The organism is Pseudomonas sp. R11-23-07 (genome assembly GCF_003852295.1).
GTDB lineage: Bacteria > Pseudomonadota > Gammaproteobacteria > Pseudomonadales > Pseudomonadaceae > Aquipseudomonas.
In genome coordinates, this window is sequence record NZ_CP027761.1 from 1,035,659 (window position 1) to 1,090,558 (window position 54,900).

Annotated in this window: 60 protein-coding genes, 1 other RNA gene and 1 riboswitch (2 of these 62 only partly in view); of the genes, 34 read left to right on the forward strand and 27 right to left on the reverse strand. The window is 60.7% G+C overall.

Going from position 1 to position 54,900, the window contains the following annotated elements:
- From rapZ to C4J84_RS04540, 9 genes are all read right to left on the reverse strand, one after another.
- Positions 1–77, reverse strand: partial view of an RNase adapter RapZ gene (rapZ, locus tag C4J84_RS04500; RefSeq protein WP_124361313.1) — the beginning only. It extends 781 nt beyond the left edge of the window; 77 of the gene's 858 nt are visible here — the first part of the coding sequence; its start codon is at positions 75–77; the stop codon falls past the left edge of the window.
- Positions 78–79: 2 nt separating this feature from the next.
- Positions 80–544 carry a PTS IIA-like nitrogen regulatory protein PtsN gene (gene ptsN / locus C4J84_RS04505; RefSeq protein ID WP_124369667.1) on the reverse strand — a complete coding sequence of 155 codons (465 nt, stop codon included), beginning with the start codon at positions 542–544 and terminating at the stop codon, positions 80–82.
- A 10-nt stretch (positions 545–554) separates the two neighbouring features.
- Complete coding sequence (gene hpf / locus C4J84_RS04510; protein ID WP_057724572.1) at positions 555–860, reverse strand: ribosome hibernation-promoting factor, HPF/YfiA family; 306 nt, start codon at positions 858–860, stop codon at positions 555–557.
- A 76-nt stretch (positions 861–936) separates the two neighbouring features.
- Positions 937–2,430, reverse strand: a complete 1,494-nt coding sequence (locus C4J84_RS04515; protein ID WP_057724573.1) for an RNA polymerase factor sigma-54 — start codon at positions 2,428–2,430, stop codon at positions 937–939.
- Between the two features lie 184 nt (positions 2,431–2,614).
- Positions 2,615–3,340 carry an LPS export ABC transporter ATP-binding protein gene (gene lptB / locus C4J84_RS04520; protein ID WP_004372092.1) on the reverse strand — a complete coding sequence of 242 codons (726 nt, stop codon included), beginning with the start codon at positions 3,338–3,340 and terminating at the stop codon, positions 2,615–2,617.
- Positions 3,340–3,873, reverse strand: coding sequence for a lipopolysaccharide transport periplasmic protein LptA (lptA, locus tag C4J84_RS04525; RefSeq protein ID WP_043050759.1), 534 nt, complete (start codon positions 3,871–3,873; stop codon positions 3,340–3,342). The genes lptB and lptA overlap by 1 nt, the downstream gene beginning before the upstream one ends.
- Complete coding sequence (gene lptC / locus C4J84_RS04530) at positions 3,860–4,432, reverse strand: LPS export ABC transporter periplasmic protein LptC (protein ID WP_124361315.1); 573 nt, start codon at positions 4,430–4,432, stop codon at positions 3,860–3,862. Before lptC ends, lptA begins: the two co-directional genes overlap by 14 nt.
- Positions 4,433–4,440: 8 nt before the next feature.
- The gene (locus C4J84_RS04535; protein ID WP_124365844.1) at positions 4,441–4,965 is read right to left on the reverse strand and encodes an HAD family hydrolase; all 525 of its coding nucleotides are present in this window, start codon (positions 4,963–4,965) and stop codon (positions 4,441–4,443) included.
- On the reverse strand, positions 4,966–5,940 hold the full coding sequence (locus C4J84_RS04540; RefSeq protein ID WP_124419300.1) for a KpsF/GutQ family sugar-phosphate isomerase: 975 nt from the start codon (positions 5,938–5,940) through the stop codon (positions 4,966–4,968). It abuts the gene before it with no gap.
- Positions 5,941–6,247: 307 nt separating this feature from the next.
- Between C4J84_RS04540 and C4J84_RS04545 the strand changes: the two genes are divergently transcribed.
- The 11 genes from C4J84_RS04545 to hisC all read left to right on the forward strand — a co-directional run bounded on the left by C4J84_RS04545 (position 6,248) and on the right by hisC (position 14,282).
- The gene (locus C4J84_RS04545) at positions 6,248–7,057 is read left to right on the forward strand and encodes an ATP-binding cassette domain-containing protein (protein WP_057724577.1); all 810 of its coding nucleotides are present in this window, start codon (positions 6,248–6,250) and stop codon (positions 7,055–7,057) included.
- Positions 7,057–7,854, forward strand: coding sequence for a lipid asymmetry maintenance ABC transporter permease subunit MlaE (gene mlaE / locus C4J84_RS04550; protein WP_124365846.1), 798 nt, complete (start codon positions 7,057–7,059; stop codon positions 7,852–7,854). Before C4J84_RS04545 ends, mlaE begins: the two co-directional genes overlap by 1 nt.
- Positions 7,854–8,321, forward strand: a complete 468-nt coding sequence (mlaD, locus tag C4J84_RS04555; protein ID WP_003171814.1) for an outer membrane lipid asymmetry maintenance protein MlaD — start codon at positions 7,854–7,856, stop codon at positions 8,319–8,321. Before mlaE ends, mlaD begins: the two co-directional genes overlap by 1 nt.
- An 11-nt stretch (positions 8,322–8,332) precedes the next feature.
- Positions 8,333–8,980, forward strand: coding sequence for a phospholipid-binding protein MlaC (locus C4J84_RS04560; protein WP_124365847.1), 648 nt, complete (start codon positions 8,333–8,335; stop codon positions 8,978–8,980).
- A complete protein-coding gene (locus C4J84_RS04565; protein ID WP_124434979.1) occupies positions 8,977–9,282 on the forward strand; it encodes a lipid asymmetry maintenance protein MlaB in 306 nt (101 codons plus the stop codon). The genes C4J84_RS04560 and C4J84_RS04565 overlap by 4 nt, the downstream gene beginning before the upstream one ends.
- 116 nt (positions 9,283–9,398) lie before the next feature.
- Entirely contained in the window at positions 9,399–9,638 is a 240-nt protein-coding gene (locus tag C4J84_RS04570; RefSeq protein ID WP_124361320.1) for a BolA family protein, read from the forward strand.
- Between the two features lie 23 nt (positions 9,639–9,661).
- Entirely contained in the window at positions 9,662–10,927 is a 1,266-nt protein-coding gene (gene murA, locus C4J84_RS04575; RefSeq protein WP_043050767.1) for a UDP-N-acetylglucosamine 1-carboxyvinyltransferase, read from the forward strand.
- Positions 10,928–10,952: 25 nt separating this feature from the next.
- On the forward strand, positions 10,953–11,138 hold the full coding sequence (locus C4J84_RS04580) for a hypothetical protein (RefSeq protein WP_124434980.1): 186 nt from the start codon (positions 10,953–10,955) through the stop codon (positions 11,136–11,138).
- A gap of 8 nt (positions 11,139–11,146) precedes the next feature.
- Positions 11,147–11,782: an ATP phosphoribosyltransferase gene (hisG, locus tag C4J84_RS04585; RefSeq protein WP_003171824.1), complete on the forward strand. Its 636-nt coding sequence runs from the start codon at positions 11,147–11,149 to the stop codon at positions 11,780–11,782.
- A 127-nt stretch (positions 11,783–11,909) separates the two neighbouring features.
- Positions 11,910–13,226 carry a histidinol dehydrogenase gene (gene hisD, locus C4J84_RS04590; RefSeq protein ID WP_124361322.1) on the forward strand — a complete coding sequence of 439 codons (1,317 nt, stop codon included), beginning with the start codon at positions 11,910–11,912 and terminating at the stop codon, positions 13,224–13,226.
- Between the two features lie 3 nt (positions 13,227–13,229).
- Positions 13,230–14,282, forward strand: a complete 1,053-nt coding sequence (gene hisC / locus C4J84_RS04595) for a histidinol-phosphate transaminase (RefSeq protein ID WP_124434981.1) — start codon at positions 13,230–13,232, stop codon at positions 14,280–14,282.
- Between the two features lie 113 nt (positions 14,283–14,395).
- On the opposite strand, the gene C4J84_RS04600 is transcribed toward hisC, so the two are convergent.
- Positions 14,396–15,670 carry a uracil-xanthine permease family protein gene (locus tag C4J84_RS04600; protein WP_124434982.1) on the reverse strand — a complete coding sequence of 425 codons (1,275 nt, stop codon included), beginning with the start codon at positions 15,668–15,670 and terminating at the stop codon, positions 14,396–14,398.
- A 2-nt stretch (positions 15,671–15,672) separates the two neighbouring features.
- A complete protein-coding gene (upp, locus tag C4J84_RS04605) occupies positions 15,673–16,311 on the reverse strand; it encodes a uracil phosphoribosyltransferase (protein ID WP_017138223.1) in 639 nt (212 codons plus the stop codon).
- A 163-nt stretch (positions 16,312–16,474) separates the two neighbouring features.
- On the opposite strand from upp, the gene C4J84_RS04610 reads away from it, so the two are divergent.
- The 3 genes from C4J84_RS04610 to C4J84_RS04620 all read left to right on the forward strand — a co-directional run bounded on the left by C4J84_RS04610 (position 16,475) and on the right by C4J84_RS04620 (position 17,876).
- Positions 16,475–17,032, forward strand: coding sequence for a hypoxanthine-guanine phosphoribosyltransferase (locus tag C4J84_RS04610; protein WP_065885799.1), 558 nt, complete (start codon positions 16,475–16,477; stop codon positions 17,030–17,032).
- Between the two features lie 3 nt (positions 17,033–17,035).
- Positions 17,036–17,503: a WbuC family cupin fold metalloprotein gene (locus C4J84_RS04615; RefSeq protein WP_124434983.1), complete on the forward strand. Its 468-nt coding sequence runs from the start codon at positions 17,036–17,038 to the stop codon at positions 17,501–17,503.
- Positions 17,504–17,588: 85 nt separating this feature from the next.
- Complete coding sequence (locus C4J84_RS04620) at positions 17,589–17,876, forward strand: PA4642 family protein (protein ID WP_124365851.1); 288 nt, start codon at positions 17,589–17,591, stop codon at positions 17,874–17,876.
- 103 nt (positions 17,877–17,979) lie between these two features.
- Here C4J84_RS04620 and mqo read toward each other — a convergent pair whose 3' ends face one another.
- Together mqo and C4J84_RS04630 are read right to left on the reverse strand one after the other, a co-directional pair.
- Positions 17,980–19,515 carry a malate dehydrogenase (quinone) gene (mqo, locus tag C4J84_RS04625; RefSeq protein ID WP_124365852.1) on the reverse strand — a complete coding sequence of 512 codons (1,536 nt, stop codon included), beginning with the start codon at positions 19,513–19,515 and terminating at the stop codon, positions 17,980–17,982.
- A gap of 700 nt (positions 19,516–20,215) precedes the next feature.
- Complete coding sequence (locus C4J84_RS04630) at positions 20,216–20,449, reverse strand: hypothetical protein (protein WP_124365853.1); 234 nt, start codon at positions 20,447–20,449, stop codon at positions 20,216–20,218.
- Between the two features lie 183 nt (positions 20,450–20,632).
- Here C4J84_RS04630 and C4J84_RS04635 point away from each other — a divergent pair, with 183 nt between their 5' ends.
- Complete coding sequence (locus C4J84_RS04635; RefSeq protein ID WP_124361329.1) at positions 20,633–21,217, forward strand: YajG family lipoprotein; 585 nt, start codon at positions 20,633–20,635, stop codon at positions 21,215–21,217.
- Positions 21,218–21,274: 57 nt separating this feature from the next.
- On the opposite strand, the gene C4J84_RS04640 is transcribed toward C4J84_RS04635, so the two are convergent.
- A complete protein-coding gene (locus C4J84_RS04640; protein WP_124434984.1) occupies positions 21,275–21,484 on the reverse strand; it encodes a hypothetical protein in 210 nt (69 codons plus the stop codon).
- Positions 21,485–21,664: 180 nt separating this feature from the next.
- On the opposite strand from C4J84_RS04640, the gene C4J84_RS04645 reads away from it, so the two are divergent.
- Positions 21,665–21,922 (forward strand): hypothetical protein, encoded by a 258-nt coding sequence (locus C4J84_RS04645; protein ID WP_124428703.1) that lies wholly within the window; start codon positions 21,665–21,667, stop codon positions 21,920–21,922.
- A 121-nt stretch (positions 21,923–22,043) separates the two neighbouring features.
- Here C4J84_RS04645 and C4J84_RS04650 read toward each other — a convergent pair whose 3' ends face one another.
- On the reverse strand, positions 22,044–23,207 hold the full coding sequence (locus C4J84_RS04650; protein WP_177412739.1) for a 1-acyl-sn-glycerol-3-phosphate acyltransferase: 1,164 nt from the start codon (positions 23,205–23,207) through the stop codon (positions 22,044–22,046).
- A 133-nt stretch (positions 23,208–23,340) separates the two neighbouring features.
- Between C4J84_RS04650 and C4J84_RS04655 the strand changes: the two genes are divergently transcribed.
- The 4 genes from C4J84_RS04655 to C4J84_RS04670 all read left to right on the forward strand — a co-directional run bounded on the left by C4J84_RS04655 (position 23,341) and on the right by C4J84_RS04670 (position 25,369).
- The gene (locus C4J84_RS04655; protein ID WP_124369673.1) at positions 23,341–23,523 is read left to right on the forward strand and encodes a CPXCG motif-containing cysteine-rich protein; all 183 of its coding nucleotides are present in this window, start codon (positions 23,341–23,343) and stop codon (positions 23,521–23,523) included.
- A 15-nt stretch (positions 23,524–23,538) separates the two neighbouring features.
- Complete coding sequence (locus tag C4J84_RS04660) at positions 23,539–23,799, forward strand: putative signal transducing protein (protein WP_124361334.1); 261 nt, start codon at positions 23,539–23,541, stop codon at positions 23,797–23,799.
- 37 nt (positions 23,800–23,836) lie between these two features.
- A complete protein-coding gene (locus tag C4J84_RS04665) occupies positions 23,837–24,457 on the forward strand; it encodes an SOS response-associated peptidase (RefSeq protein ID WP_124434985.1) in 621 nt (206 codons plus the stop codon).
- Positions 24,458–24,550: 93 nt separating this feature from the next.
- Positions 24,551–25,369, forward strand: a complete 819-nt coding sequence (locus C4J84_RS04670) for a M48 family metallopeptidase (protein WP_124361336.1) — start codon at positions 24,551–24,553, stop codon at positions 25,367–25,369.
- Positions 25,370–25,457: 88 nt separating this feature from the next.
- Here the strand turns inward: C4J84_RS04670 and C4J84_RS04675 are convergent, their stop codons facing one another.
- The 3 genes from C4J84_RS04675 to C4J84_RS04685 form a co-directional block, all read right to left on the reverse strand.
- On the reverse strand, positions 25,458–26,042 hold the full coding sequence (locus tag C4J84_RS04675; RefSeq protein WP_124361337.1) for a TMEM165/GDT1 family protein: 585 nt from the start codon (positions 26,040–26,042) through the stop codon (positions 25,458–25,460).
- 89 nt (positions 26,043–26,131) lie between these two features.
- A riboswitch (yybP-ykoY riboswitch) is annotated at positions 26,132–26,251 on the reverse strand.
- Between the two features lie 51 nt (positions 26,252–26,302).
- A complete protein-coding gene (locus C4J84_RS04680) occupies positions 26,303–27,301 on the reverse strand; it encodes a class I SAM-dependent methyltransferase (protein ID WP_124369674.1) in 999 nt (332 codons plus the stop codon).
- 30 nt (positions 27,302–27,331) lie between these two features.
- Entirely contained in the window at positions 27,332–28,294 is a 963-nt protein-coding gene (locus tag C4J84_RS04685; RefSeq protein WP_372238199.1) for a 2-hydroxyacid dehydrogenase, read from the reverse strand.
- 87 nt (positions 28,295–28,381) lie between these two features.
- Between C4J84_RS04685 and C4J84_RS04690 the strand changes: the two genes are divergently transcribed.
- The 5 genes from C4J84_RS04690 (at position 28,382) to C4J84_RS04710 (ending at position 37,529) form a co-directional block, all read left to right on the forward strand.
- Positions 28,382–29,014, forward strand: a complete 633-nt coding sequence (locus C4J84_RS04690; protein WP_124365860.1) for a LysE family translocator — start codon at positions 28,382–28,384, stop codon at positions 29,012–29,014.
- A gap of 246 nt (positions 29,015–29,260) precedes the next feature.
- Positions 29,261–30,943, forward strand: a complete 1,683-nt coding sequence (locus tag C4J84_RS04695; protein WP_124434986.1) for a fatty acid--CoA ligase — start codon at positions 29,261–29,263, stop codon at positions 30,941–30,943.
- Between the two features lie 333 nt (positions 30,944–31,276).
- Positions 31,277–33,136, forward strand: coding sequence for a DUF1302 domain-containing protein (locus C4J84_RS04700; RefSeq protein ID WP_124434987.1), 1,860 nt, complete (start codon positions 31,277–31,279; stop codon positions 33,134–33,136).
- Positions 33,137–33,178: 42 nt separating this feature from the next.
- On the forward strand, positions 33,179–34,543 hold the full coding sequence (locus C4J84_RS04705; protein WP_124403109.1) for a DUF1329 domain-containing protein: 1,365 nt from the start codon (positions 33,179–33,181) through the stop codon (positions 34,541–34,543).
- A gap of 256 nt (positions 34,544–34,799) precedes the next feature.
- On the forward strand, positions 34,800–37,529 hold the full coding sequence (locus C4J84_RS04710) for a LuxR C-terminal-related transcriptional regulator (protein ID WP_124434988.1): 2,730 nt from the start codon (positions 34,800–34,802) through the stop codon (positions 37,527–37,529).
- A gap of 12 nt (positions 37,530–37,541) precedes the next feature.
- Here the strand turns inward: C4J84_RS04710 and C4J84_RS04715 are convergent, their stop codons facing one another.
- The 5 genes from C4J84_RS04715 to C4J84_RS04735 form a co-directional block, all read right to left on the reverse strand.
- Positions 37,542–38,102 carry a membrane integrity-associated transporter subunit PqiC gene (locus tag C4J84_RS04715; protein ID WP_124434989.1) on the reverse strand — a complete coding sequence of 187 codons (561 nt, stop codon included), beginning with the start codon at positions 38,100–38,102 and terminating at the stop codon, positions 37,542–37,544.
- A 14-nt stretch (positions 38,103–38,116) separates the two neighbouring features.
- The gene (locus tag C4J84_RS04720; RefSeq protein WP_124434990.1) at positions 38,117–39,772 is read right to left on the reverse strand and encodes an intermembrane transport protein PqiB; all 1,656 of its coding nucleotides are present in this window, start codon (positions 39,770–39,772) and stop codon (positions 38,117–38,119) included.
- Positions 39,753–40,397, reverse strand: coding sequence for a paraquat-inducible protein A (locus C4J84_RS04725; protein ID WP_124365867.1), 645 nt, complete (start codon positions 40,395–40,397; stop codon positions 39,753–39,755). Before C4J84_RS04725 ends, C4J84_RS04720 begins: the two co-directional genes overlap by 20 nt.
- Positions 40,394–40,984, reverse strand: a complete 591-nt coding sequence (locus tag C4J84_RS04730; RefSeq protein ID WP_124434991.1) for a paraquat-inducible protein A — start codon at positions 40,982–40,984, stop codon at positions 40,394–40,396. The genes C4J84_RS04725 and C4J84_RS04730 overlap by 4 nt, the downstream gene beginning before the upstream one ends.
- Positions 40,985–41,116: 132 nt before the next feature.
- Positions 41,117–42,328: an MFS transporter gene (locus C4J84_RS04735; protein WP_124409071.1), complete on the reverse strand. Its 1,212-nt coding sequence runs from the start codon at positions 42,326–42,328 to the stop codon at positions 41,117–41,119.
- A 473-nt stretch (positions 42,329–42,801) separates the two neighbouring features.
- Here C4J84_RS04735 and C4J84_RS04740 point away from each other — a divergent pair, with 473 nt between their 5' ends.
- On the forward strand, positions 42,802–43,575 hold the full coding sequence (locus tag C4J84_RS04740; RefSeq protein WP_124357087.1) for an OmpA family protein: 774 nt from the start codon (positions 42,802–42,804) through the stop codon (positions 43,573–43,575).
- A gap of 66 nt (positions 43,576–43,641) precedes the next feature.
- On the opposite strand, the gene C4J84_RS04745 is transcribed toward C4J84_RS04740, so the two are convergent.
- From C4J84_RS04745 to C4J84_RS04760, 4 genes are all read right to left on the reverse strand, one after another.
- Positions 43,642–44,223: a BON domain-containing protein gene (locus C4J84_RS04745; RefSeq protein WP_124361348.1), complete on the reverse strand. Its 582-nt coding sequence runs from the start codon at positions 44,221–44,223 to the stop codon at positions 43,642–43,644.
- Positions 44,220–44,813 (reverse strand): phosphoheptose isomerase, encoded by a 594-nt coding sequence (locus tag C4J84_RS04750; RefSeq protein WP_024073509.1) that lies wholly within the window; start codon positions 44,811–44,813, stop codon positions 44,220–44,222. The genes C4J84_RS04745 and C4J84_RS04750 overlap by 4 nt, the downstream gene beginning before the upstream one ends.
- Before the next feature lie 92 nt (positions 44,814–44,905).
- Positions 44,906–45,277, reverse strand: coding sequence for a YraN family protein (locus tag C4J84_RS04755; protein WP_124369681.1), 372 nt, complete (start codon positions 45,275–45,277; stop codon positions 44,906–44,908).
- Positions 45,277–47,088, reverse strand: a complete 1,812-nt coding sequence (locus C4J84_RS04760; protein WP_124434992.1) for a penicillin-binding protein activator — start codon at positions 47,086–47,088, stop codon at positions 45,277–45,279. Before C4J84_RS04760 ends, C4J84_RS04755 begins: the two co-directional genes overlap by 1 nt.
- Positions 47,089–47,264: 176 nt before the next feature.
- Here C4J84_RS04760 and rsmI point away from each other — a divergent pair, with 176 nt between their 5' ends.
- From rsmI to murF, 8 genes are all read left to right on the forward strand, one after another.
- Complete coding sequence (gene rsmI, locus C4J84_RS04765) at positions 47,265–48,170, forward strand: 16S rRNA (cytidine(1402)-2'-O)-methyltransferase (protein ID WP_164485229.1); 906 nt, start codon at positions 47,265–47,267, stop codon at positions 48,168–48,170.
- A 96-nt stretch (positions 48,171–48,266) separates the two neighbouring features.
- An RNA gene (gene rnpB, locus C4J84_RS04770) (RNase P RNA component class A) lies at positions 48,267–48,620 on the forward strand.
- Between the two features lie 356 nt (positions 48,621–48,976).
- Positions 48,977–49,432 carry a division/cell wall cluster transcriptional repressor MraZ gene (gene mraZ / locus C4J84_RS04775; RefSeq protein ID WP_004371993.1) on the forward strand — a complete coding sequence of 152 codons (456 nt, stop codon included), beginning with the start codon at positions 48,977–48,979 and terminating at the stop codon, positions 49,430–49,432.
- Positions 49,429–50,376 (forward strand): 16S rRNA (cytosine(1402)-N(4))-methyltransferase RsmH, encoded by a 948-nt coding sequence (rsmH, locus tag C4J84_RS04780; RefSeq protein ID WP_164487811.1) that lies wholly within the window; start codon positions 49,429–49,431, stop codon positions 50,374–50,376. The genes mraZ and rsmH overlap by 4 nt, the downstream gene beginning before the upstream one ends.
- Positions 50,373–50,666, forward strand: coding sequence for a cell division protein FtsL (gene ftsL, locus C4J84_RS04785; protein ID WP_124361353.1), 294 nt, complete (start codon positions 50,373–50,375; stop codon positions 50,664–50,666). The genes rsmH and ftsL overlap by 4 nt, the downstream gene beginning before the upstream one ends.
- Complete coding sequence (locus tag C4J84_RS04790) at positions 50,666–52,408, forward strand: penicillin-binding protein 2 (RefSeq protein WP_164485282.1); 1,743 nt, start codon at positions 50,666–50,668, stop codon at positions 52,406–52,408. The genes ftsL and C4J84_RS04790 overlap by 1 nt, the downstream gene beginning before the upstream one ends.
- Positions 52,408–53,871, forward strand: coding sequence for a UDP-N-acetylmuramoyl-L-alanyl-D-glutamate--2,6-diaminopimelate ligase (locus tag C4J84_RS04795; protein ID WP_124365873.1), 1,464 nt, complete (start codon positions 52,408–52,410; stop codon positions 53,869–53,871). Before C4J84_RS04790 ends, C4J84_RS04795 begins: the two co-directional genes overlap by 1 nt.
- Positions 53,864–54,900, forward strand: the 5' portion of a protein-coding gene (murF, locus tag C4J84_RS04800) for a UDP-N-acetylmuramoyl-tripeptide--D-alanyl-D-alanine ligase (protein ID WP_124434993.1). 334 nt of this gene lie beyond the right edge of the window; only the first 1,037 of its 1,371 coding nucleotides appear in the window; the start codon lies at positions 53,864–53,866; the stop codon falls past the right edge of the window. Before C4J84_RS04795 ends, murF begins: the two co-directional genes overlap by 8 nt.

Genomic DNA, 54,900 nt, shown 5'->3' on the forward strand with positions numbered 1-54,900 from the left:
AAGCCGCTGTCTTCAAGCACATTAAGGGCAGTGCTCTTGCCCGAGCCGGAACGGCCACTGACGATGATCAAACGCATGATTATTGCCCGCTTTGCTCATCCAGGACGACCTGATACAACGCCTCATTACTTTCGGCACTGCGCAGTTTATCGCGTACTTCCTTGCGGTCGAGCATGCTGGCGATCTGCCGGAGCAGTTCCAGGTGCGCATCGGTGGCAGCTTGTGGGACCAGCAGAACGAACAGCAGGTCGACCGGAGCGCCGTCGATGGCATCGAAATCGATGGGGTGATCCAGGTGCAGCAGTGCGCTGACCGGAGTTGTGCAGCCTTTGAGGCGGCAGTGGGGGATGGCGATGCCGTTGCCAAAACCGGTCGAGCCAAGTTTTTCACGGGCGATCAGAGCCTCGAAGACATCTTGCATCTCCAGGTCAGGCACTTGGCTGCTGATCAGGTTGGCAATTTGTTCGAGGGCTTTTTTCTTGCTGCCGCCCGGCACGTTCACAAGGGAACGGCCGGGGGTCAGGATGGTTTCAAGTCGGATCATGGGGGGAGAGTTAACGACCTGTACCTTGCATCAGGTGCAGATTCTTTTCCTTATGCTTTTTGAGTTGGCGGTCAAGCTTGTCGGTGAGCAAGTCGATCGATGCATACATGTCTTCATGCTCGGCGTTAGCAACCACTTCGCCACCGGGTATCTGCAGGGTCGCTTCAATTTTCTGCTGAAGCTTATCGACCTTCATGATGACCTGCACGTTGGTGATCTTGTCGAAATGTCCTTCAAGCTTTTTCAGCTTCTGTTCGACGTATTCGCGCATGGGTGGGGTGACTTCTACATGGTGTCCACTGATGTTGACTTGCATACAGCTTCTCCTTCGTTGCCAGTGCATAAAGCGGCAGGCGAAAAGCGCCTGCCACTGGAACGCTGTGCCCCGCCCGTCACATCAAACGCTTTCGCTCGCTGGAAGGCGCGATCCCGAGAGACTCGCGGTACTTGGCGACGGTTCGACGGGCGACCTGAATGCCTTGTGCCTCCAGTAAACCAGCGATCTTGCTGTCACTCAACGGCTTTTTCTGATTTTCCGCGGCAACCAGTTTTTTGATGATCGCGCGGATCGCCGTGGACGAGCATTCGCCGCCTTCGGAGGTGCTTACATGGCTGGAGAAAAAGTATTTCAGCTCATAAATACCCCGTGGGGTATGCATGAATTTTTGCGTGGTCACCCGTGAAATCGTCGATTCGTGCATGCCGACCGCTTCAGCGATGTCGTGCAGTACCAGGGGCTTCATTGCCTCGTCGCCATATTCCAGGAAGCCGCGCTGGTGCTCGACGATCTGGGTGGCCACTTTCATCAGGGTTTCATTGCGGCTTTGCAGGCTCTTGATGAACCAGCGTGCTTCCTGCAGCTGGTTGCGCATGAAGGTGTTGTCGGCGCTGGTATCGGCGCGGCGCACGAAGCCGGCGTATTGTGGGTTGACCCGCAGACGTGGCACCGACTCCTGGTTCAGTTCCACCAGCCAGCGCTCGTTGTCTTTGCGCACGATCACATCAGGCACGACATATTCGGCTTCGCTGGACTCGATCTGCGAGCCCGGCCGAGGGTTGAGGCTCTGAACCAGCTCGATAACCTGGCGCAGCTCGTCTTCCTTGAGCTTCATGCGGCGCATCAGCTGGCTGTAGTCGCGGCTGCCGAGCAGGTCGATGTAGTCGCTGACCAGGCGCTTGGCTTCAGCGAGCCACGGGGTTTTGGCCGGTAGCTGGCGCAATTGCAGCAGCAGGCACTCGCTGAGCGTACGGGCGCCAATGCCGGCGGGTTCGAATTGCTGGATACGGTGCAGGACGGCTTCGATCTCGTCCAGTTCGATATCCAGCTCCGGGTCGAAGGCCTCAAGAATTTCTTCGAGCGTTTCGTCCAGATAACCCTGGTTATTGATGCAGTCGATCAGGGTGACGGCGATCAAGCGATCGGTGTCGGACATCGGCGCCAGGTTCAGCTGCCACAGCAGGTGGCTCTGCAGGCTCTCGCCGACCGACGTACGGGTGGTAAAGTCCCATTCGTCATCGTCATTGCTGGGCAGGCTGCTGGCGCTGGTCTGGTAGACGTCTTCCCATGCGGTGTCCACCGGAAGCTCGTTGGGAATGCGTTCGTTCCATTCGCCGTCCTCAAGGTTGTCCACCGTAGGGGCGGTTTCCTGATAGGACGGTTCCTGTACATCAGGATTGGGCTTTTGCTCGATATTGTCGGCCAAGGGGTCGGTATTGTCGAAGTCGTCGCCTTCTTCCTGGCGTTCGAGCATCGGATTGGACTCCAGGGCCTCCTGGATTTCCTGTTGCAGGTCCAGGGTCGACAATTGGAGCAGGCGGATGGCCTGTTGCAGCTGCGGTGTCATCGTCAGCTGCTGGCCCATTCTCAGGACTAGCGATGGTTTCATGGCAGGGGCTTAACACCTTATTCGCCGGCGCAATGCGCCATCCACGACAGGGCGCGTGAGCGCCAAACATAAGCAAATTATATGCCTGATATCGGGGCCTTTGCCTAGAGCGCGGTAACAATAAAAAAGCTGAGTTTTTTATTGACTCGCTCGCGCGCTCGCAAAGGGCCCGATATCACCGTGTTTACAGGCGGAACTCGTGACCCAGATAAACTTCCTTCACCAGTTCGTTGGCCAGGATCGTCGCGGAATCACCTTCGGCAATCAATTGCCCGTCGTTGACGATATAAGCGGTTTCGCAGATATCGAGGGTTTCACGGACGTTGTGGTCGGTGATCAGCACACCGATGCCCTTGGCCTTGAGGTGGTGAATGATCTGCTTGATGTCGCCCACCGAAATCGGGTCAACGCCAGCGAACGGTTCGTCCAGCAAGATGAATTTGGGGGCGGTCGCCAGGGCGCGGGCGATCTCCACGCGGCGACGCTCACCACCGGACAAGCTCATGCCGAGGTTGTCGCGAATGTGGTTGATGTGGAACTCCTGCAACAGGCTTTCCAATTCCTGGCGGCGGCCGTCGCGGTCGAGTTCCTTGCGGGTCTCGAGGATTGCCATGATGTTGTCGGCTACCGACAGTTTGCGGAAGATCGACGCCTCCTGCGGAAGATAGCCGATACCTGCGCGCGCACGGCCGTGCATCGGCTGGTGGCTGACGTCCAGGTCATCGATCAATACACGCCCCTGGTCCGCCTGGACCAGCCCGACGATCATGTAGAAGCACGTGGTCTTGCCGGCACCGTTGGGGCCGAGCAGACCGACAATCTGGCCGCTGTCGATCGACAGGCTGACATCGCGTACCACCTGGCGGCTTTTATAGGCCTTGGCCAGATGCTGGGCTTTCAGGGTTGCCATTACTCGGCCTTCTTCTTCGGCTGGATGACCATGTCGATCCGTGGGCGAGGCGCGGTGACCTTGTTGCCATTGGCGCGACCCGCCTGGGCGACCTGGGTCTGGGTGTTGTAGACGATCTTCTCGCCTTCGGTGGAGTTACCGTCGGCACTGAGCACCTTGGCCTGGTCAATCAGCACAATGCGATTTTGCTGGGCATGGTACTGGATAGTCTTGCCATAGCCTTTCATCGGCCCTGGGTCTTCTGCCTTTTGCTTCTGCTCGAAGTAAGCCAGGTTGCCCACCGAGGTCACGACGTCGATATCGCCAGCCTGGGTGCGAGTCAGGGTCACCGTATTACCGGTGATCTTCATCGAGCCTTGGGTGATGATCACGCCACCGGTGTAGGTCGCGACGCCTTGCTTGTCATCCAGCTGCGCATCGTCGGCCGAGATGTGGATCGGTTGCTGGCTATCGTTCGGCAGAGCCCAGGCGCTCACGCTTCCCAGTGCTGCGCCCAGACCGAGCAAAATAGGGAGGGTTTTAACGAGCCTCATACTGTCCTCTTACGTTCGATAGCAGGTGTATCCTGCTTTCTTTCAAATACGCTTTCATTCCCTTGCCGGTCGATACACCGCCAGCGCCGTCGATTCTAACGTCTTGCTCGGTCTGCGCATATTGCTGTTGTGGGAATACCGTCATGCGACTGCTGGTAATAATGGTGTCCCGGTTCTGCGCGTCTGTACGTGCGACGCGCACCGAGTCGATCAGTTCGATTTCGGTGCCGTCCGGATTGACCTCGCCACGCAGGCTGGTGACGTGCCATGGCAGTTCGGTGCCACGGTACATGTTCAAGTCCGGGTTGGTCAGCAGGCTGACTTCCGAGGCTTTCAAGCGCTCGACCTTGTCGGAGACCAACTCGTACTGCACCTTGCCATCGGGCAGGAACTGCACGGTATGGGTGTTGGTGGCGAAGTTGTCGATGACACTTTCATCAACCTGCACGACAGGCTTGTCGAGAAAGCGCTCCGGGCTGATATTCCAGTAGCCCACCGCGAGCAACAGCGCGGCGATGGCTCCGAATAGCAGGAAGTTGCGAATCTTTTTGCTCAGCATATAACGCTCTATAAGTAGGCGGCGTGGGCCGCTTCAAGACTGCCCTGGGCACGCAGGATCAACTCGCAGAACTCGCGGGCGGCACCTTCGCCACCGCGGGCGGCGGTAATGCCATGGGCGTGTTCACGCACAAACGCTGCGGCATTGGCGACGGCCATGCCCAGGCCTACCCGACGGATCACCGGCAGGTCAGGCAGATCGTCACCCAGATAGGCGACCTGTTCATAGCTTAGGTTGAGTTGGCCAAGAAGCTCGTCCAGCACCACCAGTTTATCCTCGCGGCCTTGATACAGGTGAGCAATTCCGAGGTTTTGTGCGCGACGTTCCACAACGGGGGTCTTTCGACCGCTGATAATCGCTGTTTGTACGCCTGCCGCCATCAGCATCTTGATGCCCTGGCCGTCGAGGGTGTTGAACGTCTTGAATTCGCTGCCGTCTTCGAGAAAGTACAGGCGGCCATCGGTCAGCACGCCATCGACGTCGAATATCGCCAACTTGATGTTTTTACCGCGTTGCAACAGGTCGCTGGTCATTTACATCACTCCTGCACGCAACAAGTCGTGCATGTTCAGGGCGCCGATAGGGTGGTCGTGGTCATCGACCACCACCAGCGCGCCGATCTTGTGGTCTTCCATGATCTTCAGGGCTTCGGCTGCAAGCATCTCGGCGCGCGCGGTCTTGCCGTGGGGCGTCATCACGGCATCGATGGTTGCGGTATGGATGTCGATGGCCCGGTCCAGGGTGCGCCGCAGATCACCGTCGGTGAACACGCCGGCCAGTCGGCCATCGGCTTCCAGGATCACGGTCATGCCCAGGCCCTTGCGGGTCATTTCCATCAACGCGTCCTTGAGCAAGGTGCCGCGTTGCACGTGGGGCAGTTCATCGCCCGCATGCATGACGTTTTCCACTTTCAACAGCAAGCGACGGCCCAGGGCGCCACCGGGGTGCGAAAATGCGAAATCTTCAGCGGTGAACCCACGAGCCTCAAGCAGCGCCACCGCCAGCGCGTCGCCCATGACCAGTGCCGCAGTCGTCGACGAGGTGGGCGCCAGGTTCAGCGGACAGGCTTCATGGGCGACATGAACGTTCAAGTTCACTTCGGCGGCCTTGGCCAGTGTCGATTCCGGGTTGCCGGTGACGCTGATCATCTTGATGCCCAGGCGCTTGATCAGAGGCAGCAGGGTGACGATTTCGTTAGTGGTACCGGAGTTGGACAATGCCAGAATCACGTCATCCTTGGTAATCATGCCCATATCACCATGGCTGGCTTCGGCCGGGTGCACGAAGAACGCTGTGGTTCCGGTGCTGGCCAGCGTAGCGGCGATCTTGTTGCCGACGTGGCCGGACTTACCCATGCCAACCACGACAACGCGGCCTTTGCTGGCCAGAATCATCTCGCAGGCGCGTACGAAATCTGCGTCGATATGCGCCAACAAACCTTCTACGGCTTCCAGCTCGAGGCGGATGGTGCGTTGTGCGGATTGGATGAGGTCGCTGGATTGGCTCATGTCTGAAGTCGTATAGCCTGACGAAAAGTCGGCGATTATAGCGGTAATGATCGATTCGCTCACATAAGTTCGTCAGGCTTTATTCTAAGCGTCTCCAAGATTCGTCTGAATAACATCGCCGGCAACGTTTTTCCCTGTGCTGAATCTGAACAAGCGCTGTTCCGGCCTTGGGGGCTCTGCACCAGCAGTGATATAGTTCGCGGCCAGTTCGGTCCGCCCAACCCATGGCGTAACTATTGCACATCCGTTGCAAACCAAAATCGCATACATGGTGTCTGAGTGAAAGGCTGCATCCCAAGGAGATTAGATGAGTGCCGATAACGCCTACGCGGTCGAGCTGAAGGGCCTTTCCTTCAAGCGCGGTACGCGCAGCATCTTCAATAACGTCGATATTCGCATTCCTCGCGGAAAAGTCACGGGCATCATGGGGCCTTCCGGTTGCGGCAAGACCACCTTGTTGCGCCTGATGGGCATGCAATTGCGCCCCAGTGCCGGCGAAGTGTGGGTCAACGGCCAGAACCTGCCGACGCTGTCGCGCAGCGATCTGTTCGATGCGCGCAAGCACATGGGGGTACTGTTCCAGAGCGGTGCGCTGTTTACCGACCTCGATGTTTTCGAAAACGTAGCGTTCCCGCTGCGGGTGCATACCCAGCTGTCCGACGAGATGATTCGTGACATTGTGTTGCTCAAGCTGCAGGCCGTAGGGCTTCGCGGGGCCATCGACCTGATGCCTGACGAATTGTCCGGTGGCATGAAGCGTCGTGTCGCCCTGGCGCGAGCCATCGCCCTCGACCCGCAGATCCTCATGTATGACGAGCCTTTCGTAGGCCAGGACCCCATCGCCATGGGCGTACTGGTGCGCCTGATCCGTCTGCTCAACGATGCCTTGGGCATCACCAGCATCGTGGTATCTCACGATCTGGCCGAAACCGCGAGCATCGCTGACTACCTCTATGTAGTGGGTGATGGCCAGGTGCTGGGGCAGGGGACGCCAGAAGAGCTGATGAACGCCGATAACCCGCGCATTCGCCAATTCATGACCGGCGATCCTGATGGCCCGGTGCCTTTTCACTTTCCGGCAGCGGACTACCGCGCAGATCTTCTGGGGAAGCGCTGATGCGCAAGACATCTATTATCGAAAAGGTTCGCCTTTTCGGTCGCTCGGGCATCGACATCGTCGAAGTCCTCGGGCGTTCGACTATTTTCCTGTTTCACGCCTTGCTCGGCCGCGGCGGCATCGGCGGCGGCTTTGGCTTGCTGCTCAAGCAACTGCATGCGGTCGGCGTGATGTCCCTGGTGATCATCGTGGTCTCCGGGATGTTCATCGGCATGGTGCTGGCGCTGCAAGGCTTCAACATTCTGTCCAGCTACGGTTCAGAACAGGCGGTAGGGCAGATGGTTGCCCTGACGCTGTTGCGTGAACTGGGGCCGGTGGTCACCGCGTTGCTGTTCGCCGGGCGTGCAGGTTCTGCGTTGACCGCCGAAATCGGTAACATGAAGTCCACCGAACAGCTGTCCAGCCTGGAAATGATCGGCGTGGACCCGCTCAAGTACATTGTTGCCCCGCGCCTGTGGGCCGGCTTCATTTCCCTTCCGCTGCTGGCAATGATCTTCAGCGTGGTCGGGATCTGGGGCGGTTCGTGGGTGGCGGTGGACTGGTTGGGCGTCTACGACGGTTCCTACTGGGCCAACATGCAAAACAGCGTGACCTTCACGGGTGACGTGCTCAACGGCATCATAAAGAGCATCGTTTTCGCCTTTGTAGTGACCTGGATCGCCGTATTCCAAGGCTATGACTGTGAGCCCACTTCAGAAGGGATCAGTCGCGCCACCACCAAGACCGTTGTATACGCCTCGCTGGCGGTACTGGGCCTTGACTTCATTTTGACCGCCTTGATGTTTGGAGATTTCTGATGCAAAACCGCACTGTGGAGATCGGTGTCGGCCTTTTCTTGCTGGCTGGCATCCTGGCTTTACTGTTGCTGGCCCTGCGGGTCAGTGGCCTGTCGGCCAGCCCCACCGCCGACACATATAAACTTTATGCGTACTTCGACAATATCGCCGGTTTGACGGTCAGAGCTAAAGTGACCATGGCCGGTGTGACCATCGGCAAGGTCACGGCAATCGATCTGGATCGCGACAGCTTCACCGGCCGAGTGACGATGCAGTTGGACAAGAAGGTAGATAATCTGCCGACTGACTCCACGGCATCTATCCTCACTGCTGGCCTGCTGGGCGAGAAGTACATCGGTGTCAGCGTAGGTGGGGAAACAGCCCTGCTCAAGGATGGCTCGACCATCCACGACACACAGTCGTCGTTGGTGCTTGAAGACCTGATCGGTAAATTCCTGCTCAACACGGTCAATAAAGACGCCAAATGAGGAATCTGTTCATGCTCTCTACCTTGCGACGTGGCCTTCTGGTTCTGCTTGCAGCGCTGCCGTTGATGGCCAACGCAGCCGGTTCTGCCCACGAACTGGTGCAGGACACCACCAACAAAATGTTGGCTGACCTGTCGGCCAACAAGGAAAAGTACAAACAAGACCCGAGCCAGTTCTACAACGCGCTCAATACCATTGTCGGTCCGGTGGTGGATGCCGAAGGCATCTCCAAAAGCATCATGACCGTCAAGTATTCGCGCAAGGCCACACCTGCGCAGATGCAGCGTTTCCAGGAAAACTTCAAGCGCGGCCTGTTCCAGTTCTACGGTAACGCCTTGCTTGAGTACAACAATCAGGGGATTACCGTCGCTCCGGCCGGTGATGAGTCGGGTGATCGCACCAGCGTCAACATGACCGTCAAAGGCACCAATGGCGCCGTGTACCCTGTGCAGTACACGCTGGAGAAGGTCAATGGCGAGTGGAAGCTGCGTAACGTGATCATCAACGGCATCAATATCGGCAAGCTGTTCCGTGACCAGTTCGCCGACGCGATGCAGCGCAATGGCAACGACCTGGACAAGACCATCAATGGTTGGGCCGGCGAAGTGGCCAAGGCCAAGGAAACTTCCGATAAGGAAGCCGGGAAACCAGCGCCATGACCGAGTCGGCTGTTCGTATCGGCGATGCCGGCGAGCTGTTCCTCAGCGGCGTGCTCGATTACCGCACCGGGCCTGACCTGCGCAAGCAGGGCCAGGCCCTGATCAAGGCCAGCACCGCGCCTGCGCTGGTGCTGGATTGCTCGGCGGTAACCAAGTCCAGCAGCGTCGGTCTGTCGTTGCTGCTGTGCTTCATGCGCGATGCCGCTGCGGTAAAAAAGCCGGTCAGTCTCCGTGCGTTGCCTGAAGACATGCGCGAGATCGCCGAGGTTTCCGGATTGGCCGAGCTGTTGGCACACCCGTAATACACATTTATCAGAGAAGCCCTCCGTCAGAGTCCTGCTATGCGGGGTTCGCAGGCGCGGGGCTTTTTTTGTATGATGTGCGACCCGTGCGCACTGGGCGCCGATAGAGGTTGAGCATGCAGGCCCTAGAAGTTAAGAGCTTCCTTGAAGGAAAGCTGCCGGACACGGCTGTAGAAGTTGAAGGCGAAGGCTGCAATTTCCAGCTGAACGTGATCAGCGATGAACTGGCGGCATTGAGCCCGGTCAAGCGTCAGCAGCAGATCTATGCCCATTTGAACCCATGGATCACCGATGGCAGCATCCATGCGGTCACTATGAAATTTTTCAGCCGCGCGGCCTGGGCCGAGCGCACCTGAGCCCCCAAGGCGTCGAGATTCTTATGGATAAATTGATTATTACCGGCGGTGCCCGCCTCGATGGCGAGATCCGCATTTCCGGTGCGAAAAACTCCGCCTTGCCGATCCTGGCAGCGACCCTGCTGTGCGACGGCCCTGTCACGGTGGCCAACCTGCCGCACCTGCACGACATCACCACCATGATCGAGCTGTTCGGTCGCATGGGCATCGAGCCGGTGATCGACGAGAAGTTGTCTGTCGAAATCGACCCACGCACCATCAAGACCCTGATCGCCCCGTACGAGCTGGTGAAAACCATGCGTGCGTCGATCCTGGTGCTTGGCCCGATGGTCGCGCGTTTCGGTGAAGCCGAAGTGGCCCTGCCTGGCGGTTGCGCCATTGGCTCGCGTCCGGTCGACCTGCACATCCGTGGCCTTGAAGCCATGGGCGCGGTCATCGACGTGGAAGGCGGCTATATCAAGGCCAAGGCGCCGGAAGGCGGCTTGCGTGGCGCGAACTTCTTCTTCGATACCGTCAGCGTGACCGGTACCGAGAACATCATGATGGCCGCTGCCCTGGCCAAAGGCCGCAGCGTCCTGCAAAACGCCGCGCGCGAGCCCGAAGTGGTCGACCTGGCCAACTTCCTCAACGCCATGGGCGCGAAGGTTTCCGGCGCTGGCACCGACACCATCACTATTGATGGTGTAGAACGTCTGCACACCGCTACCTACAAAGTCATGCCGGACCGCATCGAGACCGGTACCTACCTCGTTGCCGCCGCCGTTACCGGTGGCCGCGTGAAGGTCAAGGACACCGATCCGACCATCCTCGAAGCCGTCCTGGAAAAACTCAAGGAAGCCGGCGCAGAAATCACCACCGGTGAAGACTGGATCGAGCTGAACATGCACGGCAAGCGGCCAAAAGCCGTCAACGTGCGTACCGCTCCGTACCCCGCATTCCCGACCGACATGCAGGCGCAGTTCATTTCCCTGAACGCGATCGCTGAAGGTACCGGCGCCGTGATCGAGACCATCTTCGAAAACCGTTTCATGCATGTGTACGAACTGCACCGCATGGGCGCCAAGATCCAGGTCGAGGGCAACACCGCCATCGTTACCGGCATCGACAAGCTCAAGGGCGCGCCAGTGATGGCGACCGACCTGCGTGCTTCGGCCAGCCTGGTGATCTCGGCACTCTGCGCCGAAGGCGATACGCTGATTGACCGCATCTACCACATAGACCGTGGCTACGAGTGCATCGAAGAAAAGCTGCAGATGCTCGGCGCTAAAATCCGCCGCGTTCCGGGCTAACCCCCGACGTTCTGTAGGAGCGAGCTTGCTCGCGAAAAACGTCAACGATAACGCGTTTATCCAGAATCAACGCGGTGCCCATGAGTTCTTCGCGAGCAAGCTCGCTCCTACACACACACACACCGGTTTGTTTCAAATCGAGGCTGTAAGGGCCTCGATCTGTGTCTGGCGCCGTTTGCGACCGGACAGCAATAGCCTGATGAAGGACTGACACTTCCCATGTTGACCATCGCACTGTCCAAGGGCCGCATCCTTGACGACACGTTGCCGCTTCTGGCTGAAGCGGGCATCGTGCCGACCGAGAATCCGGACAAGAGCCGCAAGCTGATCATCCCCACGACCCAAGACGACGTTCGCCTGCTGATCGTGCGGGCTACCGACGTGCCGACCTACGTTGAACATGGCGCCGCCGACCTCGGTGTGGCCGGTAAGGACGTGCTGATGGAATACGGCGGCCAGGGTCTCTACGAGCCACTGGACCTGCGGATCGCGCTGTGCAAACTGATGACCGCCGGCCGTGTCGGCGATGTCGAGCCCAAGGGCCGCCTGCGGGTGGCGACCAAGTTCGTCAACGTCGCCAAACGCTACTACGCCGAACAAGGCCGTCAGGTCGATATCATCAAGCTTTACGGCTCGATGGAGCTGGCGCCGCTGATCGGCCTGGCCGACAAGATCATCGACGTGGTCGACACCGGCAACACCCTGCGCGCCAACGGTCTCGAGCCCCAGGATTTCATTGCCGACATCAGCTCCCGCCTGATCGTCAACAAAGCGTCGATGAAGATGCAACATGCCCGTATCCAGGCGTTGATCGACACCCTGCGCACGGCAGTGGAGTCTCGACACCGCGGTTGACTCACCCGCGTAGCCCAAAGGCTGCGCCCGTCTATCCGCCTCATAGCCAGAATTCTCAGGTGCCCAAGCGGAGCGAACGGTAGTTTAGGGCGCCTGAGTTTTTGCCAATTCTATTGAGGCCCTCGCTATGACCACGTCCACTGCAATCGCCCGACTCAACGCTGCCGACCCGGATTTCGCCGATCATCTGGATCATCTGCTGAGCTGGGAAAGCGTGTCCGATGACTCGGTCAACCAGCGGGTGCTCGAGATCATCAAAGCCGTGCGCGAGCGCGGCGATGCGGCACTGGTGGATTTCACCCGTCAGTTCGACGGCCTGGACGTCAAGTCCATGGCGGACCTGATTCTGCCCCGTGAACGCCTAGAACTGGCCCTGACGCGCATCACCGCGCCCCAGCGTGAAGCCCTGGAAGTGGCGGCGGCGCGGGTGCGCAGCTATCACGAAAAACAGAAGCAGGATTCGTGGAGCTACACCGAGGCCGACGGCACCGTACTGGGCCAGAAGGTCACGCCGCTGGACCGCGCCGGCCTGTACGTGCCGGGCGGCAAGGCCTCGTACCCGTCGTCGGTGTTGATGAACGCGATTCCGGCCAAAGTGGCAGGCGTGACCGAAGTGGTCATGGTGGTGCCGACCCCGCGTGGTGAAATCAACGAGCTGGTGCTGGCTGCCGCCTGCATTGCCGGCGTCGACCGCGTGTTCACCATCGGTGGCGCCCAAGCGGTTGCCGCGTTGGCCTATGGCACCGAAAGCGTACCGAAGGTCGACAAAGTGGTGGGGCCTGGCAATATCTACGTCGCCACCGCCAAGCGCCATGTGTTTGGCCAGGTCGGTATCGACATGATCGCCGGCCCCTCGGAAATCCTGGTGGTGTGTGACGGCCAGACCGACCCGGACTGGATCGCCATGGACCTGTTCTCCCAGGCCGAGCACGACGAAGACGCCCAGGCAATCCTGGTCAGCCCCGACGCCGCGTTCCTCGATCAGGTCGCCGCCAGCATCAACAAGTTGTTGCCGACCATGGAGCGCGCCGAGATCATCGAGAAATCGATCAATGGCCGTGGCGCACTGATTCTGGTCAGCGACATGGAGCAAGCCATCGAAGTGGCCAACCGTATCGCGCCGGAGCACCTTGAGCTGTCCGTAGCGGACCCACAGGCCTGGTTGCCGTCGATCCGCCACGCCGGCGCGATCTTCATGGGCCGCCACACCAGCGAAGCCCTGGGCGACTACTGCGCAGGTCCGAACCACGTATTGCCGACCTCCGGCACCGCGCGTTTTTCGTCGCCGCTGGGGGTGTATGACTTCCAGAAGCGCTCATCGATCATCTTCTGTTCGCCCCAGGGCGCGTCCGAATTGGGCAAGACCGCCTCGGTGCTGGCCCGTGGCGAATCGCTGAGCGCCCACGCGCGCAGCGCTGAATATCGCATCCTCAAGGGAGAGTAAGGCATGAGCAAATTCTGGAGCCCTTTCGTCAAGGACCTGGTGCCTTACGTGCCCGGCGAGCAGCCAAAGCTGACCAAGCTGATCAAGCTCAATACTAACGAAAACCCGTATGGCCCTTCGCCCAAGGCGTTAGAGGCCATGCGGGCCGAGTTGAACGACGACCTGCGTTTGTACTCGGACCCCAACAGCGACCGACTCAAGCAAGCGGTGGCGAAGTATTACGGCGTCGAGGCGAACAAGGTGTTCCTTGGTAATGGCTCCGACGAAGTCCTGGCGCATATCTTTCACGGCCTGTTCCAGCACGAGTTGCCGCTTTTGTTCCCGGATATCAGCTACAGCTTCTATCCGGTTTACTGCGGTCTTTATGGCATCAAGTCTGATCCTGTGCCGTTGGACGAACAGTTCCAGATCAACGTGGCGGATTACGCCAAGCCCAATGGTGGGATCATCTTTCCCAACCCGAACGCGCCAACCGGGTGCCTGCTGGCGCTGGACGCTGTGGAGCAAATCCTCAAGGCCAACCCGGAATCAGTCGTGGTTGTGGACGAGGCTTATATCGACTTCGGTGGCGAAACTGCAATCACCCTGGTGGATCATTACCCGAACCTGCTGGTGACCCAGACGTTGTCCAAGTCGCGCTCGCTGGCGGGCCTGCGGGTTGGCCTGGCGGTGGGACATCCGGAGCTGATCGAAGCGTTGGAGCGGGTCAAGAACAGCTTCAACTCCTACCCGCTGGATCGCCTGGCGATTGTCGGCGCTGCCGTGGCGTTTGAGGACCGTGAATACTTTGAGAAAACCTGCGGGTGGGTGATAGACAGCCGTGAAAAACTCACCGGCCAGTTGCAGGCCAAGGGGTTTGAAGTGTTGCCTTCGGCAGCCAACTTCATCTTTGCGCGCCACCCGCAGCATGATGCGGCGGGCCTGGCGGCCAAGCTGCGTGAGCAAGGGGTGATCGTGCGGCACTTCAAGCAGGAGCGGATTGCCCAGTTCCTGCGGATCAGCATCGGGACGCCGGAGCAGAACCAGGCGCTGATCGATGGGCTCGGCGAGCTCTAAGCCACACTGAAGATCAAAATGTGGGAGGGGGCTTGCTCCCGATGGCGGTGTGTCAGTCAACAGATGTATTGACTGTTACACCCCTATCGGGAGCAAGCCCCCTCCCACATTGGTTAGAGCAGCGGTTCTTCCGGCTTTTTTTGCTTCCAACCATCATTACCCGGCAACAGCAGGTTCAAACCAATCGCTACCACCGCACACAGGGCGATGCCCTTGAGGCCGAAATCGTCCGGGCCGGTGCCGGTACCCACCAGTACACCGCCAATCCCGAACACCAGCGTCACCGATACAATCACCAGGTTGCGCGCTTCACCCAGGTCGATCCTGTGGCGAATCAGCGTATTCATCCCCACCGCCGCAATCGAGCCGAACAGCAGGCACAGAATTCCGCCCATCACTGGCACCGGAATGCTCTGCAGCAGCGCGCCGAACTTGCCGATAAACGCCAGGCTGATGGCAAACACCGCGGCCCAGGTCATGATTTTCGGGTTGTAGTTCTTGGTCAGCATCACCGCGCCCGTCACTTCGGCGTAGGTGGTATTGGGCGGGCCGCCAAACAGGCCGGCGGCCGTCGTGGCAATCCCGTCACCCAGCAACGTGCGGTGCAGGCCGGGTTTCTTCAGGTAGTCGCGACCGGTCACGCTGCCGACCGCTATCACGCCACCGATATGTTCGATCGCAGGGGCCAGGGCCACCGGCACGATAAACAGGATCGCCTGCCAGTTGAACTCCGGCGCGGTGAAGTGGGGCAGGGCGAACCACGGCGCGGCGGCGATCTTCGCCGTGTCGACCACGCCAAAGTAGAACGACATGGCAAACCCCACCAGCACGCCGGAGATGATCGGCACCAGGCGGAAGATGCCCTTGCCGAACACCGCCACGATCAAGGTGGTCAGCAGCGCGGGCATCGAGATCAGCATGGCCGTCTGGTAGTGGATCAGCTCGGCGCCGTCGCCGGACTTGCCCATCGCCATATTGGCGGCAATCGGCGCCATGGCCAGGCCGATGGAAATAATCACCGGGCCGATCACTACCGGCGGCAGCAGTCGGTCGATGAAACCGGTGCCTTTGACCTTCACGGCAAGGCCCAGGAAGGTATAGACGAAACCCGCCGCCATCACCCCGCCCATGGTCGCTGCCAGGCCGAATTGGCCCTTGGCGAGAATGATCGGGGTGATGAATGCAAAGCTCGAGGCCAGGAACACCGGCACCTGCCGCCCGGTCACCACCTGGAACAGCAACGTGCCTAAGCCTGCGGTGAACAGTGCGACGTTTGGATCAAGGCCTGTGATCAGCGGCATCAACACCAGCGCGCCAAATGCTACGAAGAGCATTTGTGCGCCAGACAGGATCTGGCGCCAAAGCGGGTCGTTGAAATCATCCTGCATGCTCACGCGTCCTTCTGCTTGGTGCCGAAGATCTTGTCACCGGCATCGCCCAGGCCTGGGATGATGTAGCCGTGTTCATTCAGGCGCTCGTCGATGGAGGCGGTGTAGATCTGTACGTCAGGGTGCGCTTTCTCGACGGCGGCAATGCCTTCGGGCGCGGCGACCAGCACCATGGCGCGGATGTCCTTGCAGCCGGCTTTTTTCAACAGGTCGATGGTGGCGACCATGGAACTGCCGGTGGCGAGCATCGGGTCGATGATCATGGCCAGGCGTTCGTTGATTTCCGGGACGAGTTTTTCCAGGTACGTGTGGGCCTGCAACGTTTCTTCGTTGCGGGCCACGCCGACGGCGCTGACCTTGGCGCCCGGGATCAGGCTGAGCACGCCTTCGAGCATGCCGATACCGGCGCGCAGGATCGGTACCACGGTAATTTTCTTACCGGCAATTTTCTCGACCTGTACGGGACCGGCCCAACCGGGGATCTCGTAGGTTTCCAAGGGTAAGTCCTTGGTGGCTTCGTAAGTGAGCAGCGCTCCAACTTCCTGAGCAAGCTCACGGAAATTCTTCGTGCTGATGTCGGCACGGCGCATAAGGCCGAGTTTGTGTCGGATCAGCGGGTGGCGGATCTCGCGAGTGGGCATGGGAAAGGCTCCGGCGGCGGGCAAAAAAACCGGCTTAGATTAATCTATCCGAGGGTGTTGTCCTATAGACATCAAGTACGTTAGTCCATAAAGGCTTGATTGGAGCGCAGTAGAAGCGTAACTTCGCCCGCTTTTCTTGCCACAGCACCCCTTGGAGAGCGCCATGTCCGCTGATCTCGAGCATATCCGTCAAATCATGCACGAGGCTGACTGCCTGTACACCGAAGCGCAAGTCGAAGCAGCGATCGCCAAGGTCGGCGCGCACATCACCCGCGAAATGGCCGACACCAACCCGGTGGTGTTCTGCGTGATGAACGGTGGCCTGATCTTCGCCGGCAAATTGCTCACGCACCTGCAATTCCCGCTGGAAGCCTCTTATCTGCACGCTACCCGCTATCGCAACGAAACCAGTGGCGGCGATCTATTCTGGAAGGCCAAGCCGGAAGTTTCGTTTATCGACCGTGACGTGCTGATCATCGATGACATCCTCGATGAAGGGCACACCCTGGGCGCGATCATCGACTTCTGCAAGCATGCCGGCGCGCGCAAAGTGCATACCGCCGTGCTGATCGACAAAGACCATGACCGCAAGGCGCGCCCTGAGCTCAAAGCCGATTTTGTCGGGCTGCCGTGCATCGACCGCTATATCTTCGGTTATGGCATGGACTACAAGGGCTACTGGCGCAACGCCAATGGCATCTACGCGGTTAAAGGAATGTAATCGATGGCCCGCTTTCTTGATCAGACGTTATTTGCAGAGTTGGCCGAGAAAGCGGGCGCCAGCCCCCGTGGCCGGCACCACCACAATTTCCACCAGATGGAAGAGCCGTGTCATCGCCTCGCCGTGGCCCTGCAGCCGAGTACCTATGTACCGCCGCATCGGCACCTCAGCGCGGACAAGGCGGAAACCTTGCTGGTGCTCCAGGGGCGACTGGGCCTGCTGATATTCAGCGACACCGGTGAGGTCGTCACCAAACGCGTGATGCAGGCAGGGGGCGAGTGCGCGGGTGTCGACCTGCCGCCGGGCGTGTTCCATGGCCTGGTCGTGCTGGAGCCTGATACGGTGATGTTCGAGTGCAAGGCCGGGCCCTATCGACCGGTGGGCGAGGGTGAGTTGGCCGATTGGGCGCCCCGCGAGGGCGATGCCGGTGTGGCTGACTACCAACGCTGGATGCTCGCCCAGTTCGACTGAGCTGCGGCTCTTCTACGCTTTCGAAGCCTGTGCACCACAGGTAGACTTCAACCCCCGTATCAATGTCTGCAGGCTGGAGTCGGTAATGCGTAAAGATAAAAAACAGGTGATCGGTGACGAGATCGGCGACGACCAGATCAAATTGTTCCTGAACTTCGAGCCGGTCGATGCGACGTCTCCGTCCCTGCACAAACTGATCAAGGCCTATCGCGGCCTGCGTATCGACGACTTCGAGCGCTTCCTGGGCTTCTTCAAGGAGGCCGGTCTGGACCTGGATGGCAAGGATGAGCATGGCCAGACCTTTGTCGACCTGATCAAGGACCAGCGCAACGCCGCCGAGTACATCGAGCTGATCGACAAAGCCCGCAGCTGATTATCCGAGCCATAAAAAAACGCCCCGACCTCATAAGAGTCCGGGGCGTTTCGCTTTTAACGGTAGGAGCGAGCTTGCTCGCGAAGAACCTGAGAGCGCCGCGTCAAACCAGATGCGCTGCGTTATCGTTATCGTTTTTCGCGAGCGAGCTCGCACCTCCATCTACCAGCTCCAGGCTGATGTTGTTTTGCGTATTGATCTTGCGATACAGCTCGGCATCCGTCTCCAGCACTTTCTCGCGCGCCGGGAAGATCTCGTGCAGCTTGGTCGCCCATTCGCCCTTGGCTTTCTCCGGGAAGCAGCGCTCGATCAGGTCAAGCATGATCGACACCGTCACCGAAGCGCCCGGCGAGGCGCCCAGCAGCGCCGCCAGCGAACCATCCTTGGCCGCCACCAGCTCGGTGCCGAATTGCAGCACGCCGCCTTTCTTCGGGTCTTTCTTGATGATCTGCACCCGTTGGCCGGCCACTTCCAGGCGCCAGTCTTCGGCTTTCGCCTCGGGGTAGAAGCGGCGCAGGGATTCCAGGCGCTGCTCCATGGACTGGCGCACTTCGCTGACCAGGTACTTGGTCAGGTCCATGTTGTCGCGCGCCACGGCGAGCATCGGGCCGATGTTGCCGGCACGAATCGACATCGGCAGGTCCAGGAACGAGCCGTGCTTGAGGAATTTGGTGGTGAACCCGGCGTATGGCCCGAACAGCAGGGACTTCTTGCCATCCACCACGCGGGTATCCAGGTGCGGTACGGACATCGGTGGCGAGCCCACGGCGGCCTGGCTATAGACCTTGGCCTGATGCTGTCTGACCACTTCCGGGTTGTCGCAACGCAGCCACTGGCCGCTGACCGGGAAACCGCCGAAGCCTTTGCTTTCTTCGATGCCCGACGCCTGCAGCAGCGGCAACGCCGCACCGCCGGCGCCGAGGAAGACGAACTTGGCATCCACGTCGCGGCTGTTGCCGCTGTTGACGTCCTTGATGCTGACGGTCCAGCCGGCACCATTGCGCTTGAGGCCGGTGACGCGCTTGCAGTACTTGACCTGGGCGTCCGCCGAACTGGTCAGGTGGCTGAGCAGTTGGTTGGTCAGGGCGCCGAAGTTGACGTCAGTCCCGTTCATCACGCGGGTCGCGGCGATTTTTTCGTCCAGCGGGCGGCCCGGCATCATCAGCGGCATCCACTCGGCCATCTCGCTGCGGTCTTCGGTGTAGTGCATGTCCGAAAACGCATGGTGCTGGCTGAGGGTTTCAAAACGCTTCTTGAGGAAGGCAACGCCGTTTTCGCCCTGCACGAAACTCAGGTGCGGGACCGGGCTGATAAAGGATTTGGACGAGCCAAAGGTGCCTTTTTTGGTCAGGTACGCCCAGAACTGTTTCGACACCTCGAACTGGGTGTTGATGTGCACGGCTTTCTTGATGTCGATGGAGCCATCGGCGGCCTGCGGCGTGTAGTTCAGCTCACACAGCCCGGCGTGGCCGGTACCGGCGTTGTTCCACGGGTTGGAACTCTCCGCGGCACCCGAATCCATCAGCTCAACGACTTCCAGCTTGAGGCCGGGGTCGAGCTCCTTGAGCAGTACGGCCAGGGTGGCACTCATGATGCCGGCCCCTACCAGAACTACGTCGACTGCTTCGTTATGCGCCATTTAACGCGTCTCCAAAATCTGCAGCACCAAATTGACGGCATGGCTGCCAGGAGTGACGGGGCGGTTCACGTGTTGCCCCAGGTTACCCATGGCCAGGATCGCCATGTCCGTTTCGCAATTCTTTGCAACTTCAGCGCACGCTTCCTGCCCGGCTAATCTGCCTATGAACGCATTCATGGGCGCCTGTGGCAATTCGACTTATGGTCAAAGCGTGCGATTCGTGCAACCAATCCGTAGCGGACAGGCTCAAGCTCCGGTTGTTGAGGAGTACTCGGTCCTGTGTTGGGCTGTTCCAGACGCTGATGGTGCTTGTACAAACGCCAAACTATTCATTTGCTCGCCACACTCTTGTGAAGTTGTGAAAACCCGTTTTTTCACGCTCTTTTGAAGACGTGAACCTCAAAAAAGGGCTGCCCAGCCTGGCACCTGGCCCGTGAAACGGGCAACAAACTCAAGTGGCCGAGCGCAATGGCAGCTCTGGCAGATTCGATAAAGACGGGTGGTTTGCAAAGGAAACAGCAAGCACGCCAGCTTCACTCGATCTGTGTGGGCGGCTCTCTGTGGGCAATTGGGAGGTTAATGCCGAGGCAATAACGATGCTGCGGGGCCCGATCAGGAGACGTCCTTATAATCGGGGGGAGATTGTAGCGAAGAACGCCGGGGAAATGGGCGTGTTTTATGACTTTTATTAGTGCGCTGGTCAGGAGGCCAACGCTTGTCGCGAAGATGCGCGTACAAACTCAGGGCTGACCCGTGCACTGGCCGGCAGCGGGCGGTGCATCCAGCCAAGGTGTGTCTCTGCAACTTCCACCCAGCCTTCACCGACGGGCGGCAGGCTGCATTGCTTGAACGCCAGGCAATGACCGTGGGCGTCGAGTAGGGCAAAGTGGCGGTGGCGGGCGTGTGACAGGAACAGTGACTTGAGAAGGCGCATGGCGATGTACCGGTTGCGTTACATGCTTGAAGGTTGTCAGTCTGCCATGACATTGCAATGACGCTTTTATGTGAAATTGTAATTTGCCCCATGCCTTCAGCTGCGGTTCAGGATTGCTGGTGAGTGACGCGCGTGCACCGTTATACTGGCGGCCTGTGTGCGCCTAGTCCTGGAGAAATGAGTATGTTGCAACGCCTGTTGTTCGGTTTGATCACTGTGACCAGTTTGGCTTTGGTTGGCTGCGCCAACAGCCCGCAACAACTCAGCCCGCAACCCAAAGTCACGGCGCAGTTGGCCCCGGTCGGTCACGGCCAGCCGGTGTCGGTGCGTGTGGTAGATGGCCGTCCGTCACCTACGCTGGGTTCGCGTGGCGGCCTGTACCCGGAGACCGCGCTGATTTCGGTGACCGGCGAGGACGTGCTGCCCAAGCTGCAGGCCCAGGCTGAAGCCGCCGTGCGCTTGTTGGGCTTTACGCCGACCAATACGCCGGGTGCGCCGCAACTGACCGTCACCCTGGCCGAACTGAAATACCAGTCGCCCAAGGAAGGCCTGTATGTGACCGAAGCGTCCATCGGCGCGACCTTCAAGTCCGACGTCAGCGCCGGTACGCGTCGCTACAGCGGCCGCTACGCCGCATCCCTCAACCAGCGTTTCGGCATGTCGCCGAACCAGGAAACCAACACCAAGCTGGTCAGCGATGTGCTCAGCGATGCCTTGACCCGACTGTTCAAGGACCCAAGCATCGGCCAGTTGCTCAGTTCGCAATAAGCTGTTCAAAAAAAACCGGGCTCATCGCTGAGCCCGGTTTTTTTTCGCCTGGCGCTTTCACGCGGCCGTGTCGACATAAAAATCCAAAATGCTCACGCCAGTGAGTAAATCCAGCTCCGGCAGGTCGGCATGCACCTGCGCGGCGAGGGCGCAATACACCAGCCAGTGGCGGTCCTGGACGTTGAACGCAAGGCCGCCGACCAATGCCTCCTGTTCATCACTTGGGGCAATCAGATACAGCCGGTCCTGGTTTTGCGCATGCAGCATGACAAGCACCTCAAGACGAAGGGCATCAGAGTGGCTTGTTAAGGTGACGTTCAGGTGACGCTGTAAATTACTGGATACATTAGCCGTCAACGGGGAGGGAGCATTAACGGCGCAGGAAGCCACTATCGTTCAGGTTTGTAGCTGGACCGATACCCGAATACTGTTTCGCCGAGGTTTGCGATGGCGTTGCCCGCGCTGCTCATCAATGCTGTAGCCCTATTGATTGCCTGCTCGGGCGCCGTAGTGCTGTTCCTGACCCGCCTGCGCGCGCAACGTGCGATGGCCGACCTCGCGCTGCGCAGCGAAGAGCGGGCCATCGACCAACCGATGCTGTTCCTGGATACGCGCACCGAACGGGCCTATCGCCAGGCTTACCGCGTCGGGTTTGCGGGCCTGGGGGTGGCGCTGGTGTTGTCCTGGCTCAGTACCCATTTGTAAGTACGCCGCCAAACAAATGTGGGAGGGGGCTTGCTCCCGATAGCGGTGGGTCAGTTGCAAATACCTGCACTGACACACCGTAATCGGGAGCAAGCCCCCTCCCACATTTTTTGACCGGTGTTTACAACGGGATCCCCGCCTTCACCCGATACTGATTACGCACCGGCATCGCATATTGCGTCACCAGGTACGGACGATGCTCGGACGGGCATTCGTGCAAGCGCCGCTCCCACTCCGCCTTCGCCTTGGCCAGCTCATCGGCCGGGAATACGTCTGCGGCCTTGGGCACTTGCAGTTGGGGGTCGGCATCGTTCCATTGGGCATACGCCAGGTAATGCACCGGGAACAGCCGATAACCGCCCAGGATCTGCCGGTCCATTTCGGCAGCCAGCACCTTGGTGTCTTCGAAGCGCTCGGTAATCGGCGGCGCGAAGTTCACGTGCACCCGGCCTTTGTAGCCGGTGATGCCCAGCGCAATGCTCACGTCATCCTCGCCCGGCGCCTTGCAGTAGGTGCCGGTGGTGGCGCGGATATACAGCTCGCGGGCCTTGGCGGCGTCGCACGGGTCGTACTCATAGCTGATCGACACCGGCGTCAGGTTCAGCGACTGGATGACTTCGGCGAACGGCTCGTCCTTGCGGCTTACGTGGAACATCTTGAGGATCGCCGATTCGGTGCGGTCATCCCCATCCTTGGCCCGACCTTCGGCCTGGGCGATCCAGATCGACTGGCAGTCGTTGCGGATCGAATGGTTGATGTAGGCCGACAGCAACTGGTAGGCCGCCATCTTTTCCTTTCGCCCGGTGATCGAGCGGTGCACGATGAAGCTCTTGTTCAAGCGCATCAGGTCGCTGACGAACGGCTTTTGCAGCAGGTTGTCGCCGATGGCGATGCGCGGCGTCGGCAGGCCGGCATGGTAGACGGCGTAGTTGACGAAGGCCGGGTCCATCACGATGTCGCGGTGGTTGGCCAGGAACAGGTAGGCGCTGCCGGACTTCAATTGCTCGACGCCGGTGTAGGTGACGCCGTCAGTCGCGCGGTCGATGGTATGGTCGACGTAATACTCGACTTTATCCTGCAGCGTCGCCACGGTGGTGACGCCGGCGAATTCACGGCGCAGTTTGCGTGCGATCATCGGCTTGAGCAGCCAGCCCAGCGCACCAGCGAAGCGCGGGAAGCGGAAGTGGGTCAGGATGTCCAGAAAGGCCTTGTCACGGAACAGCCGGTCCAGCACTGCCGGGACTTCGCTGTCGTTGTAAGGTCGGATGGTATCGAATTCGCCCATCATGCTCTCTTGTTAGAAACGGCTAGGGTAAGTAGAAGAAATACCAGGGTGCGGCCTGAGTAATGGGCTCAGCCGAAATATAACCCTGTAAATAGACCGGCGATTATACGCACAAGTCACTCAGGAGACCGCGATGCTGGAAAATGCGCTGTACGATTGTCCTTATTGTGGTGAAACGGTCGAAACGACGGTGGATTTGTCCGGCGGTGATCAGGTTTACATCGAGGACTGTCACGTGTGCTGCAGGCCGATCAGTTTCAACCTGCAGGTGCACGGCGAAGAGTGGATGCTCGAGACCCGCAGCGAGAACGAATAAACAACAGGTAACGCGATGCAGCGAATCTACGAACCGGAAAACCTCATGGAAGGCGAGCTGCTGCAACAGATGCTCGCCAGCGAAGGCATCGAGGCGCACCTGGTGGGGCGCCATTTGCTCGGTGGCACGGGCGAACTGCCGATCTTCGGCTTGCTGGGGCTGGAGGTCGACAATGATCAGGCCGCCTACGCCCGCGAACTCATTACCGCCTATAACGCCGCGCAACCCTTGCCCGGCGACGAACCCGACAGCTTCCCCGACGTATTGGTCTGTTAGGCTGTCGGTCGGTTTACCCCAAGAGTCGTGTTGCCCCATGTGTGGACGTTATGCCCTGTTTCGCTGGACCCCCGCTTTTGCTGCCTTGCCGGGGTTTCCGGCCGACCAGCAGGCCCAGTGGAATATTTCCCCCAATGATTCGGTGCTGATCCAGCGCGCCCTCGACGGCCAGCTCACCCTGGCGCGTGCACGGTGGGGCCTGACGCCGCCCTGGCTCACCGACCTGTCCCGCACGCCGGCCCATGCCCGCGCCGAAACCCTGGCCGAGCAACCGATGTTTCGCGAAGCGTTTCGCCAACGTCGTTGCCTGCTGCCGGCCAACGGGTTTTACGAATGGCGCGGCACCCAGCGCAAACGCCCGTACTGGCTGACGCCGGGGGAGGGCTCCGCGTTGTTTTTCGCGGCGATCTGGGAAGCGTATCCGGTGCAGGAGCAGGTGTGGTTGAGTGCGGCGGTGGTCACGCAAGCTGCACAGGCTCAGCGCCGGCCATTGATCCTGGATGAAGCAGGGCAGGCCGCCTGGCTGGACCCCGCGACACCGCTGGCGGTGCTGCAAGGTCTTTTGGCCAGTGAGCCCGCCGCTTTGCGCGAGCGGGTCCTGGCCAATATGGTCAACGATCCCAAGCTCAATGGGCCGGAGTGCCTGACCCCGGCTTGAACCGTCGACATTCAGCGGTTAAATGTCTGATGTATCTGGCGCCGATACAAATGTCCGCCTACGATACGCGCCATGTTTCCAGGGAGCGTGTTCATGAAGAAGTCATTGGCGGTAAGCGGGTTGGTTGCAGCGATGCTGCTGGCCGGGTGTCAGTCGGTCAACACCACCAGCGGCGGCGCGGTTGGGGTTGAGCGCAAGCAGTACATGTTCAGCATGCTGTCGAGCCAGGAAGTCGACCAGATGTACGCCCAGTCCTACCAGCAGACCCTGGGTGAGGCGAGCGGCAAAGGCGTGTTGGACAAGACCAGCGCCAACGCCAAGCGCGTACAGGCCATTGCCAATCGCCTGATCGCCCAGGCGCCGACCTTCCGCCCGGATGCGGCGCAATGGAAGTGGGAAGTGAACCTGATCAAGAGCGATGAGATGAACGCCAACTGCGGGCCGGGCGGCAAGATCCTGGTGTACAGCGCGTTGATCGACAACCTCAAGCTCACCGATGATGAACTGGCGGCCGTGATGGGTCATGAAATCGCCCACGCCTTGCGTGAACACGGCCGCGAAGCCATGTCCAAGGCCTACGGCATCGAGATGGCCAAACAGGGCGCCGGTGCATTGTTCGGCCTGGGCCAGGACAGCCTGGCGCTGGCCGATACCGTGGCCAACTATGGCATGACCTTGCCCAACAGCCGCAGCAATGAGAACGAAGCCGACCTGATCGGCCTGGAGCTGGCCGCCCGCGCCGGCTACAACCCGAACGCCGCCATCACGCTGTGGAACAAGATGGCCAAGGCCTCGGAAGGCGCGCCGCCGGAGTTCATGAGCACGCACCCGGCGTCCGACAGCCGAATCGCCTCGTTGCAGGCGGCGATTCCGAAGGTGATGCCGCTCTACCAACAGGCCAAGAAGTCCTAGGGCTTGAGCTGCAAGTGGCAAGCTTCAAGCTGTAAGAAAAAGCAATGCTTCTTCTTGCAGCTTTTAACTTGCAGCTTGCAGCTTTTAGCTAAATCCACCCACTGCTTTGCATGGCCTTGTACACCGCCACAATCGCCAGTACGAAAAACGCCGTTGCCGCCAGCCGACGAATCAACGTCAACGGCAGCTTCTCCGCCGCAAAATTCCCCGCCAGCACCACCGGCACGTTGGCAATCAACATCCCCAGCGTAGTGCCGATAATCACCAGCCATAGTTCCGGGTATTGCGCGGCCAGCATCACCGTGGCGATCTGGGTCTTGTCGCCGATTTCCGCAATGAAAAACGCAATCAGCGTGGTCAGGAATGGCCCGAACTTGCGCGTGGTGCTGGCTTCATCATCGTCGAGTTTGTCCGGCACCAGTGTCCACAGCGCGGTGGCGCAGAAGCTGGCCGCGAGAATCCAGTGCAGTACCGCATCGGAGAAGAAACTCCCGAACCAGGCGCCTACCGCACCGGCCGCCGCATGGTTGGCCAGGGTCGCGGCGACGATGCCGGCGATGATGGGCCAGGGCTTGCGAAAGCGAGCAGCGAGAATGAGCGCGAGCAGTTGCGTCTTGTCGCCGATTTCGGCCAGGGCAACGATTGCGGTAGGAACGAGCAGTGAATCCAGCATCAGGTAGGTTTCCAGGGGCGGGTCGACACGGCTATGACACGTACAGCCTTCCCGCCCCGGGTAAGGTGTGCGTGTCATAGGTCTTGTCAAACCCCGGTCCGTCTGTGCGGACTCCTGGGTCGCATACGCCATGGTCTGCTGACCAAGTATGTTGACGTATGCCGGATGAGCGTGGGGCTCAAAGGAGACTACTCCCCTAGGACGGAGCGGATTCTGCCTAGGCAAAACCCATTCGGCAAGCCTTCTTTTTCAAACGCCCGTCAGGGGCGCTTGGCCCGGTAGATGCGAAAACCATTGCCTTCGGCTTTGACTGCGCAGATGCCCAAGTGCTCTTCGATCAGCGGCTGGTACTTCAGGAAGCTGTTGGCGACCAGGCGCAGTTCGCCGCCTTTTGCCAGATGTTTTGCCGCTTTTCGCAGCAGGTTTTCCGTAGCGAAGTAATCGGTGTGCACCCCGACATGGAACGGTGGGTTGCTCAAAATCGCGTTCAAGCCCATCGGCGCGGCGTCGATGCCGTCACCGGTCAACACTTCGGCGTCCAGACCATTGGCAGCCAGGGTCAGGCGACTGCTGGCGGCGGCGAAGGCGTCCACATCGAGCAGCGTCACGGTGTTATGCGGGTAGCGACGTTTTACCGCTGCCCCCAATACGCCGGCGCCGCAACCAAAGTCGAGCAAATGCCCGCTGGGCAGCTTATCCAGATGCGCCAGCAACAGTTCGGTGCCCCGGTCCAGGCGACCATGGCTGAACACGCCCGGCAGGCTCACTACCTTGAGCGGCCCGTCGGCCAGCGGCACGTCGAAGGTCTGCGCCAGGCTATCGAGTTCGCGCGCTTGCGGCGCGTTGCCCACCGTGACTTGCCAAAGCTGACAATGCCGCGCGTTATCCAGTTTGCGCGGTTTGCCGAAGGGGATCATCTGCTTGGCGGCGCTTTCGATACCGGCTTTTTTCTCGCCCACCAAAAACAGCTCGGCGCCTGGCAGGCGCGCGGCCACGGTGTTGAGCAGGTAGTCGGTGAGGTCTTTGGACTTGGGCAGGAAAATCACCGCCGCATCGAATGCGCGCTCGGGCACGCTCACGCCGAACTGGCTGCGCTCGGGAAAACGCGCCGCAAGCGCCGCCTGGTCGCCGGCATGCCAGCACCAGCCATGGGCATTGGGCAGGCGCCCGAGCAAATCGTCGGCCGGCAAACCGACCAGCAGCAGGTTGCCTTGAAAAAGTTCGGCCTGGCGAAGCAGTACTTCACTGCGCGGATCCATGGTCTGCTCCTTGAAAAGGGGCGCAGTTTATCAACTGACGACGCGAAGCGGGGCACCGTTGAAAAAGCCCAGCGCGTTTTCGCGCAATTGCCCGACGATTCGTTGCCGCGCTTCACGGCTGCCCCAGGCGTTATGGGGCGTGACGATCAGCCGAGGAATGTCACCGGCCAGCAGCGGGTTGCCCTGGGCCGGAGGCTCGACACTCAGCACATCCGTGGCCGCACCGCCCAGGTGCCCGCTGCGCAGCGCATCGGCCAGCGCCTGTTCGTTGATCAAGCCACCGCGTGCAGTGTTGACGACAAATGCGCCGGGCTTGAGCAGCGCCAGTTCGCGCGCGCCGATAAGGTCGCGGGTGTGCTCGTTGAGCGGGCAATGCAAGGTCAGCGCATCGACCTGCGCCAGCAGTTCATCCAGCGGCACGCGGTCGGCGCGGGCAGGGCGCCCGGGAATCGCGCCGAGCACCACGCGCATACCGAACGCTTCGGCCAGGCGCCCCACGGCACTGCCCAGCTCGCCATGCCCGAGCAGGCCGAGGGTTTTGCCTTCCAGCTCGACAATCGGGTAGTCCAGCAGGCAGAACTGCCTGGCCTGCTGCCATTTGCCCGCGGCCACATCCCGTTGATAGTCGTTCAGGCGTGTGGCGAGGTTGAGCAACAGCATGAGTGTGTGCTGGGCCACCGACGGGGTGCCGTAGCCCTGGCAGTTACTCACGGTGATGCCTTGGGCGCGGGCGGCGTCGAGGTCGATGTTGTTGGTGCCGGTGGCCGACACCAGGATCAGCTTGAGGTCGGGGCAGGCCGCCAGAGTCTCGGCGTTGAGCGGGATTTTGTTGCTGATGGCGACGTGAGCGCCCTGCAAGCGTTCGAGCACATTCTGCGGCGTGGTCTGCTCGAACAGCTGCAGCTCGCCGAAGCAGTCGCGCAGCCCGCTGAGGTCGAGGTCGCCGAGGTCCAGGGAGGGGTGATCGAGGAAGACGGCGCGGCGATTGTTCATGATCAACTGTACCTTTTGCGACGAGGTTCGAAGGCGTAATCTGCTGAGCCTATCAGATGAAATAATCCGTTACTTCATGGAGCGCGCATGTACGTCGCCGAGTTTTTAACCGTAGCCTTGATTCACTTGTTGGCGGTGGCCAGCCCCGGGCCGGACTTCGCCGTGGTGGTGCGTGAAAGCGTGACCCACGGCCGGCGCGCCGGTACCTGGACCGCGCTGGGCGTCGGTTCGGCGATTTTTCTGCACGTCGGTTACTCGTTGCTGGGCATCGGCTTGATCGTGTCCCAGTCCATCGTGCTGTTCAATGCACTGAAATGGGCGGCAGCGGCCTACCTGCTGTATATCGGCTTCAAGGCGCTGCGCGCGCAGCCGGCCAAGCCTGTGGCCGAAGGCGAGCTGCATCGCGAGGCGGGCGAGCGCACCCCACGCGGCGCGTTCACGGCGGGTTTTGTGACCAACGGCTTGAATCCCAAGGCCACGCTGTTTTTCCTGTCGCTGTTCACGGTGGTGATCAACCCGCACACACCGTTGGCGGTGCAGGCCGGTTATGGCGTGTACCTGGCGGTGGCGACGGCGCTGTGGTTTTGCCTGGTGGCCATGCTGTTCAGTCAGCAGCGCGTGCGCGCCGGGTTTGCGAAGATGGGGCATTGGTTCGATCGCACCATGGGCGCTGTGCTGATTGCGATCGGGGTGAAGCTGGCGTTTACCAGCATGAAGTAAACCTGATCTGTGTGGGAGGGGGCTTGCCCCCGATTGCGGTGGATCAGTTGATAAATACTTGGCTGACACACCGCTATCGGGGGCAAGCCCCCTCCCACATTTGATCTTCATGAATCCAGAATGATGGCGCAAAGCTAGCATTTGCTGGGCTTTACAAATCATTCCTTTGGCTGATTTGGTTGAAACATAACGTCTCTACAGTGCAGGTCTTCACGCCAAGACCGCGCAGTCATAAAAGGGATTCGTATGTTGCAGACCCGTGTCATTCCCCCCGCCGAAGGCGCTTACCAGTACCCGCTGTTGATCAAACGCCTGTTGATGTCCGGGACCCGTTACGAAAAGACCCGGGAAATCATCTACCGCGACAAACTGCGCTACACCTACCCGACCTTGATCGAGCGTGTCGCGCGCCTGGCCAATGTACTGACCGAAGCCGGGGTCAAAGCCGGTGACACGGTGGCGGTGATGGACTGGGACAGCCATCGCTACCTGGAATGCATGTTCGCCATCCCGATGATCGGCGCGGTGATCCACACCATCAACGTGCGCCTGTCGCCGGAACAGATCCTCTACACCATGAACCATGCCGAAGACCGCTTCGTGCTGGTCAACAGCGAGTTCGTGGGGCTTTACCAGGCCATCGCCGGGCAACTCACCAGTGTCGACAAGACCTTGCTGATCACCGACGGCGACAGCAAGACCGCCGACCTGCCCAACCTGGTGGGCGAGTACGAAACCCTGCTGGCTGCGGCGAGCCCGAAGTACACCTTCGAGGATTTCGACGAGAATTCCGTTGCCACCACCTTCTACACCACCGGTACCACCGGCAACCCCAAGGGCGTGTATTTCACCCACCGCCAACTGGTGCTGCACACCATCGGCGTGGCGACCATCATGGGCAGCGTCGACAGCGTGCGTTTGCTCGGCACCAACGACGTGTACATGCCGATCACGCCGATGTTCCACGTACATGCCTGGGGCCTGCCGTATGTGGCGACCATGCTCGGCCTGAAGCAGGTCTACCCCGGCCGCTACGACCCCGAATACCTGGTGGCGCTGTGGCGCCAGGAAAAGGTCACCTTTTCGCACTGCGTGCCGACCATCCTGCAAATGCTGCTCAATGCCAAGGCCGCCCAGGGCGTGGATTTCGGCGGTTGGAAAATCGTCATCGGCGGCAGCGCGCTCAACCGTTCGCTGTACGAAGCCGCCAAGGCCCGTGGCATTCAATTGACGGCCGCGTACGGGATGTCCGAGACCGGGCCGCTGGTGTCCTGTGCCCACCTCAATGCCGAGCTGATGGCCGGCAGCGAAGATGAACGCACCACCTACCGCATCAAGGCTGGCGTGCCCGGCCCGTTGGTCGAAGCGGCGATCATGGACACCGACGGCAACTTTCTGCCGGCCGACGGCGAATCCCAGGGCGAACTGGTACTGCGTGCGCCCTGGCTCACCGAAGGCTATTACAACGAGCCGCAAAAGGGCGCCGAGCTGTGGGCCGGTGGCTGGATGCACACCGGTGATGTCGCCACCCTGGACGCGTTCGGCGTGATCGATATCCGTGACCGCATCAAGGACGTGATCAAGACCGGTGGCGAATGGATCTCCTCGCTGGCCCTGGAAGACTTGGTCAGCCGTCACCCGGCGGTACGCGAAGTAGCGGTGGTGGGCATTGCCGACCCGCAGTGGGGCGAGCGCCCGTTTGCCCTGTTGGTGTTACGTGATGGCCATGTGATAGGCGCCCGTGAGCTCAAGGAACACCTCAAGCCGTTCGTTGAATTGGGCCACTTGAGCAAGTGGGCGATTCCGAGCCAGATCGCCGTTGTTACGGAAATTCCCAAGACCAGCGTCGGCAAGCTCGACAAAAAACGTATCCGTATCGACATCATCCAATGGCAGGCCAACAACAGCACGTTCCTGTCGACCCTCTGACACCGCTCGCCGCGCCCGTTCGGGCGCGCGCTGCTCTATCTCAAGCCTTTACTTGTGATTTGCCGAATTTCAGCCATCCTTGCCGCGTCGACCTTCGTCGGCGTGGCGAAAGGGTCGTGGCAGACGGGTTGGTGATGCAAATCACACTTTAGAGGGATCAAGCACTACCCCCTGCTGGCTATAGTCCCTTCCAGAGTTTTTCGCGGATGTTGCGCTTCGGGCGAGGGTCGCCCGGTTGTCGCTCGGCATTGGAATCGTTGTATCCCGGCCGTTACATGCATCTTCCGAAAGAGCTCACTGCCATAACAATAAAATGCACATGGAGTAGCGTCGATGACCTCAGTAAACCAGTTCTGGCGCCGGGCACGACTGCCCCTGGCCGTCAGTCTCGCTTCTACGCTCGCCGGGCCCGCATTCGGCGTCAGTTTCAACATCGGTGAAATCGAAGGGAGTTTTGACTCATCCCTGTCGGTAGGCGCCAGTTGGAGCACGTCCAAGGCCAATCGCGACCTGATCGGCGCCAACAACGGCGGCAAGGGCTTGTCCCAGACCTCCGATGACGGGCACCTGAACTTCAAGCGCGGAGAAACGTTCTCGAAGATCTTCAAGGGCATCCACGACCTGGAACTGAAGTACGGCGACACCGGTGTGTTTGTGCGTGGCAAGTACTGGTACGACTTTGAGCTCAAGGACGAAAGCCGTCTGTTCAAGGACATCAGCGACAACAACCGCAAGGAAGGCGCCAAGTCGTCGGGCGGGCAGATCCTCGATGCGTTCGTCTACCACAACTACTCGATCGCCGACGCGCCGGGTTCCGTGCGGTTTGGCAAGCAGGTGGTGAGCTGGGGCGAAAGCACCTTCATTGGCGGCGGTATCAACTCCATCAACCCGATCGACGTGTCGGCGTTTCGTCGTCCAGGGGCCGAGATCAAGGAAGGCTTGATTCCGGTCAACATGTTCTACGTGTCCCAGACGCTCACCGACAACCTGTCGGCCGAGGCGTTTTACCAGCTGGAATGGGACCAGACCGTTACCGATAACTGCGGCACCTTCTTCTCCCAGCCAGACGTGATTTCCGATGGCTGCAGCAATAACCTGCGGGTACTGAACAAGCGCTCGACCATCCCCGGCGCAGCATTGCCGACCTTGGGCGCCCTGGGTGTGGACGTGAACAGCGAAGGCGTGCTCGTGCGCCGTGGCCCGGACCGCGATGCCCGCGACAGCGGCCAGTTCGGCATGGCCATGCACTACAACTTCGAGCCGCTGGATACCGAATTCGGCGCCTACTTCATGAACTACCACAGCCGTGCGCCGATCTTCAGTGCACAGGGTGCGCCGTCGTCGGCCTACACCCGTCCACTGGGTCCGCTGGGTGCCTTGCGTCCGTTGATCGTGGCGGGCAGCTCCAACTACTTCGTCGAGTACCCGGAAGATATCCGCCTCTACGGTTTGAGCTTCTCCACCACCCTGCCTACCGGCACCGCCTGGAGCGGTGAGTTGAGCTACCGTCCGAATGCGCCGGTGCAGTTGAGCACCACCGATATCCTGTTTGCCGGCGTTACGCCGATTCCGGGCTTTGGCAATGCGTCGGTGCTCAAGGGCTCGCCAGGCCAGGACCTGCACGGTTACAACCGCAAGGAAGTGACCCAGTTCCAGACCACCTTCACGCACTTCTTCGACCAGGTAATGGGCGCCAGCCGCCTGACCACCGTCGGTGAAATCGGCGTGACCCACGTGGGTGGCCTGGAAAGCAAATCCCAGGCGCGCTACGGCCGCGACCCGGTCTTCGGTCCCGGCACCTTGCCAGGTGGGTTCTGCAACGCGCTTAACAACTCCACCGCCACCGGCGCCGGCTTGCCCAACGCGGCTGGCCTGAACACCAACTGCAACAACGACGGCTACACCACCGCCACCTCCTGGGGTTATCGCGCCCGTGCCATCTGGGAATACCCGGACGTGTTCGCTGGCGTCAACCTCAAGCCCAACGTGGTCTGGTCCCATGACGTCAAAGGTTACTCGCCGGGCCCTGGCGCCAACTTCGAAGAAGGGCGCAAGGCGGTCAGCCTGGGCCTGGATGCCGAATACCAGAACACCTACACCGCGAGCCTGGCCTACACCAACTTCTTTGGTGGCAAGTTCAGCACCGTGGATGACCGTGACTTTGTCGCGTTGAGCTTTGGCGCCAACTTTTAAGCACACTCTTTTCAAGTGGCATGTATTCAGGAAGACCAGAGTATGAAAATAACTAAAAGTCTGTTGCACGTGGGTGTGCTTGGGCTGTCGATCCTGGCGAGCAACGTCATGGCGGCGGTCTCGGCCGATGAAGCAGGCAAGCTCGGCACCAGCCTGACCCCAATGGGCGCCGAAATGGCCGGTAACGCGGCCGGCACCATCCCGAAATGGACGCCGATGCCGACCAACGCGGGCGCCGTGGATGCCAAAGGCTTCCTGGCCAACCCTTATGCCAGCGAACAACCGCAGTTCACCATCACCGCGCAAAACGTCGAGCAATACAAAGACAAGCTGGCGCCGGGGCAGTACGCGATGTTCAAGCGTTACCCGGACTCGTTCAAGATGCCGGTCTATCCGACCCATCGTGGCGCCACGGTGCCAGCGGAGGTATTCGCTGCGATCAAGAAAAACGCCACCACCACCAACCTGGTGTCTGGCGGCAACGGCCTGGAAAACTTCGAAACGGCCGTGCCGTTCCCGATTCCTAAAAGCGGCGTGGAGGTCATCTGGAACCACATCACCCGTTATCGCGGCGGCAGCGTCACCCGCCTGGTCACCCAGGCCACACCGCAAACCAACGGTTCCTACAGCCTGGTGTACTTCCGCGACCAGTTCGTGTTCCGCGACAAGATGAAGGACTTCGACCCGAAAAACCCAGGCAACGTGCTGTTCTACTTCAAGCAGCAAGTCACCGCGCCGGCGCGCCTGGCCGGTGGTGTACTGCTGGTGCACGAAACCCTCGACCAGGTGAAGGAGCCGCGTTCGGCGTGGGTCTACAACGCCGGCCAGCGCCGTGTGCGCCGGGCACCGCAAGTGTCCTATGACGGGCCGGGGACCGCCGCCGACGGCCTGCGTACCTCCGACAACCTCGACATGTACAACGGCGCGCCGGACCGCTACGACTGGAAACTGGAAGGCAAGAAGGAAATCTACATCGCCTCCAACAGCTACAAGATTGATGATCCGAAGCTCAAGTACGCCGACATCATCAAGGCCGGCCATATCAACCAGGACCTGGCGCGCTACGAGCTGCGCCGCGTCTGGCATGTGGTCGCGACCTTGAAGGAAGGCCAGCGCCACATCTACGCCAAGCGTGACTTCTTCATCGACGAAGACACCTGGCAAGCGGCGGTGATCGACCACTACGACGGCCGTGGCCAACTGTGGCGCGTCGCCGAAGCCCATGCCGAGAACTACTACGACAAGCAAGTGCCGTGGTACGCCCTGGAAACCCTCTACGACTTGCAGTCCGGCCGCTACCTGGCCCTGGGCATGAAGAACGAAGAGAAACAGGCCTATGACTTCGGCTTCACCGCCACCACCAGCGACTTCACTCCAGCGGCCCTGCGCCAGGATGGCGTGCGCTAACCTGAACCTACGCTGATACCCCCTGTGGGAGGGGGCTTGCCCCCGATAGCGGTCTGACAGTCGATGAATACGTTGACTGATCCGCCGCCATCGGGAGCAAGCCCCCTCCCACATTTTTGTTTGGGGCGTTTACGGGATATTTTTTGTCGCAGTTCTTTTTCAGGCATTTGTTGCAAAGATCTACAATCCCGCCGCTTTTACCGCTAGTCTGCGGACATCTGCAGTGCCGACAACAGCCTTCTACAAGAGCCCGGCGATGACTGATCTGTCCCGAATCCAAGGGCCTGCCAGCGCGGTGATTCCGACCCTGGAAGGCCGTTTCTACAGGCCGCCGCTGCCTGACGGCTACGTGCTGCGCCCACGTCTGTGCGAACGCCTGGGCGCCGGCCTGGAAGGGCGACTGTTGCTGGTCAGCGCGCCGGCGGGGTTCGGCAAGAGTTCCCTGGCGGTGGAGTTCTGCCAGAGCCTGCCCGCCCATTGGCAAAACCTTTGGCTGGGCCTGAGCCCACGGGACAGCGACCCTGGCCGTTTTCTCGAGCGCCTGCTCGAAGGCTTGCGCCAGTACTTTCCGCAACTCGGCGCCCAGTCCCTGGGCCTGCTGAAAATGCGTCAGCGTCATCAACCCTTTGCCTTTGAAGAATGGCTCGATGGCCTGCTCGATGAGCTGACGGTGCACCTGTGCGTCCAGGCGCCGCTGTTGCTGGTGCTGGATGACTACCACCTGGCCCAGGGGCCGGTGCTGGACCGTTGTCTGCAGTTTTTTCTCAATCATTTGCCCGATGGCCTGGTGGTGCTGGTCACCAGCCGTCAGCGCCCGGATTGGCACCTGGCGCGCCTGCGCCTGTCGCGGCACCTGTTGGAATTGCATGAGCAAGACCTGCGCCTGACCCATGACGAATCCCTGGCCGTGCTGGACCGGCACAGCAGTTCGTTACGTGGCGAGGCCCTGGAAAACCTGATTCGCCGCAGCGAGGGCTGGGTCGCCGGCCTGCGCTTCTGGCTGCTGGCCGCTTCCGAAGCCGGCAATGACGGCGCCCTGCCGCAGGGCCTGAACGGTGGCGAAGGGCTGATTCGCGATTACTTGCTGGAAGAGGTCATCGACTGCCTGCCTGCGGAGGTGCAAGCGTTCCTCTACGACACCGCACCCCAGGAGCGCTTTTGCAGCGAGCTGTGCGACGCGGTCCGCGAGGCCCATGACAGCCCGGAAATCCTGCGCTACCTGCAGGCCCATCAGGTGTTTCTGGTGCCGCTGGATGAACACGGTCACTGGTACCGTTATCACCATTTGTTTTCCGACCTGCTGCGCGCCCGCCGCGAAAAGAGCGCCACGTTACCGTTGGCCAGTCTGCACCTGCGCGCCTGTCGCTGGTTCAACGCCCAGGGCCTGATCGATGAGGCGGTGGAGCAGGCGCTGCGGGCCGGGCACCTGGATGTGGCGGCGAACCTGGTGCAGAACCTCTCCGAAGAACAGCTGCTGGCCGAGCAGAATGTCGGCATGCTGCTGCGCTGGAAGATGGACTTGCCCGACAGCCTGTTGATCAGCACCCCGCGCTTGATCGTGCTGTACAGCTGGGCGCTGGGGCTGGCGTGCCAGTTGGATGCGGCGCAGGAGCTGTCCGGCTATCTCAGTCGCTTCCTGCCGGCGCCGTCGGCCACCGCGCAAAAATCCATGCTGGCCCAATGGCTGGCACTGAGCGGGATCATCGCCCGTGGGCGAGGGGACCGCGAATTGACCCAGCGCTATTGCAACGAGGCGCTGGAGAGCCTGCCGCACAAGCGTTACGGCCAGCGTTTGATGTGCCTGTCGACCCTCTCCAACCTGGCGATCGTCGATGCCGATCTGTGGCGGGCTCGTGGCTTGAACCGCGAATCCCTGGAACTGGCGCAGCGCGTCGGCAACCCGCTGTTTGAAGCCTTGGCTCATTACGACAGGGCCCGGGTGCTGCAAGCGCGGGGCGAGATCCTGCGCGCCCTGGACGAAGTGCGCCAGGGCCTGCTGCGCCTGCAGGGGCTGGCACCCCAGCGGCTGTACGCCGTACGCGCGCGGTTGTCGTTGTATGAAGGCTACCTGCTGCTGCTGCGTTACCAGCCCGAAGCCGGGCTTGCGCGTTTGCGTGCCGGCCTGACCGAAGCCCGTGCCTGCCGGGATATCAGTGTGCTGATCGGGCATTGCGTGATCGCCAGCTTCGAAGGGCGGCGAGGCGATTTCTCCGCAGCCTTTGCCGAGTTGGCCGAGGCTGAGCGCTTGATGCATATCTGGGACGTGCCGCCGATCTACTACCTGGCGATGATCACCCTGATCAAATGCGAGTTGTGGCTGGCCCAGGACCGTACCGACCTGGCCGATGCCTGGCTGACGCGGTTGGGTCAGACCTACACGGGCGAGCAGGCGGCCGCCGCACCGGAGTTTCATCCGCACTTGCCACAACATGTGGAGCTGCAACAGGCCGCGCTGGACGCCATTCGCCATCAGCCCGATAGGGCATTGCAACGGCTTGAGGACCTGGCGCAACAGGCGCTCGGCAGTGGCCGCCAGATGATCGCCCTGATGGCGCTGACCCAACAGGCCCAGGTGCTGCTGGCGTGTGGCCAGGAAGCCAAGGCCAGGCCGGTATTGGCCCACGCACTCGACGCCGGCGCGGGCGGCGCGTTGCAACCGTTCCAGCGGTTGCTGGAGGACTATCCGGATTGGCTGCGCGAGCAGTTGGGCAAGCCGTCCCATCAGCCGTTGCACCAGGCATTGCTGGCGCTGCTACCGGCAAGCGCCGTCGTCGCGATCGCGCCTCACCATGAAACCCTGAGTACACGGGAGCTGGCGGTCTTGCAGTTGATCGCCCAAGGCTGTTCAAACCAGGAGATCAGCAACCAGTTGTTCATTTCCCTGCACACAGTGAAAACCCACGCCAGCCATATCAACAGCAAGCTGGGCGTGGAGCGCCGCACCCAGGCGGTGGCGCGCGCCAAATCGATGGGCTTGCTGACTTGAGTGCGCCACCGTTCATTGCGCGCTCGGGCACTGCGTCAGGGACGAGCCTGCAGCGCGGTTGATCAGCGCGGCGAAGCGCTTGAGGTTGTTCTGGTGCGCCACCACCACGTCATCGATGCTCGGGCCTGCCGGTGACTGCAAGGTCGAGCGGCAGGTCAGCGCAGGGCGATCACCGCCGCCAGCCGGCCTGAGGCGCCAACGCACATCGAGCAGCGCGTATTGCCCCGGCACCGAATCGAAGCGCTGCACTTCCACGCGCAATGACACGGCTTGCCGGGCATCGCTGCCGGCCAACTGGTCGACCAGCGCGCTCCTCAGCTCATCGGCGAGGGTGGCGGCCCACCACTGGGTTTCGAGGATCGCTAGGCCGCTGTCGCCCTGGCGGATCACGATCTGTGCGCGGTCGACCTGGGGCGGCACGGTGATGCTTTCAATGCTGATGCCACCTCCCTCCGTGCGACTGGCGTTATTCCAGTGCGCCGGGGTCAAGGTGTGGAATGCAATCGGCTCGCTGCGGCATGCCGCGAGCAACAGCAGGGCGGTCACCAGGGTGATTTTCAACGGCACTGTCATGGCGGCTCCAATGGTCATTTGCGGGGTGGCCCTTGCAGGTCAAGGGGCGCGGCATTATCGGCGCGACCGCGAATCAGCGACTCCGGATGCCGGCCCAGGTAATCCGAAAGCTCGCGCAGGGAGCGCGACATGCGCGCCAGTTCATCCAGGGTCTGGGTCAGTTGCTCGCGCTGCGGCGAGTCTTCGGCCAGGGTTGAACTGGCCGACTGCAGGGTCTTGCTCACGTCGCCCAGGGTCGTCTGCACACCGGGCAGGGTCTTGGCATTGAATTGCGCCAGGCCCTTGCGCAACTCGACCAGGCTGGCATCGAGATTGCCGGCGATACGCTCGACCGGCAGTTGGCTGATCTTGTTGACGATGCCTTCGAATTTCTCCTGCAATTGTTCCAGATTGCCGGGAAGGGTGGGGATGCCCACGGGGCGCTGGTTCGGGTCAAACGCGACTTTCTCGGCCTTGGGGTAGAAGTCCAGGGCGATGTACAGCTGACCGGTCAGCAGGTTGCCGCTGCGGGCCTGGGCGCGCAGGCCGTTTTCGATGAAGCTACCGATCAGGCGCACGCCGGCCGCTTCATCGTCAGGGTTATTGTTCATCGCCTTGAGCAGCTTGGTGTGCGCCTGGCCGAGCAGTTGCGGGTAGATCACGATGCCGACGTTGACCGGGAAGCTGCGCTTTTTGGCGTCGAAATCCAGGTTGATCGAGACCACTTTGCCGAATTCGACGCCGAGGAATTCCACCGGGGCGTCAACTTTCAGCCCGCGCAGGGCTTGATCGAAGCGCAGCACCATGTATTGCCCCTTGCCATTGGGCGGGGCGAGGGCACTTTGCTGGTCTTCGAACAGTTCAAAGTTGCGGTTTTCCTCGGCGGGCTTGTCGTTGGGGTTGTAGGGCGGTGCCTGGAAGGAGACGCCGCCCATCAACATGGACGACAACGATTCGGTCTTCAGCGCGAAGCCGTTGGCGCCGACGCTGAGGTCGACACCGCTGGCGTTCCAGAAGCGCGTGTTCTCGGTGACATACGCGTCATTGGGCGCATGCACGAACACCTCGATATTCACGCCCTTGCCCTCGCTGTCCAATTCATAGGCAACGACCTGGCCGACCGGGATCTTGCGGTAATAGACCGGCGAGCCGATATCCAGCGACCCGAGGCCCTGGGTATGCAGGGTGAAGCGTTTGCCTGGCTCGCCATAGGTGATGGGCGGCGGGTTTTCCAGGCCTTTGAATTGTTTGGCGCGGGCGTCGGACTGGCCGATATCGGCACCGATGTAGTCGCCGGAGAGCAAGGTGTCGATGCCGGACACACCGCCGGCGCCGATGCGCGGGCGCACCACCCAGAACTTTGAGTCTTCGCGGGTGAAGCTCTCCGCCTGCTTGGCCAGCTCGACGGTGGCGTTGACGCTTTTCTGGTCATCGCTCAAGGCAACGCCTGTGACCTGGCCGATGACCACGTTGCGGTACTTGACCTCGGTCTTGTTGGCGACCAGCCCGCTGCCGGTCTTGAAGTTGAGGGTGATGGTCGGGCCCTGTTGCAGCACGCTATGGACCACCAGGGAGATACCCACCAGCACGGCGACAATCGGCACGATCCAAACCAGCGAAACGCTGAAGCGACGCGTCTTGATTACGGGTGTTCCCGCAGGGGTGTCAGCATCAGCCTTGGATGAGCTCATCCGAGGTCTCCTCATTGTGTGGATTTTCCCAGATCAGCCGGGGATCGAAACTCATGGCCGCGAGCATCGTGAACACGACCACCAGCCCAAAAAACAGAATGCCCAGGCGCGGCTCGATGTCGCCCAGGGCCTGGAACTTCACCAGCGCGGCCACCAGTGCCACCACGATCACATCCAGCATCGACCAATAGCCGATCAGCTCGATAAACCGGAACAGCTTCGAGCGCTCCTTGCGCGCCCACTGGCTATTGCGCTGCACCGTGATCAGCAGCAGCCCCAGGGATACGAACTTGATGCCCGGCACGGCAATGCTGGCGATGAAAATGATCAGCGCAATGTCCCAGGCGCCATGTTGCCAGAATTCCAGCACGCCGCTCATGATGGTGCTGTCCGCCCCGGAGCCGAGCATGGTGGTGTTCATCACCGGCAATATGTTCGCCGGCACATAGAATGCCAGTGCCGTGAGCAGGTAGGCCCAGGTGCGGGTCAGGGACTGAACCTTGCGCCGGTGCAACGGGGCGCCGCAGCGCTCACACTCGGTGGGTTCGCTGCGCATGTCGCACGGCTGGCCGCAGGTGTGGCACAGGCACAGGTTGAGTTCGCGGGCGGTGGGCGGTGAATTCATAGGGTGTCCCACAGGTCACGCACATCGCGCCCGGCGATGCGGATCAGCAAAAGGCTGAGGGCGGCCAGCGCGAACAGGCCGATGCCGGGTATCACATCGAGCATACCGGCCAGCTTGAAGACCGCCACCATCGCGCCCAACAGGCACACCTCCAGCATGCTCCAGGGCCTGAGGGCTTCCAGCCAGCGCATGCACAGCTTGAAGGCCGGCGAGCGCCTGCCGGAGAGGGCAAAACTCAACACCCAGATCAGCAGCAGCAGCTGAAACACTGGCGCGATGATTATGGAAATCGCCGCCACCAAGGCGATAAACGTGATCGGCCCCTGGCTCAGCGCGACCACCGAATCCCAGAGTGTCGCGCTGTTCTTCAGGCCCTGCAGGCTGATGCTCATCACCGGATAAAAATTGGCGAACGCCCACAACACCGCTGCGGTGAGCGTCAGTGCGAGGCGCTGCTGCACCGACAGGCCGTTATAGCGCTGCAGTACTCCCTCGCAGCGCAGGCACAGGGCTTTCTGATGTTTGGCGAGCGTGACTTTCTGGTACACGCAGTCGCAGTGTTCGCAGATGATCTGTTGATTCGCCATAGGGCCGCTCCAAAAGCGACTGGCTAGGGTGCTGGCCGTTGCCGGAGAGCCAATCGCGTTTGCGTAGCTTAGCAGCCGATGCCACCGTTTTACCTATTACTCGGCATCCTCTCCTTTCTAAGGCATTGACGGTTACGCTGTTGCGCCGAGCATTGTGCGTCGCCATATCAGACGCGCCAACGTGATCGACCAGTTGCACAAGGCAACAACCAGGATGATAGAGAGCAACGTCGACATGCCATGGTTGACGATTATTTTACCGGCCAATAACGGAAAGCCGAACACGCCGACGAAGTAGGAAAGACTGAATAAAACTAATGATTGCGCGGTCTGGCCCGCGGGGGCTTCATTGGCTGCCAGCCCGTTTATTACAGAGTAAGTCAGCCCGTAACCTACCCCGAGCACAATGGCGGCCAGCAAATACGCCGCCGAAGAGTGTACGAAGAAGGTGAACATCAATACCGAAATCACCATCAGCGCACTTAACAGGCTCGACATCAGGTAGGGATCGCGCTTGACGATATACCCCGCGACCAGCAGGCGACAGGAGATCGCCGCGCTCATGAAACCCAGGAAAAACAGGGAATAATCGAGATGGTTAAGCGCGGCATAGGAGGTTTGGAAGCTCGAAAGCCCGCCGAAGATTGCGCCGCCGAGACCGACCATGATGATGGCAAATACCGCCTTGGAACCAAGCACCGCCTGTGCCGCCCGCGCGCTGATCTTGCACACTGTCACCGGCCCAAGACGTGCTTGCTGCTGCTTGATGTTGGGGGCGAGCAGGAAAAACAATGCCCCTCCAGCCAGGCTGGCAATGGCGGCGACGATAAATGCGGACTCCACCGAATGGCCCAGCGCCTCGGCGGCTCGCCCTACCAGCGGCCCCGTGCCGATGCCACTCATCATGCTGCCCGACAGCAATGCAAAATACTTCACGCGCCGTGCAGGCTCTATGATCATCGCCACAATGATCGGCCCAAGTGTGTAGAAAACGCCCCATCCAAACCCCAGTATCAAGCCGCTGGCCAGCAGTGCCACGCCGAAAGCTGGCACGGTCGCGAAGCCCAGGCAAGCCGCTGCCAGCAGCACAGCACCCGCTGCGATGGCTCTGGGAGCACCGATCAGATCGGTCAAGTGGCCTGAAAATATGACTGCCAGGAACGTGCTGAGCATCGCAACCGAGATAATCGTACCGGCGTCGGACTCGCTGCCGCCGCTGTCCCGCAGCTTCATGGCCAATAAGAACGTAGTGCCATACGACAGGGATAGTAGATAGCTGCCCAGGCAAAACAGGCCGAACAGCCCGTTGCCAGTTGCGTGGCTCGCGGACGATGGTGAAGACATGGGTTCTTTCCTTGTGGAATCGACAGTCTGATAGCCAGAGGGATATTAATCAGCGGCGCGTTCTAGTGCGGCGGTCACCCGATCGACATCTTCCTTTCGGACCGTCGACATTTGCGTACGTCTTTTGGAAGCTCGATATCTATAGCAGACCATTAACGACAAACGTCATAGATTCAAAGTTTATGGACTGAACATTAACCCTTCTTAAACATACGGCGGGCTCGATCAGTTCTGGTGTTTATGTGCCAAGCGATTGCCGGCTGGCAGTAGCGTCTAACAAGCGTTGCAACAAAACCCCAGCTCGTGTTCAGCCGGTGTCTGCTACGGTCTACGTAGCGCCCAGAGTGGCTGGCTTTTTTATCCTGCAAGAGCCGCGCTCACGGAATTTTTACCGCTTGCCATGTTCCAAACCCGGCACAGGTCCGTTGCCCATGTCCTCTGCATCACAGAATGCAAAAGTAGGAGCTTCCTTCATGTTCACTCCGCGTCGTCTGCTTGTTGTCGCCACCGCCGTAGCCCTGTTGTCCGGCTGCGCTTCACCCAACCCTTATGACGGCAGCCAGGGACAGGCCGGCAATGGTTCCGAAAGCGGCATGAGCAAGACCGCCAAGTACGGCGGCCTCGGCGCGCTGGCCGGGGCATTGGCCGGTGCGGCCATCGACCATAACAACCGTGGCAAGGGCGCGCTCATCGGCGCAGTCGTTGCGGGTGCCGGCGCCGCCGGCTATGGCTACTACGCCGACCAGCAAGAGAAAAAACTGCGCGAAAGCATGGCCAATACCGGAGTTGAAGTGCAGCGCCAGGGTGACCAGATCAAGCTGATCATGCCCGGCAATATCACCTTCGCCACCAACTCCGACGCCATCTCCAGCAGCTTCTATCAGCCGCTGAACAACCTGGCCAACTCCCTCAAGCAGTTCAACCAGAACACCATCCAGATCGTTGGCTACACCGACAGCACCGGCAGCCGTCAGTTGAACATGGACCTTTCCCAGCGCCGTGCGCAGAGCGTGGCCAACTACCTGACCTCCCAGGGCGTCAGTGCTGCCAACCTGAGCGCACGCGGCGCCGGCCCGGATAATCCGATCGCCAGTAACGCTGACGTCAACGGCCGTGCCCAGAACCGTCGCGTAGAAGTGAACCTCGGCCCGATCCCCGGCCAGCAGTACGGCCAGCCGGGCGCCCAGCAACAGGTGCCACAACAGAACAACCAGTTCCAGGGCAACCCGTACTCGCAATACCAGTAAACACCGCCACAAAAAAGGGCGCCGTGCATTGACTGCACGGCGCCCTTTTTTTGGCTTTCGGTTACATCAGTCGATGTATTCGAACACCTTGACGATTTTCTGCACACCGGACACACCCTGTACCAGGTTGGCCGCGCGAGTGGCTTCCGCCTGGGTCAACAGGCCCATCATGTAGACGATACCGTTGTCGGTGACGATCTTGATGCGCGAGCCCGGAACGGCGCTGTCGGTGAGCATCTGCGCCTTGATCTTGGTGGTCAGCAAGGCATCGTTGCTGATGGCCAGCAGCGTGATCGGGTCCATGACCTGCAGTTCGTTGTGCACCTTCTTGACCCGTTGCACCGCCGAGGCGGCCTGTTCAGCCTGGGCCTTGAGTTCGGCGCGCGGGGTTTGTCCGGCCAGCAGCACGACGCCGTTGAAGCTGGTGACCACAATGCGTGACGCGCCATTGCCCAGGTCCGTAGCCGCTTTGGCGACGTTGACCTTGACCTTGGTTTCAATCAGCGAGTCATCGATGGTGCTGCCGAAGGTACGTGTGCCCCGGTCATCCTGGATGGGGGTGTCCCGTGTAGCGGTGATTGCCGTACTGCAGCCGCTGATGGCGAGGCACAGCGTGATGGCCAAAAGGCTGAGGCGATTAACGGTCATTCTTCACTCCCGAACAGTTGGCTGTCGATCAGATCGCACAGGCAGTGGATCGCCAGCAGGTGGACTTCTTGAATGCGTGCAGTGACAGTGGCCGGAACGCGAATCTCCACGTCCTCAGGCAGCAGCAACGAGGCCATGCCGCCGCCGTCGCGCCCGGTCAATGCTACGACAATCATTTCGCGATCATGTGCGGCCTGGATCGCTTGAATGATGTTGGCCGAGTTGCCACTGGTGGAAATCGCCAGCAACACATCGCCCGGCTGCCCGAGGGCGCGGATCTGTTTGGAGAAGATTTCGTTGTAGCTGTAGTCGTTGGCGATCGAGGTGATGGTCGACGAATCGGTGGTCAGGGCGATCGCCGGCAGGCTCGGGCGCTCGCGCTCAAAGCGGTTGAGCAGCTCGGAGGAGAAATGCTGGGCGTCACCGGCCGAGCCGCCGTTACCGCACGAAAGCATTTTGCCTTCGTTGAGCAAGGCGTTGACCATGACCTGACTGGCTTGCTCGATGTGCGGTGCAAGTACGTCCATCGCCTGTTGCTTGGTGTCGATGCTGGCCTGGAAAAGCTGGCGAATTCGGGATTGCATGTCCATCTGTGTGACCTTAATGAGCGCGGCTGTTTGGCACAGAAATGTGCAGCCCGCAAAGCAAAGAGCAAAAGTGTGGGGTGAAGGTGCCGGGTGAGTCAGCTGTCGAAGGCATCTTTGAGCCAATTCAGGTCAGTTGGGCCCGACGGTGTGCTTTCCATGGCAACCACATCGAAACGGCAGGGGCTATCGGCCCAGCGATGCTCTTTCTGCAGGAAAAACTGCGCGGCGAGTATCAGCTTTTGACGCTTGCGCCCATCGATACTGGCGAGCGCGCCACCCCATTGTGCGTGTTTTCTGTAGCGGACTTCGACGAATACTACTGTATCGCCGTCAAGCATGACCAGATCAAGCTCACCGCGTTTACATAACCAGTTCTGCGCCAGAAGGCGCAGACCCTGTTGTTGCAGATAGTTCAGCGCGTAGCGTTCGGCATCCTTGCCGCTTTGTGCGCTGGACGGTTCGGGCATCAGCGCGGGGTATCCGGCAGGCGTTGGATCTCGCCACCCACGAACTTCGCCCACGGCATCTGGCGGTCAACGCGCTGGTTGGCGCTGATGCCCAGGTTACCGGAGAGGCCGTCGACACGGGTGTCCGGCAACGCCTTGAGCTGGCCCAGGCGTGGCGCCAGGCGATAGGCATCGACGCCCATCGCATACAGGCGACCCAGGCTGCCATTGGCCTGCGGCCATTGTGCGGCGACCTGGTTGCGCAACGGGTCGGTGGTGTTGAGCAACCAAGGGGTTTCGCAGAACATCACGTTGGTCATGTCCAGGTACTGGTTGCGGTCGCCACTGGCGCTGAAGACGTGGGACGTCGCGTAGACGGGCACATCACCGGCGTACTGGAAGTTCAGGGTCGGCTTGATCTGCTGGGCCAGTTGCGGGGTGACGGCCAGGAAGATGAACTCGATGTCCTGGCGACGCGAAGGCTGGGCGGCAACGTCAGTGCCGACGGTGTCTTGCAGGCTCTTGGCGCGGCCTTCGCTTTTGCGCAGTTGGAAGAGGTCGGCGATCTGCTGGGCCAGGGCCACAGGCTGGTCGACATATTCGACGCCCATGACGGTGCCACCGTTGGCTTCCCAATCCTGGCGGAAGGCCTTGTAGACACGCTCGCCCCATTCGCCACGGGGCACCATGGCGGCGGCGCGATGCAGGCCGTCGGCACGGGCGCGGCGCGACACTTCACGGGCTTCGTCTTCAGCGGCCAGGCCGAACTGGAACAACTGCGCCGGGGCTTGATCGCCTTCGCTGTAGTTCAGCGCCAGGGTGGTGATCGGCAATTGCGGGCGTGCACTGAGCTGTTTGACCAGCGGTTTTTCCAGCGGGCCAACCACCAGCTGCACGCCGGCGGCCTGGGCCTTGGCGTAGAAGTCGTCGATGGAGGTCAGGCGCGAGCTGTCGTAGAACTCAATCACCGGCGGCTTCTGCCCGGCCTGTTCGGCCTGATAGTGAGCGGCCATGAAACCTTCACGCAATGCCTTGCCGACCGACGCCAAGGCGCCTTCCTGCGGCAGCAGCAGGGCGATCTTGGTCAGCGGCTGGCTGGCCAGTTCCTTGAGTTTGGTCAAGGGCGTTGGCAATTGCACGGCCGCCGGATGGCCCGGGTTGCGTGCGCGCCAGGTGTCGATGGCGGTTTGTTGCTGCTCCAGCGTGCCGGCGCCCTTGACCGCCTGGGCCAGGGTGATCCAGCCGTCCAGCGTCGGGTTGCCGGTGGCTTGCAGCTGCTCGGCGGGCAGTGCGGCAATCAACACCCAGATCGCTTCGTGGTTGCTGTTGGCGGCGTCACCGGTGAGCAGCGGCGCCATGGCGACACGCTCCCGCGCTGCCGCCAGGGTCTGGCCGTCGGCTTCATAGGCGCGGGCATGCACGGTGCCGGTGCGCACTTGTTGATCGACCGGCAGCTCCTTCAGGCTTTGCAGGCTGGGGTGGTTCAGCGCCGTCAATGCAGCCTTGGGCTGATTGCGGGTCATCGCCAGCTCGGCGGCCAGGGTGCTGGCAAACACTTGCGCGGCCGGCTTCAGAGCATCCAGGGGAACCTGCGCAAGAATCTGCGAGGAGCGGCCAGGGTTGTTCTGCTGGTAGGCCAGGTCAGCCGCACTCAGGCGCAGCAATGCGGCCTTTTCTGGCGTCTTGGCGGCCGTGGCCTGTTCGAGCAGTTGCTCGATACTGGCGTCGGGCGTGCGTGGTAGGTCGCCAAGGCTGGACGAGGGCGAGCTGGCGCAAGCGGCCAGCAAGGCAGCGAGGCAGAGGGCGGAGAGCAGCCGCAGGCAAGCGATCATGTAAGTGTTCCTGATACCGATCAAATTAGCGTGGAAGTGTACCCAAGCACTGGCCCAGGCGCGATGTTCGTGGCGTGAAACCGTGGATTTAGGTCGTGCAATTGTTGCGTTTTACTAACAATGGCTGAAACGACATCCGCCGTGACGGCATATTTTCAGCGCGTTGACGCGCTACAATGTGGCTTTTGCCAACCATCGAGGTGTGCGTTTTGACTGCTCCAGGTCCTTTGAATTCCACTGCAGGCTCGCTTTTTGTCGTGGCGACGCCCATTGGCAACCTGGACGACATCAGTGCCCGGGCATTGAAAGTGTTGCGCGAGGTTAAATTGATCGCGGCGGAAGACACGCGACACTCCCAACGGTTGATGCAGCATTTTGGAATCCCCACGCCACTGGCGGCCTGTCATGAACACAACGAGCGCGAGGAGGGCAGCCGTTTTATCACCCGTTTGCTGGCAGGTGATGATGTTGCGTTGATCTCCGATGCGGGCACCCCGCTGATTTCCGACCCGGGCTACCATCTGGTCCGCCAGGCGCGCGCCGCTGGTATCAATGTAGTGCCTGTTCCAGGCGCGTGCGCGCTGATTGCAGCATTATCTGCAGCGGGTTTGCCGTCGGACCGCTTTATCTTCGAAGGCTTCCTGCCCGCCAAGACGGTAGGGCGTCGCGCGCGCTTGCAGGCGCTGAAGGAAGAGCCGCGCACCTTGATTTTCTACGAAGCCCCGCACCGCATCCTGGAGTGCCTGCAGGACATGGAGCTGGTGTTCGGCGGCGCGCGCCTGGCGCTGCTGGCTCGCGAATTGACCAAGACCTTCGAAACCCTCAAGGGCCTGCCGCTGGAAGAGCTGCGCGGGTTTGTCGAAGGCGACAGCAATCAGCAGCGCGGAGAATGCGTGGTGCTGGTGGCCGGCTGGACGGCTCCAGAGGATGAAGATGCGGTCGGTAGCGAAGCCATGCGCATCCTCGATTTGCTGCTCAAGGAGATGCCGCTCAAGCGGGCTGCCGCCCTCGCCGCAGAAATTACCGGGGTGCGCAAGAATGTGTTGTATCAGGCGGCGCTGGATAAACAGAAAGCCGAATAGTTCCGGGGCCGGGCCGGTGTTTCGTCCGATGGTGATGGCAATGCTGCACTTTTAATACTTGTCCTGAGGCCGTCGTGCCGTTAACCTGCGCGGCGGAGAGTCGATTGGACAGTCGCTGCCCTCTATGAAAATTAGGGGGGGGAGGAAAGTCCGGGCTCCATAGGGCGAAGTGCCAGGTAATGCCTGGGAGGCGTGAGCCTACGGAAAGTGCCACAGAAAATAACCGCCTAAGCACTTCGGTGCCGGTAAGGGTGAAAAGGTGCGGTAAGAGCGCACCGCACGACTGGCAACAGTTCGTGGCTAGGTAAACCCCACTTGGAGCAAGACCAAATAGGGTCCCAAGGCGTGGCCCGCGCTGGGACCGGGTAGGTTGCTAAAGATGTCCAGTGATGGCCATCGTAGACGAATGACTGTTCAAGACAGAACCCGGCTTACAGATCGACTCTCCACCTTTTTTCCTTCTGCCTGAACCTCGGGCAGAAAACCCGGTAGTAACGCAAGAATCCCTCCCTGCCAAATCATTGGCAGATGCGTCTTCGTAATACCAAAAAAATCTTACTCTTAATAAATTACTTTAACTCTGAGCCATAGCGCTTTGAGTTATTTGTGCTTGTTGAGTCAAAAACCACGCTGAACTCGGGTTTCTCCTCCCGTTACGCTCGTAAATCTCCGTTCTGTAAGGCTTTTCCTTGTATCCGCGCCTTGACGGTGTGGTGGGCGCATTCCTATAGTGTGCGCAAGTGGCGGAAAGTGGCACAAAGTGGGTTTTTTGAACGTAAAACGCTAAAAATTGGAGAAACGCACCTGTGTTTCGCGGAGCTAACGCTATCAGTCTCGATGCAAAAGGCCGTCTCGCCATGCCGAGCCGGTATCGTGACGAGCTCATTTCGCGAAGTTCGGGGCAGTTAATCATCACGATTGACGCGGTTGACCCTTGTTTGTGTGTTTACCCCCTCGATGAGTGGGAGTTGATTGAAACCAAGTTGCGCGCTCTGCCTTCATTGCGTGAAGAAAACCGCCGCCTGCAGCGTTTGCTGATCGGTAATGCCGTCGACCTTGAACTCGATGGCAGCGGTCGTTTCCTGGTGCCGCCGCGTTTGCGCGAATACGCCAGGCTCGACAAGCGCGCAATGCTGGTAGGCCAACTGAACAAGTTCCAATTGTGGGACGAAGATGCCTGGGATGCTGTTTCTGCAGCTGACCTGGCTGCTATTCAACAACCGGGCGCCATGCCTGATGAACTGCGTGATTTGATCCTGTGACTATTGATAGCGGCTTTAACCACATCACCGTACTGCTTGACGAAGCCGTTGAGGCTCTCGCCGTACGCGCGGATGGCTGCTATTTGGATGGCACCTTCGGCAGGGGCGGGCACAGTCGGTTGATACTCAGCCAGCTCGGGCCCAACGGTAAACTCCTCGGGTTCGACAAAGACCCTCAAGCGATTGCCACCGGGCAAGCGCTAGCGGCCGAAGACGGCCGCTTTGTCGTTGTGCAGCGCAGCTTTGCCGAGCTGGGCGCCGAAGTCGCCGAGCGCGGCATGGCGGGCAAGGTGGCCGGGATTCTGCTCGACCTCGGCGTGTCTTCGCCGCAGCTCGATGACCCGGAGCGCGGCTTCAGCTTCATGAACGATGGCCCCCTCGACATGCGCATGGACCCTACCCGTGGCGTCAGCGCCGCGCAGTTCATCGCCACCGCGCCGGTGGAAGAAATTGCCCGGGTGTTCAAGGAGTACGGCGAAGAACGCTTCGCCGGTCGCATGGCCCGCGCCGTGGTCGAGCGCCGCGAAATCCATCCGTTCGAACGCACCGCTGACCTGGCCGAAGTGCTGAAGGTTGCCAACCCCGCATGGGAGAAGGGCAAGAACCCGGCGACCCGTGCGTTCCAGGGCCTGCGCATTCACGTCAACAACGAATTGGGCGATCTGGAGGCTGGCCTCGAGGCTGCCCTGGACGCGTTGGAAGTGGGCGGTCGCCTGGTGGTGATCAGTTTCCATTCCCTGGAAGACCGTATCGTCAAACTGTTCATGCGGCGTCTGGTCAAGGGCGAGTCCGACAACCTGCCGCGCAATCTGCCGGTGCGTTTCGAAGCCTTTGTGCCGAAAATCAAAATTCATGGCAAAGCGCAGTTCGCCTCCGAAGCCGAACTCAAGGCCAACCCACGTTCGCGCAGCGCCGTCATGCGCGTCGCGGAGAAGTTGCGGTGAGCAAGCTTTTCGCCAAACCCCTGCCGGGCGGCAGCTTCTTTATGTTGCTGCTGTTTATCGGCGTGCTGGTGTCCGCGATTGCGGTGTCCTACAGCGCGCACTGGAATCGTCAATTGCTCAATACCCTCTATGGGGAGTTGAGCGTGCGCGACAAGGCGCAGGCGGAATGGGGCCGGTTGATCCTGGAGCAGAGTACGTGGACGGCCCATAGCCGTATCGAAGTGCTGGCCACCGAACAACTGAAAATGCACATTCCGGGCGCGGCCGACGTACGCATGGTGGCGCCATGATGAAACTTGAAGGCGCACTCTATCCATGGCGCTTCCGCCTGATGCTCGGCTTGCTGGCATTGATGGTGGGTGCAATCGTCTGGCGGATCTTCGACCTGCAGGTCGTCGACCGTGACTTCCTGATCGGCCAGGGCGATGCCCGTAGCCTGCGGCATATTCCGATTCCTGCGCACCGCGGCCTGATTACCGACCGCAACGGCGAGCCTCTGGCCGTGAGTACCCCGGTGACCACCTTGTGGGCCAACGCCAAGGAACTGCAGGTAGCCAAGGACAAGTGGCCCGAACTCGCCGCTGCCCTGGGGCAAGACCGCAAAGCGCTGACCGAACGCCTGGAAGCCCAGGCCAATAAAGAATTTATCTATCTGGTTCGCGGGCTCACCCCGGAACAGGGCCAGCAAGTGCTCGACCTGAAAATTCCGGGTGTCTATGGCATCGAGGAATTTCGTCGTTTCTATCCGGCCGGTGAAACCACCGCGCACATGGTCGGCTTTACCGATATCGACGACCATGGCCGCGAAGGTGTCGAGCTGGCCTACGACGAATGGCTGGCTGGCGTTCCCGGCAAGCGCCAGGTCATCAAGGACCGGCGCGGCAGACTGATCAAGGATGTTCAGGTCACCAAGAACGCCAAGGCCGGCAAGCCCTTGGCGTTGTCGATTGACTTGCGTCTGCAGTACCTGGCCAACCGCGAACTGCGTAACGCGATCATCGAGAACGGCGCCAAAGCCGGCAGCCTGGTGATCATGGACGTGAAGACCGGCGAAATTCTCGCCATGGTCAACCAGCCGACCTATAACCCGAACAACCGTCGCAACCTGCAGCCGGCGATGATGCGCAACCGCGCGATGATCGACGTGTTCGAGCCGGGTTCGACCATGAAAGCCATCTCCATGAGTGCCGCCCTGGAAACCGGACGCTGGAAGCCCAGCGACAAGGTCGAGGTGTATCCAGGCACTTTGCAGTTGGGCAAATACACCATTCGCGACGTGTCGCGCACCGAGGGCCCGGTGCTGGATCTGACAGGCATCCTGATCAACTCCAGTAACGTAGGGATGAGCAAGGTCGCCTTCGATATCGGTGGTGAAACCATCTATCACCTGGCGCAAAAGATCGGCCTGGGCCAGCCCACCGGGCTCGATTTTCCGGGTGAGCGCGTCGGCAACCTGCCGAACTACCGCGACTGGAAAAAGGCCGAGACCGCCACGCTGTCGTACGGCTACGGCCTGTCGGTGACTGCGATCCAACTGGCCCACGCTTTCTCGGTATTGGCGAATAATGGCCGAATGGTTCCACTGAGCCTGATCCATGTGGACGAAGCGCCGAAAGCCACCCAGGTGATCCCGGAAAAAGTCGCCAAGACCATGCAAGGCATGCTGCAACAAGTAATCGAGGCGCCGCGTGGCGTATTCCGCGCCCAGGTGCCGGCCTATCACGTGGCCGGCAAGTCCGGTACCGCGCGTAAAACCTCGGTGGGCACCAAGGGTTATGCGGAAAATTCCTACCGTTCATTGTTCGCCGGTTTTGGCCCGATGAGCGACCCGCGCTACGCCATCGTCGTAGTGATCGATGAACCGAGCAAGGCCGGTTACTTCGGTGGCCTGGTCTCGGCGCCAGTGTTCAGCAAAGTGATGTCCGGCACCCTGCGCCTGATGAACATCACGCCGGACAATCTTGCGCCAACCCAGCAAGCGAACGCCGCACCCCCGGCCGCTGCTGTAAAAGCCAATGGAGGGCGCGGCTGATGTCTCTTAGCCTGAACAAGATTTTTGCCCACGCCGGCCGCGATCTGCTGATTCGCGAGTTGAGCCTGGACAGCCGCAACGTGCGCGCCGGTGACCTGTTCCTGGCCGTGCCCGGTGGCAAGTTCGATGGCCGTGCGCATATTGCCGACGCCCTGCAACGTGGTGCTGCCGCTGTTGCTTATGAAGTGGAAGGCGCTACTGTGCTGCCGATCACCGATGTGCCGTTGATTCCAGTCAAGGGCTTGGCCGCGCAGTTGTCCGATATTGCCGGGCGCTTCTACGGTGAGCCGAGCCGCCACCTGAACCTGGTGGGCGTGACCGGCACCAACGGCAAGACCAGCGTGACTCAATTGGTCGCCCAGGCCCTGGACCTGCTGGGTCAGCACTGCGGCATCGTCGGTACCCTGGGCACCGGCTTCTATGGTGCGCTGCAAAGCGGCCTGCACACCACGCCGAACCCGATTGCCGTGCAAGCGACCCTGGCCGACTTGAAAAAGGCCGGCGCCAAGGCGGTTGCCATGGAAGTGTCGTCCCATGGTCTCGACCAGGGCCGTGTCACGGCCCTGGCGTTTGACGTGGCGGTGATGACCAATCTGTCCCGCGACCACCTCGATTACCACGGCACCATGGACGCTTATGCAGCGGCCAAGGCCAAGCTGTTCGCCTGGAATCACCTGAAGTGCCGGGTAGTGAACCTGGATGACGCCTTCGGTCGCCAACTGGCGGCTCAAGACAGCGAAGCGCGTTTGATCAGCTATAGCCTGGAAGACACCCGTGCGTACCTGTACTGCCGCGAAGCCCAGTTCAGCGACGAAGGCGTGCGCGCCACCTTGGTAACGCCACAAGGCGAGCACCATTTGCGCAGCACGCTGCTCGGGCGTTTCAACCTGAGCAACGTATTGGCAGCCATCGGCGCCTTGCTCGGCCTGGATTACGCCCTCGACGAAATTCTGAAAGTCCTGCCCAAACTGGAAGGCCCGGCCGGCCGCATGCAGCGCCTGGGTGGCGGTACGCAACCGTTGGTGGTGGTCGATTACGCCCACACCCCTGATGCACTGGAAAAAGTCCTGCTGGCCCTGCGTCCGCACGCCAAGGGCAAGCTGTTGTGCCTGTTCGGCTGCGGCGGCGACCGTGATCGCGGGAAGCGTCCGTTGATGGCCGAGATTGTCGAGCGCCTGGCCGACGGCGTGCTGGTGACCGACGACAACCCGCGCAGCGAAGACCCCAGCCGGATTTTCGACGATATACGCGAAGGCTTCAAAGACACTGCCAGCGTCACGTTCGTGGCGGGTCGCGGCGCAGCCATTGCCCAATTGATCGCCAGTGCCAGCGCGGATGACGTGGTGGTGCTGGCTGGCAAGGGGCATGAGGATTACCAGGAAATCAACGGCGAGCGCCATGCCTTCTCCGATCTGGTCGAGGCGGGTCACGCGCTGACCGCCTGGGAGGTCGCCCATGCTTAAGCCGATGACCTTCAGCGAACTGGCCCAGGCGTTGTCGGCCCGGGTGCTGTCGAGCGATTGCACGTTCGACGGCGTCAGTATCGACAGTCGCAACATCCGGCCCGGCCAGCTGTTCATCGCACTCACAGGCCCGCGTTTTGACGGTCACGACTACCTGAACGACGTCGCCGCCAAAGGCGCCGTGGGTGCCCTGGTGCAACGTGAAGTGGCGCACGCGACGTTGCCACAGTTGCTGGTCGCCGATACCCGCTTGGCCTTGGGCCAACTGGGCGCGCTGAACCGTGCCGCTTTCGACAAGCCGGTTGCCGCGATCACCGGCTCCAGTGGCAAGACCACCGTCAAGGAACTGTTGGCCGGCGTACTGCGCACGCGCGGGCCGGTACTCGCCACCCGGGGCAACCTGAACAATGATTTCGGCGCACCGCTGACCCTGCTTGAACTGGCCCCGGAACACTCGGCGGCAGTCATCGAACTGGGCGCTTCCCGCGTCGGCGAGATTGCTTACACCGTGGCGCTGACCAAGCCCCATGTCGCGGTTATCAACAATGCCGGTACCGCCCACGTCGGTGAATTCGGTGGCCCGGAAAAGATCGTCGAAGCCAAGGGTGAAATTCTCGAAGGCCTCGACGCTTCGGGCACCGCTGTACTGAATCTTGACGACAAGGCTTTCGAGACCTGGCGCGTACGCGCGGCCGGTCGCAAGGTGCTGACCTTTGCGGTGCATAACGCCGCAGCCGATTTTCATGCCAGCGACATCACCGTTGATGCGCGTGGTTGCCCGTCCTTCACCTTGCACACGCCGCAAGGCAGTGAACACGTGCAACTGAACCTGCTGGGCAACCATAACGTCGCCAACGCCTTGGCCGCTGCCGCTGCCGCCCACGCCCTGGGTGTGTCGCTGTTCGGCATCGCCACAGGCTTGGGCGCGGTGCAGCCGGTCAAAGGACGCACCGTCGCGCAATTAGCCACCAACGGCATGCGCGTGATCGATGACACTTACAACGCCAACCCGTCTTCCGTGAACGCCGC

Bases quoted from the DNA above. Each gene is read 5' to 3' on its own strand.
- C4J84_RS04680 (WP_124369674.1), bottom strand. From the start codon at position 27,301: ATGGATCCGCGCAGTGAAGTACTGCTTCGCCAGGCCGAACTTTTTCAA.
- C4J84_RS04675 (WP_124361337.1), bottom strand. From the start codon at position 26,042: ATGCTGGATTCACTGCTCGTTCCTACCGCAATCGTTGCCCTGGCCGAA.
- mqo (WP_124365852.1), bottom strand. From the start codon at position 19,515: ATGGCGCATAACGAAGCAGTCGACGTAGTTCTGGTAGGGGCCGGCATC.
- C4J84_RS04700 (WP_124434987.1), top strand. From the start codon at position 31,277: ATGACCTCAGTAAACCAGTTCTGGCGCCGGGCACGACTGCCCCTGGCC.
- C4J84_RS04615 (WP_124434983.1), top strand. From the start codon at position 17,036: ATGGCCCGCTTTCTTGATCAGACGTTATTTGCAGAGTTGGCCGAGAAA.
- C4J84_RS04795 (WP_124365873.1), top strand. From the start codon at position 52,408: ATGTCTCTTAGCCTGAACAAGATTTTTGCCCACGCCGGCCGCGATCTG.
- C4J84_RS04645 (WP_124428703.1), top strand. From the start codon at position 21,665: ATGGCGTTGCCCGCGCTGCTCATCAATGCTGTAGCCCTATTGATTGCC.
- murA (WP_043050767.1), top strand. From the start codon at position 9,662: ATGGATAAATTGATTATTACCGGCGGTGCCCGCCTCGATGGCGAGATC.
- C4J84_RS04640 (WP_124434984.1), bottom strand. From the start codon at position 21,484: ATGCTGCATGCGCAAAACCAGGACCGGCTGTATCTGATTGCCCCAAGT.
- C4J84_RS04630 (WP_124365853.1), bottom strand. From the start codon at position 20,449: ATGCGCCTTCTCAAGTCACTGTTCCTGTCACACGCCCGCCACCGCCAC.
- upp (WP_017138223.1), bottom strand. From the start codon at position 16,311: ATGCCCACTCGCGAGATCCGCCACCCGCTGATCCGACACAAACTCGGC.
- hisC (WP_124434981.1), top strand. From the start codon at position 13,230: ATGAGCAAATTCTGGAGCCCTTTCGTCAAGGACCTGGTGCCTTACGTG.
- C4J84_RS04665 (WP_124434985.1), top strand. From the start codon at position 23,837: ATGTGTGGACGTTATGCCCTGTTTCGCTGGACCCCCGCTTTTGCTGCC.
- lptC (WP_124361315.1), bottom strand. From the start codon at position 4,432: ATGCTGAGCAAAAAGATTCGCAACTTCCTGCTATTCGGAGCCATCGCC.
- C4J84_RS04515 (WP_057724573.1), bottom strand. From the start codon at position 2,430: ATGAAACCATCGCTAGTCCTGAGAATGGGCCAGCAGCTGACGATGACA.
- C4J84_RS04750 (WP_024073509.1), bottom strand. From the start codon at position 44,813: ATGGACATGCAATCCCGAATTCGCCAGCTTTTCCAGGCCAGCATCGAC.
- lptA (WP_043050759.1), bottom strand. From the start codon at position 3,873: ATGAGGCTCGTTAAAACCCTCCCTATTTTGCTCGGTCTGGGCGCAGCA.
- C4J84_RS04710 (WP_124434988.1), top strand. From the start codon at position 34,800: ATGACTGATCTGTCCCGAATCCAAGGGCCTGCCAGCGCGGTGATTCCG.
- mlaE (WP_124365846.1), top strand. From the start codon at position 7,057: ATGCGCAAGACATCTATTATCGAAAAGGTTCGCCTTTTCGGTCGCTCG.
- C4J84_RS04745 (WP_124361348.1), bottom strand. From the start codon at position 44,223: ATGACCGTTAATCGCCTCAGCCTTTTGGCCATCACGCTGTGCCTCGCC.
- C4J84_RS04545 (WP_057724577.1), top strand. From the start codon at position 6,248: ATGAGTGCCGATAACGCCTACGCGGTCGAGCTGAAGGGCCTTTCCTTC.
- C4J84_RS04730 (WP_124434991.1), bottom strand. From the start codon at position 40,984: ATGGCGAATCAACAGATCATCTGCGAACACTGCGACTGCGTGTACCAG.
- C4J84_RS04540 (WP_124419300.1), bottom strand. From the start codon at position 5,940: ATGAGCCAATCCAGCGACCTCATCCAATCCGCACAACGCACCATCCGC.
- C4J84_RS04565 (WP_124434979.1), top strand. From the start codon at position 8,977: ATGACCGAGTCGGCTGTTCGTATCGGCGATGCCGGCGAGCTGTTCCTC.
- C4J84_RS04670 (WP_124361336.1), top strand. From the start codon at position 24,551: ATGAAGAAGTCATTGGCGGTAAGCGGGTTGGTTGCAGCGATGCTGCTG.
- C4J84_RS04725 (WP_124365867.1), bottom strand. From the start codon at position 40,397: ATGAATTCACCGCCCACCGCCCGCGAACTCAACCTGTGCCTGTGCCAC.
- C4J84_RS04660 (WP_124361334.1), top strand. From the start codon at position 23,539: ATGCAGCGAATCTACGAACCGGAAAACCTCATGGAAGGCGAGCTGCTG.
- hisD (WP_124361322.1), top strand. From the start codon at position 11,910: ATGACCACGTCCACTGCAATCGCCCGACTCAACGCTGCCGACCCGGAT.
- mlaD (WP_003171814.1), top strand. From the start codon at position 7,854: ATGCAAAACCGCACTGTGGAGATCGGTGTCGGCCTTTTCTTGCTGGCT.
- C4J84_RS04685 (WP_372238199.1), bottom strand. From the start codon at position 28,294: ATGAACAATCGCCGCGCCGTCTTCCTCGATCACCCCTCCCTGGACCTC.
- C4J84_RS04655 (WP_124369673.1), top strand. From the start codon at position 23,341: ATGCTGGAAAATGCGCTGTACGATTGTCCTTATTGTGGTGAAACGGTC.
- C4J84_RS04635 (WP_124361329.1), top strand. From the start codon at position 20,633: ATGTTGCAACGCCTGTTGTTCGGTTTGATCACTGTGACCAGTTTGGCT.
- C4J84_RS04570 (WP_124361320.1), top strand. From the start codon at position 9,399: ATGCAGGCCCTAGAAGTTAAGAGCTTCCTTGAAGGAAAGCTGCCGGAC.
- C4J84_RS04535 (WP_124365844.1), bottom strand. From the start codon at position 4,965: ATGACCAGCGACCTGTTGCAACGCGGTAAAAACATCAAGTTGGCGATA.
- C4J84_RS04720 (WP_124434990.1), bottom strand. From the start codon at position 39,772: ATGAGCTCATCCAAGGCTGATGCTGACACCCCTGCGGGAACACCCGTA.
- C4J84_RS04755 (WP_124369681.1), bottom strand. From the start codon at position 45,277: ATGCCCGAACCGTCCAGCGCACAAAGCGGCAAGGATGCCGAACGCTAC.
- C4J84_RS04650 (WP_177412739.1), bottom strand. From the start codon at position 23,207: ATGGGCGAATTCGATACCATCCGACCTTACAACGACAGCGAAGTCCCG.
- C4J84_RS04695 (WP_124434986.1), top strand. From the start codon at position 29,261: ATGTTGCAGACCCGTGTCATTCCCCCCGCCGAAGGCGCTTACCAGTAC.
- C4J84_RS04740 (WP_124357087.1), top strand. From the start codon at position 42,802: ATGTTCACTCCGCGTCGTCTGCTTGTTGTCGCCACCGCCGTAGCCCTG.
- C4J84_RS04610 (WP_065885799.1), top strand. From the start codon at position 16,475: ATGTCCGCTGATCTCGAGCATATCCGTCAAATCATGCACGAGGCTGAC.
- ptsN (WP_124369667.1), bottom strand. From the start codon at position 544: ATGATCCGACTTGAAACCATCCTGACCCCCGGCCGTTCCCTTGTGAAC.
- rsmI (WP_164485229.1), top strand. From the start codon at position 47,265: ATGTGGCTTTTGCCAACCATCGAGGTGTGCGTTTTGACTGCTCCAGGT.
- C4J84_RS04735 (WP_124409071.1), bottom strand. From the start codon at position 42,328: ATGTCTTCACCATCGTCCGCGAGCCACGCAACTGGCAACGGGCTGTTC.
- C4J84_RS04620 (WP_124365851.1), top strand. From the start codon at position 17,589: ATGCGTAAAGATAAAAAACAGGTGATCGGTGACGAGATCGGCGACGAC.
- lptB (WP_004372092.1), bottom strand. From the start codon at position 3,340: ATGGCAACCCTGAAAGCCCAGCATCTGGCCAAGGCCTATAAAAGCCGC.
- C4J84_RS04760 (WP_124434992.1), bottom strand. From the start codon at position 47,088: ATGATCGCTTGCCTGCGGCTGCTCTCCGCCCTCTGCCTCGCTGCCTTG.
- hpf (WP_057724572.1), bottom strand. From the start codon at position 860: ATGCAAGTCAACATCAGTGGACACCATGTAGAAGTCACCCCACCCATG.
- C4J84_RS04560 (WP_124365847.1), top strand. From the start codon at position 8,333: ATGCTCTCTACCTTGCGACGTGGCCTTCTGGTTCTGCTTGCAGCGCTG.
- C4J84_RS04715 (WP_124434989.1), bottom strand. From the start codon at position 38,102: ATGACAGTGCCGTTGAAAATCACCCTGGTGACCGCCCTGCTGTTGCTC.
- C4J84_RS04690 (WP_124365860.1), top strand. From the start codon at position 28,382: ATGTACGTCGCCGAGTTTTTAACCGTAGCCTTGATTCACTTGTTGGCG.
- C4J84_RS04600 (WP_124434982.1), bottom strand. From the start codon at position 15,670: ATGCAGGATGATTTCAACGACCCGCTTTGGCGCCAGATCCTGTCTGGC.
- C4J84_RS04705 (WP_124403109.1), top strand. From the start codon at position 33,179: ATGAAAATAACTAAAAGTCTGTTGCACGTGGGTGTGCTTGGGCTGTCG.
- C4J84_RS04790 (WP_164485282.1), top strand. From the start codon at position 50,666: ATGAAACTTGAAGGCGCACTCTATCCATGGCGCTTCCGCCTGATGCTC.
- hisG (WP_003171824.1), top strand. From the start codon at position 11,147: ATGTTGACCATCGCACTGTCCAAGGGCCGCATCCTTGACGACACGTTG.